The following is a 57,671-nucleotide window of genomic DNA, read 5'->3' as shown; positions in this document are numbered from 1 at the left end:
GCCACAGTGCTGGTAGCATCGGCAAACGCCGTGTTCTCCGTAGTCGGCACGGTGATGTTTGCGACATTGCAATCAGTCGTCCCTCCCCGCATGCGTGGCAGTTCGATTGCGCTGACCCTGGTGCTCAATACGATCCTTGGAGCCAGCCTGGGCCCGCTGATGGTGGCGAGCGTAACCGAGCGCGTGTTGCACGACCCGACGCAGGTCGGCTGGTCGATCGCCATCGTCTGCGTGCCGTTCCTGCTGCTGTCGGCGTTCCTGTATGGCCTGGCTGGCCGGGCGATGCGCAAGGCGATCGCCGATGGTGACGGCGACTGTGCAAAGTTGCTCGCAGGTGAGTCCGTGCCCGCTGCGACCTGACAGTATCCGACACTCGGATCGCCAGCAGGATTGTCCGCAGTAGGCCCGTTCAAGAATGGCATCTTGCTACGAACCCTATCGTATGCGGAGCGCCATTGATGAAGAAGACCTGCGTCACCCTGTCCTGGCTCGCTTTCTTCTCGCTCCAGCTTTCACCATTGAGCGCCCAAGACGGTGAGCCAATGCTGGCCGGCGATGCTCAACTGCGGGCCCGCTACGCTCTACCCTCTTCGCATTTTGTGCAGATTGCGGGGGAGGCCATCCACTACGCTGACGAAGGCAAAGGCCCCGCACTATTGCTGGTGCACGGCTCCTTCGCCAGTCTCAGGCAGTGGGACGGGTGGGCAAAGCAATTGCGCCGCCAGTATCGAGTAATTCGGTTCGACCTGTCGCCAAGCGGGCTGTCCGGCCCGAACCCGGAGGGTGACTATTCGGTCGAACAACGCCTCCGGGTAATCGACGGCCTCATGAATCGATTGAAGATAGACCGCTTCGCTATCGTCGGCACATCAAGTGGTGGCCTTCCGGCAGCTGCCTACGCCGCTACGCGACCGGATCGCGTTCGCGCCGTCATTCTGAACAACATCGCGACTGGCCCGGTCACTTTCAATGTCGACGCCATGCCCGCGACATTGAAAGCGGCGGTGGCGCAGGATCGCAAACATCCCACCTATCACTCCGAAGACTATTGGCGGGAAATCATGCTTTATAACGTGGTCGACCGCACCAAAGTCACGCCATCGGTGGTGAGCGAGTGGACCGCGCTCAACAACCGCACGCTAGGTGATCCGGCGATCGGCAAGTCGGTCGCAAAGCACACTTCGTTCGCCCGTACTCCCGGCGACCTTCGCGCGATCACCGCGCCAGCGTTGGTCCTTTGGGCAGCTCAAGACCATGAAACGACACTTGCCCGTGAAGGACGGCAAACGCTCGCGCTTTTGGGGAGCAAGGACAAGACCCTGCAGGTGCTGGACAATTGTGGCCATATGGCCATCCTCGATTGTCCAGATCGCGCTCTCGATCAGACGCAGGTATTCCTGCGCCGTGTGACGCGGAAGTGAACGGTAGGTGGCCCGGCGGCCACCTACCGTCGGGTTCATTTTACTGCAGAGCAGGCGTACCAGCTGCCGATCATGGCGCGACCTTCGGGATGTCCTTCGGTGAAGAAATCCTCCCGGTCCGGCTTCAGCGCGAACGTCCCTTTGCGATAGCCAACCATCGTCTCGTCAGCGTCAAAGCCGGCATCCGTCGCGACCTTGACCCAATCCGTGCGCGCCAGCGAGGTCATGAACGGTTCGTTGTTATAGTGGCTTTCGAAATCGCAGCGCATCTGGTCCCACAGCGACATATGCTCATGCCGTGGCGGCACGTCGACGTGGCACATCACCCCTCCATCACGCAACAGGCGATGGCATTCCTTGAAAATGGCGCGCATGCCCTTGGTCGATGTCTCATGCATCACTGCTGACGAGCAGACGAGGTCGAAGCTGCCGTCCTCGAAGTCGGTGTGCTCAGCGTTCTGCTGGCTGAAATGGATAGGCGCACCCATCGCTTCGGCACGGGCATGGCCGTAGCGCAACATCGGCGCGCCAACATCGATCGCGAAGATTTCGGCGTCCGGAAAAGCCTGCGCGATTGCCACCGTTGAATGGCCAACCGAACAGCCAAGGTCCAGGATCCGCTTGGGTTTAAAGTCCGGATAGAAGTCTTGCACATGGCTGGCTAGAGTGTGTCCACGCCCGTCGTTCTTCCAGCCACCATTCAGATTGCGTAGGTACGTCGATGCGAAGCGATCGTAAAGGGCGCCGGCCCGGAAGTCGTGCTCGGCGGTGTCCACCACATAGCTGCCGGGCATGCGGTGATGGTCGAAAGCGGCGATGTAACGCGGAACGTCGAGGTCCGGGTTCAACCGCAGGCTGCCCTTCGGCTCCGCGACCTGCTCCTCCACCTTGGCTGCCAGATCATCGAACTGGCGATCGATGGCGCCGTCCAGCGTTACCCAGATGCGATCCTGATAGAACAGGGACAGCGTCAACCAAAGTTGGTGAAACGGATGCGCTTCCAACGCCTGACGCACTTGCGTGCTGGAACTCGGCTTTCCGCCAGACTTCTTTTCGATCTTGGGAACGATGACTTCGTCCAGCAGTCGCCGGTCGAGCGGGTCCATCTGCGTATTCGTCCACATGCGCATGGCCAGGAAGTGATCTTCCATCGCCTGCTCGTCGTGATTGGCCTGCGGCATGACCGCGTGACCGAAATGTTCCTGACGATACTGTTCCATATTTTGCTCCTGATGGAGAAATGTCTGTCCGCGAACCAATTGACGGGCGATCAGCCGACCGTCCGGCGGTCCATCAATCCTGCGTCACGGCTTCAAGAACGCCCTCGTAGGCATTCTGCTCTGTCAACGCATTGGGCATGAGCTTGTCACGCGCCGTGCCAAGCACCCGTTCGTATATGCCCTGGCGATACCCACTACGATACGCGCGCGCTTCGGCATCGGTCGAGAAGCTATCAACGTCTGCCGGGCCATGCAAGCCAGCCGCCTTGAGCAGCCGCTCGTTGGCATCCAGTCGATCCTTCAGGACCACGACTTCGCCCAACAAGGCGAGGACCATTCCCGCCAGTGCGTCCACCGTCTGGCTTTCGAAGACCACCGGCTGGCTGCCCTTCGACCACGCCTTGCGGTCAAGGTTCTTGCGCTCTGCCATCGTCAATTCACTCCATCAGTTCGAAACGGAACACGTTGCCCGTGCGGGCGACGATGTCCTTTTTATCGAGGTCAGGGCCATGCGCTTCCTCGGTCACGGCGTCCTTGGCTTTGAGATCATAACCCGTCTGACTGGACAGGAGAACGATGATGTCGGTGCCATCATGCACGGCAAAGGGAAATTCGTGCCATGTGCCCAGATGCATCGCGAAACCGGCGCTTCCATCGAACCGGAAAGCGCGAACCTGCGACAGGTCGGGCAATTCGCCTTCCGACGGCGGCGCCATAACCGCGACGAAAGGCTTGCCGTCCAGCGGGATGAACGCCTGGGTGTGCTGGAAATGACGCTCCATATAGCGCACTTCCCCCGGCCGGCGATCCATCTGCGCAAGAGTCACTTCAACCGGGTGATCGCAGACGAAGCGAGCGGGATAGCTCATCTTCACCGCGCCCTTGTAAAAATCCACCGACACCGGCTTCACCGGCGCTTCACGGCCGATAATCGCGCCGAAGGGGGCAAGCGCCTCAGCGGTTGCCGGCTCCACCGTCAGGTTGATCACCGTGCCATCGACCGTGGTGTTTCCACTCTGATTGCTCATCCTTACCCTTGCCTTGTCGACGCCCCGGAGATCTTCGCCTCCCGGTCCCGCCTGTCCTTTGCTTGGATCGATCATGCTTGGCGGAACAGGAAGTGGTGCAGAGATAGAACAATTTGATCGCTGGCCGGATAGCCGCAGGGTGGATAGGGTCGCGCGGGCAGGTCGAAGGCAAACGCAGGGATGGCCAAGCCGTATTCTCTGTATTCTGAAAAGTTGGATAATTCGATGAGCAGCGTGATTGCAGACGATGGACTGATCCCGGCGTTGATCGAGGCGGTCGGCCGGGACGCTGTCCTTCAGGACGAGGCATCGCTTTCCTACTTTTCCAATGACGTTTATCGCGGCGGCGCGGCTCCACGTGCCGTCATCCGCCCCACGTCCATTGAGGCGCTGCAGCAGGCCGTCCGCGCATGCAGCGCCGCAGGTGTGGCGATGGTTCCGCGCGGCGGCGGCGCATCCTACACCGATGCCTACATCCTGCCCGAAGGCGGCCATGTCCTGTTCGATACCGGCGCTTTCAACGAAATCGAGATCGACGAGAAAAACGCGGTCGTCACCGTTGGCGCAGGCGTGACCTGGGCCAACCTCAAGGCCGCGCTCGACGCCAGATCGCTGCGCACCCCGTTCTGGGGGCCGTTTTCGGGGATTGCTGCCACCATGGGCGGCAGTGTCAGCCAGAACACCCTGAGCCATGGGAGCACGGCCCACGGCATTTCGGCGCAGTCGGTCCTATCGATCGACGTGGTGCTGGCCAGCGGCGAGCTTCTTTCCACCAGCAGCAGCAAGGCGATGCGGTTCTACGGCCCGGATCTGACGGGCTTGTTCACGGGCGATTGCGGCATCTTTGGTATCAAGGTTCGCGTTCGATTGCCGCTGCTGCCCGTCCTCCCTCATTTCGAAACCCTCAGCTTCGCGTTCGACAGCTTTGCCGACTACCACGCCGCGTCGCGCAAGGCCGCAATGGCGCGATTGGACGATTCCCATTTCGGCCTGGACCTTGCCCTTTCACAAGGTCAGATCGGTCGGCAGGAAGGCATGGGCGCGCGCCTGAAGATCGCTCTGGAAGTGATGCGCAAGGCGCCCGATAAGCTGAAAGGCGTTGCACAACTGGTGCGGATGGCCATCGCGGGCGAAGACGCCATGCGCGCTGGCGCCTACATGTGCCACTTCATCATAGAGGGGCACGATGCCCAGGAGGCCGCGCATAAGGCCAAGGTTCTGCGCCGCCAACTGGCCGGGATCGGTCGCGAAATCGCAAATTCCATACCGACCTTCGTTAAATCGATGCCGTTCGCGCCGCTATTCAACGTCCTGGGCCCTGGCGGCGAACGGTGGGTGCCGATCCATGGCGTGCTTTCACACGACGAGGCCGTGCCGTTCGACAACGCGTTCAAGGCCCTTCTAGCCAAGCGTAAGGCTGAGATGGACCGATTGGGCGTATGGTGCGGCACGATGTTTTCGCCGGTGGGGGCTTCCGGCTTTCTGTATGAAGTAGCGCTGTACTGGCCAGATGCGCGGACGCCTTATCATCACACCACGCTGGGCGAAGACTATATCAAGCAGCAGCCCAATTTCGAAGCGAACCCGGAATCGCGCGCGTATGCCGATCAGCTTAAGCGGGACATCGTGGCGCTCATGCAGGATCACGGTGCCGGGCACTTCCAACTTGGCAGGGCTTATCCGTACCAGCAGCGCCTATCGCCACACGCGACATCCCTGTTGAATGCGATCAAGCGCGAATTGGACCCTAAAGGACTGATGAACCCCGGCGCACTGGGGTTTTGAGATGACATGAAAAAGCCCCCAAACCGGAGTTTGGGGGCTTTTTCGAAGTGAGCTGAACTGGGTTACCGCTTCGTCAGCCGGGCGGGAAACTGCTCGGTCAGCAAAGCATCGAGCTTTCGACGCGCCTTCGCATCTCCGGCACCAAAGCCTTCAAGGAACAGACCAGCGCGCTGGCTGGCAAGCTGTATCTGAGAGGTCTGCGGCGGACCAGGCTTGGTCGGATCGCAAATCAAGCCACCGAAATAGTGATCCGCACCTTCAAGAACGAGGCCATAACGATGCCCGCCCGGGGATGCTGACCTGAATGGCGCCAGATGGCCTTCCCAACTTGCAGCGACTTCCGAACCCGGTCCGCGAAGGACATCCAGCGTACCCGTCTGGATCAACGCCGGGACCGCCAGCTTCCCATATCCCTCATCGGTAACCAAAACGGGGATCGGGGCCGGAGGCGAAAAGGCGATGACCGCCCGAGCCACGCGCGATGCGAGCGGCGCTTGCAATCCTTCTGGAACGACAGGCTGCGCGCCGCCCAGCATCAACGCGGTCAGGCCGCCGTAGGAATGCCCCGCCGCGACGTATGGCGCCGATCCGATATGCGCAACCAGCAGGCGCATGTCCTCGACCCGCGCTTTCCAGCTGCTGAGGCCGGTGAACTTCGCCGTGAGCGGGTGATCGCGTGAATCGACGTGCAATGGCGCCAGGACGCGCCATCCGGCCGAAACCCATGGCCCGATAAACAGGTCGTATTCCTTGGGGGAAGACCCGGCTCCGTGCGAGAACAGAATGATCCCGCGCGGCCGCCCCTTCGGTTTCCACTCAGTGACCGATACCTCACGTCCATCAGGCGCAGTCAGGCCGATAAACGCAGGTCCGCCCGAAACCGCAGCACGCGCCGGGCCTGTCGCCATCGCGACCGCAATAGATCCTGCGATAAATGCGCGGCGCGATGATGACAGGGTGTCGTCCACGGTCAGGGTGCCGGCTTCTTGAGGTAAGCGATCACTGCCTTGCGATCTTCCGGCTTGGCGAAACCGGCAAATACCATGGACGTACCCGGCACTACGCTGGCAGGGCGCGCCAGCCACTTGTCCAGCGTCGCCTCATTCCAGACCACGTCGGACTTCGCCATGGCAGCCGAGTACCGAAATCCCTTAACCTGCCCGGCCTTGCGACCGACGACGCCGGAAAGGTTCGGTCCCACTTTGTTGGGGCCGCCCGCCTGTATGGTGTGGCAAGCAATACAGCGCATGTATAACTTCTTGCCCATGGCCGCGTCACCTGCGCCGCCGGGTGCTGCCGATACCAATGACGGCGAAGCCATCGCGGCGATTGCTGCGCTAAGAGCCGAAACGGTAAGAATAGTGCGTTTGGACATAGTACCTGCTTGCCTTGCTGTCATGGTGCGGAAGAACTGGAATTACATGCAGATACCTTTCGGAATGCTGCATGACCCTCCCATTCCGTGGGACGACGTTGCTTTGAATATAATCCTGGCCGTATGCACTGCGCTTCAGGAGCGGCCGACTATCCGATTGGTGACTAACCTCAACTGGTTGTCGATGGCAGACGATATCGCGAAAACACCAGTAAACTGAGCATCTGCGTCGCGGCCGGGATCAGACTGTAAAGCAGGACGATGCCGGTGATCGCCTGCGGAGTCTGGGTCACTGCACCGCCCGTCGACGAGACGAAGCCGAACGCGCTCATCACCAGACCGGCAACGACCGGGCCGAGGGCGAAAGAAAGTTTTTCGGCAGCGGAGAACAATCCCGCGAAAACACCTTCATTGGCGATGGATTTGCGACGGCGTTCATAGTCGATCGTGTCTGTCAGCATCGACAGCGACAACATCACGAACGCCGAGTTGACGATCCCGATGATCGCTCCTCGCACCAGCACAAGAACATGCTGCGTGCCGAGCGGGCCGACACCCGGCAGCGTCACCAGCACATCGTCGGCCGGATGGATGAAGAACCACGTCAGCGTGACCAGCGCCCAGGCCACGGAGGCGAAGACATACGTGCGCTCCTTGCCCCATCTGCGCGAGAGCGACAGCCACAACGGCTGCGCCAGAATACCGGCGATCGCCATGATCAGGATGAAGGCAGGAATGATCCAGATCGCCTGCAGCGCGTACAGATAGATGAACCCGATGACCGTATATCCAGCAGCTTGCCCGATATTCTGGATCAGGCAGGTCGCCAGCAGGATAAGGTATGGCCGATTACCCCGGATCGCGCCAAGCTGGCTGAGCAGGGTGCCCGGTGCGGTTTCATCGCGGATCATCGGTACGCGCGCCAGACCCAGCGCCGTTACCATCATCGTCACGGCGCAGATCGCACCTAGAACGATGGCCATCACCGTCCAGCCATGGACGCCGCCGCCGAGCGAATAGATCAGCGGCTGTGCGACGCCCACCCCGACCAAAACGCCCAGTGTCGAGAACACCATGCGATAGACCATGATCCGGGTCCGCTCATGCGGGTCGTGAGACAGGGCTGCGGCGATCGCGAGGTAGGGCACCGAGAACATTGAAAACGCCGTCGACGCCAGGAAGAACAGAAAGCAAGTCAGCGCCGCAGACAGCAGCGGAGTGGAGCTTGCCGTCAGCGTGAACAAGGCCACGAACCCGAGGCTGGTAAGCAACGCGCCAGCCACTAAAAACGGCGCCCTTCCATATCGGCCCCGCAGTCTGTCCGACCACGCGCCGACCAGCGGATCGCAGACGATCAGCCAAAGCTTTGGGATCAGCACGACCAGGCCGGCCATCCATGCTTCCACGCCCAGCATCGTGGTGAGGAACAACGGCAGCAGCACCGCCGGCGTATCTCGAAAAATCTGCGCGCCGAGTTGTCCCGTCCCGTAGCGCATGAGCACCGACGTCCGAACGGCTCCATCATGTGCCGACGGTTCGCGAATGGGAGTTGCCGGATCGAACGTGGAGGCCATACTGCATTTCCAAATATTATGCTGCGCTGCAACATGACGCAGCGTGACCGCTTCGTCCATTTGACTTGATGCCACTACATGTTCAGAACCAACAAAAGCGAACCAATCTATCCGACAGCCGGAACGGACAACTAATTAAATCGCATTGAATGTCCGCAAGGCGGGTAGTTCAAGAAAACTATCGCACATACAAAGAATGTTGATCAATCTATGCGACCGGTGTCGTAGGGATTAGCGGATCATGAACATAACCAAGCTCGAACGGATGATCGCCGTTTACGAAGCGGGAAGTTTCCGCAAAGCTGCAAAGCGCTTTGGCATGTCTCAACCGGCTTTGACGTGGAGTATCCGCCAGCTTGAGGAAAGCCTGGGGCTCTCCCTTTTCGAACGCGGCCCCTCCGGTATTCGGCCGACCCCCGCTTGCGAGACACTGATCATCCGGGCGCGGTTGATCGTTAACGAGCATTCCCGGCTTCTTGCCGATGTCGAGCGGAACAACCGCACCCAAGTGATCGTGCTGGGGATCCATCCGGTCTTGGTCAATAGTGCGTTCGCTCACACGATCGCCGCTTTCCGCAAGCGCGAGCCCAATGTCATTTTGCGAATAGTCGAAGCATACAGCGGAGAGCTGACATCACAATTGCGCCGCGGTGACCTGGATCTCGCGTTTTCGGCAGCGCCTCAGGATGAGGAGGAAACAGCGCAGGAGATCGCTTTCGAACCGTTGTTGCGCCAGCACTATTCGATTTTCGCGAGGCCCGGGCACGCACTTTTCCAAGAGATAAAGTCGGGCGGGCCCATCAGCGAGCATCCATGGGCGAAAGCAGACTCGCCGAGCATCAATCCACGCCATCCGGGCACTGTTAAGGTGCTGAATTTTCTGTCCCGGTTCGGCATGACGGAAGAGTCCGTCGCTATCCGGTCAGCCTCCATGCACTTCATACGTCGAATGGTCGTGGACGGAGGGCTTTTGGGAATGGTGCCCATCAGCCAGTTCGAGTCTGAACTGGCGGACGGCACCGTTTGTCAGGTGCCCGGTTCCGACATCGAGGGGCCGCCGCTTGGCCTGCTGTCGATAGAGGGTTGTTATGAAACCGTTGCGCGCCGTCAATTGACCGCGCTGTTGCGCGAAATGCAAAGCCATCCGCATGTTCCGGTCGCTGCGGCGGCCTGAGCATATTGATGAGCGACGTCGCCGTTGGAGGCCAGGTGCGTCCGGTGTGCTCGCTGGACGGATAGGCTGCCGGGGACCGCACACAAATGTAACTGCAATGCCCCATGTTGGCCCGGATAGCGCTCCGCCCTCCAGGCACGGCGCTCTGCTTGGATCAAAGAAAGGAGCTTTCATGAACGCATTGATAAATGAGCCCGGCGTGCGCGACGCCATGCCGCTGCTGGCATCCAACGAAGGCGTGTGGGAAGGGTGGTATCGTTATTACGATACGCAAACGGGTGAACTGATCGACCAGCACCGTTCGCGCCTGATCTGCCGCCTGTTCAACAAAGATGGCGTGGATCACTATCACCAGACCAACCACTATTTCTGGGATGATGGCCGCGTCGAAGTGCGCGACTTTCCCGCGACCTACAAGGACGGTCGTATCTGGTGGGACAACGACCTGATCAAGGGTTGGGCTGCCGCAATGCAGCCGGATGACTTCAATCGCTCGACCTGCCTCAATTGGACCCGCAAGAACGAGCCCGGCATCTACTTGTATGAGATGATCCAAAACAACGACGAGCGCACTCATCGCGCCCGCACCTGGCAGTGGTTCCGCGATGGCAAGTGCTATCAGCGCACGCTGATCGACGAAGTATTCGTGACGCCGGACTGGCAGAACTGGACCAACGACGGCCCGCCGACGAACTGATCGACCAGCTCCCTCCCCCGTCTGAGGGAGGAGGGAGCTACCGTTCAGGAACCGACGAGCGTGACGGAAATTTCCGCAAGCCCTTCGCGCAGTTTCTTGGCTTCTACGTACTCCGGTGAGTTGTAGAACGCCAGCGCGGCCGCGCGGTCAGGCCATTCCGAAACGACGACTGAAGCTCCATCACGCCCCTCGCCTTCAAGCACTGTGCCACCGGGCGCGCGGATGACATAAGACCCGCCGTATTTAGTCAATGCGTCTGCAGCGGCTTGGGAATAGCCGCATGACATGAAACGCTCGCGATCGTTGAGGTGGGCGGTTACGACAAGCCAGGCGGCCATAGTATTCTCCATTTTCGAATAAAGGCGGACACTCACGGCAAGAGCGCACGCCCTACCACTTTACTTCGCGCGCTATCCGCTGTGCGGATGTGTTGGCCCGAAGCCTGTGCAATCCCGAGCATTCGGCGTTCCGTAAACCAGCAAGTTTGATTTTATGGAGGCATCGTTGCAGGTAGACGGGAACGGCAGCGGCATCGCCATCGGATCAGATCCTGGCGACATGCCGGTCGATGGCGAGTTTCGTCGCGGCTGGCACATACTGTTCGCCTCGGTCCTGGGCATCGGCTGCGGTCTGGCGGCTATTCCGTTCTACACCTTCGGTATATTCGCGCCGCATCTTACGAAGGCTTTTGGCTGGTCTCTCGGCGAAATAATGGCCGGTCTTATGGTGACGACGCTTGCCGTGACCGTGACCGCACCGCTGGCCGGCATGTTGAGCGAGCGGATAGGTACGAGGCGCGTGGCCCTTGCTTCATTGTTCCTGTTTGGTCTGGCCTGCCTCTCACTGGCCACGTTGAATGGCTCGATAATTCAGTTCTACGCAACTTGGGCAATCGCCTCGATTGCCGGCACCGGCACTCTGCCGATCACGTTCACACGTACCGTAAATAGCTGGTTCGATCGTAACCGCGGCTTGGCGCTGGGCATTGCAATGATGGGAACCGGCATATTCGGAATCCTGTGCAAGCCTCTCATGGCATGGATCATCGGCGACTACGGCTGGCGCGCGGGCTATCTTGTGCTGGGGGCGCTTCCCATAGTTATCGCTTTGCCGGTTGTCGCACTGGTTTTTCGAGAACCGGTGAGCCGCCTTGCATCAAATGGATCCATCAAACCGACGGAAGAGGTCGCTGGCTTCACTCGCGGCGAAGTGCTGCGCCATTGGCGCTTTTGGTTGATCGCGATCGCCCTGCTGCCGCTGTCGTTCGCTCTGGCGGGAACGCCGCCCAACATCGAGACGATCCTGACGGACAAGGGCCTCGACGCCGTAACGATCGTCAGCCTGACCCCACTCATCGGCCTTGCGTCCATCGTCGGACGTCTCGTAGGCGGATCACTGCTCGACCGCTTCTGGGCGCCTGCCGTGGCATTCGTAATCCTCAGCCTGCCAATGGCATCCTATGTCATCCTCTCAGCCGCACAGCTCGACCCACGGATGGCGGGGATCGCGATCTTCCTCATCGGTTTCGCACTTGGCATTGAGTATGATATCATTGCCTACCTGACGTCGCGCTATTTCGGCCTGCGGTCGTATTCGGCCATTTACGGCATACTGTACGTCTGCTTCACGACCGGCGCAGGTTTCGCGCCGCTGGTGTTCGGCATGATCCGCGATCGAACCCAGGATTTTGGTTTGGCTATGACTGCCTGCATCATAATCCTGCCGATTTCTGCCGCCGCGTTCCTTTTCCTGGGACGATACCCCCGCTTCAAATGACCGCAGATCGGACAGCGCTGACCCCATAGCGGACACAAATGGTTGCACTCGCTCCAATCGTGTCCATAGTCGGGGGTCGAAACGAGGTATACAAATCGATGAGCATTGTCGGCACAAAGATGGTCAGCGACGGCAAGACCGCGCGACAGATTTTTGAAGAAGTGATGGCCAACCCCGCCCGCACGAAGTTCGGATTTGGGGAGAAACTGGCGATCGTGAACGTCGATTTCCAGAACGCTTATACTCGCATCGACGAGTTCAAGACCGCGTACGAAACCGATCCGCGGCAGATTGAGCACGTAAACACGATCTCCTCGCTTGCCCGGGCCAAGGGTATGCCGGTCATCTGGACCCACGTTGCCTATGCAGAAGATGCCAGCGACGCCGGCGTTTGGGGTACGCGCACGAACACGCCGGACTCGCTCCAGAACATCAAGTACGGCAGCCGTCGCTACGAATTCGACGATCGCTGCCAGATTGATCCTGCCGACATGGTGTATACCAAACGAATGCCATCGGCATTTTTTGAAACTCCGCTGCAGAGCCTGCTCGTATGGCACAAGGTCGATACCGTGGTGATCACGGGCGGTTCCACCTCGGGCTGCATCCGGGCCACCGCAGTGGATAGTCTGAGCCGCGGCTATCGCACCATCGTCCCGATCGAAACGTGCGCCGACAAGCACGAATCCTATCACTTCGCCAACCTGACCGACCTGCAACTGAAATACGCCGACGTGGAACCGGTACAGACCGTGATTGACTGGCTGGAGGCTCGTTGATGCGCGAAGGCCAAGCGGACCCTGGGCTGTACGACTTCAGCGCCTATCGCGATCGGCCGCCAGTTTCCTGGCCGGGCGACAAGAAGGTGGCCGTCTGGGTTTCGCCGAACCTGGAATATTACGAGATTGATCCGCCCGCGAATCCACACCGTAAATCGTGGACGAAGCCGCACCCGGACGTCGTGGGTTACGCGCACCGTGACCACGCCAATCGCGTGGGCCACTGGCGCATGGCCGATGTGATGACCAAGCACGGCTTCCCCGGCTCGGTCAGCCTTTCGGTCGCCTTGTGCCAGCATCATCCCGACGTCGTTGCCGATGCAAACGCGCGGGGCTGGGAGTTCTTCAGTCACGGCATCTACAACACCCGCTATTCTTACGGGATGGACGAAGCGCAGGAACGCGCGATCATCGAGGATTCGATCCGGACCGTGCGTGATGCGACCGGGCAAACGATCCGCGGCTGGCTTGCTCCGGCGCTTACCCATACGCCGCGCACGCTCGACCTGATCGCCGAATATGGCCTCGATTACACCTGCGATCTGTATCATGACGACCAACCGCAGAGGGTGAACACCGCCAGCGGTGACTTGATCTCGATGCCCTACAGCCTCGAAGTGAACGATCACTACGGCTTCTTCGTCTACAACATGAGTCCCCGCGAATATGCGCAGACGCTGATCCGTCAGTACGATCGGCTGGCGGACGAGCCTTCGGGCACCGTCATGTGCATTCCGCTGCATTCGTATCTGATCGGCCAGCCCCATCGCATCGGTCCGTTCGAGGAAGTGCTACGCCATATAGCCGCCGATGGCCGCGCCTGGATCACTCGTTCGGGCGACATTGCGGACGCCTGGCGTGCTTCTCAGCGGAAGGAGGGCTGAACCATGAGCCTCGATCCTGCCTACCTTGAATATCCCCGCCGCCGTGAGGGATACGATCACGACCTTTATCCCTACAGCGCGCTGCCGCACCGCAAGCCGCTTGCTTGGCCAGGCGAAAAAGGCGTCGCGACATGGATCGTCGTCAGCCTGGAATGGTTCCCGATCACGCCGTCCGATACGCCCTTCCGCGCGCCGGGACACATGCAGACGGCCTACCCGGACTATCGCCACTACACCTCGCGGGAATACGGCACGCGTGTGGGCTTCTATCGCCTGCTCGATGCGTTCGCCAAAGCGGGTGTCAACGTGTCCGTTGCCGCAAACGGAGCGATCGCGCAGCGCTACCCGTCGATCATCCGTGACATCGTGGACGCCGGGCATGAAATCATCGCCCATTCGACTGATATGAACGGCACCATAGCCTCCAGCCTCCCGGTTGATGAAGAGCGCGCGCTCATCCGCGACGGGATTGCCGCCTTGGCAGACGTCTCCGGCGCCATGCCGCGCGGATGGCTGTCGATCGCGCGCTCGCAAAGTTTCGCTACCGTGGACCTGCTGAAGGATGCAGGCATCGAGTATTGCTGCGACTGGGCGAACGACGAAGTTCCATGGACGTTCGCCAATGGCCTGATCAACCTGCCGCTCAACCACGAACTGTCGGATCGCCAGATCCTCAACGTGCAGCAGCAGTCGGTCGACAGCTATGCCGAACAGATCCTCGACGCGCATGACTGGCTGGCCGGCGAAGCCGGGTCGCATGGCGGTCGCCTGTTGCCGCTGCATCTGACACCTTACATCATCGGCCTGCCATACCGCATGGACGCTTTCGAACGGCTGCTTGCCGACCTTTCCGCACGCGAGGCCACATGGTTTGCGCGTGGTTGCGACATTGTTGATTCTTTCAGGAGCCAGAAATGAAAGCCTATGAACTCGGACCCCAGGATGGCCTTTCATCCCTGACCGCCGTGACTCGCCCCGACCCGGTCGCCGGCCCCGGTGAAGCAGTCGTCAAGGTTCGCTACGTATGCCTCAACAACCGCGACCTTCAGATCCTGGAAGGCCGCTACGGCGCCCGGAAGCCCAACGATCGCGTGCCGTTTTCAGAAGGCATGGGCGAAGTGGTGGCCGTCGGCGAGGGTGTGGGCGGCATCGCCGTTGGCGACCGCGCCATCCTGTCGCACTTCTACAAATGGCAGGACGGCCCGTTTGAACTGGCTCATTTCGGCGCCGATGTGGGCATCACCATTGATGGCTGGATGGCTGAGTACCTGAAAGTACCGGCCTCCGCCCTCGTTCGCGTACCCGATGCACTGTCGGACGAAGCTGCCGCGCCGCTGGCGGCAGCCACGCTGACCGCCTGGCATGCGGTGGTCGAAGTGGGTCAGGTCAAGGCAGGCGATCTCGTCGTTGCATTGGGAACGGGCGGCGTTGCGATGGCTGCGCTTCAGATCGCCAAGGCCAACGGTGCATTCGTGGCGATCACTTCGTCCAGCGACGAAAAGCTTGAACAAGCTCGCAAACTGGGTGCCGACTTCACCGTCAACTACTCGACTCACCCCGACTGGGCGGCGGAACTGACCAAGCAGACCGGCGGTCGCGGCGCGGATATCGTTGTCGAAACCGGCGGTCAGCACACGCTGCCGCAATCGATCAACGCTGCCGCCGTGAACGCACGTATCGTAATAATCGGCGCGGGCGGAGCTGACGGTCCGCTTCCGAACTACGGCGGGATCATCGGGAAGAACCTGACGATCAAGGGCATCGCTGCGGGTAGCCGTGGCATGTTGGAGCGCCTGCTGCGCGCCATGCAGGCCAACGACTTTGCGCCCGTCGTCGACCGCGTTTTTGATTTCGACGATGCGCCTGCGGCCTGCGCTTACCTCAAATCAGGTGGCCATCTCGGCAAAGTCCTGATCAAGGTTTCCTGAACTGGCTGGCCGGGTGGTCAACTGCCCGGCTAATCACCGTATCTTCGATCATCTTGACGACATAAACGCAAAAGAGCGCGTCCAATCAATTGGCGCGCTCTTTTGTGCGTTTTGCAGAAATCTCAGCGTTTTGTGTCGCGATCCAGGCTCGGCGAAAATCCCATCTGAGACAGTACATCCATCAGCCGCTGTCCATCGGCCCTTACTCGTCCCAGCCACTCGTGGTGATCAAGGTGGCCGAGTGCAGAACGCTGAAAAAGGCCTGCCGTGCGCGTAGCCTCCAGAAGCAGGCGGGCAGGGAGAGCTGGAACATCCTGCTTGCCTCGCCAATGCGACCGATCACTTCCCGTTTCAGTCCCTGACCGGGTTATCAGCGCATCTCCGGCATTCGCTGCGTGGGGTATGCCCTGTGCGCGGCTCATCTCGCGGGTTTCCAACTTTCAAGCTCCCACTTATAGCGCAGCCTCGATCGGCGTTGCTTGCTCCATCCAGAAATGAAACACGTTGGGTGAGTTTGAGGTTCCTTATCGGGAACAAAAAAGTATTGCTGATTTTCGCAGAAATTTAGCTTATTTTCAAAGCACTACGAAAAGTCGCGTGGTTCTTCGTCGATCTATTAACTTGGGTTAGGGACTTTAATTCCGCTCCGAAGTTTTTACGCCCATCTTTTCGCTTCCAACAGCGTGGCCAATTTCCGCTCGCGTCGTAGTCATCCATGCTTCCACATATCAACAGAATCGCCGTTACAGCAGATTCACGCATCATGCCCGCATGCAAGTAGCGCCCGAGATCAGCATAGACATACGTAAAAGTATGGTCCCAATATCGGCGTCCTCATAACGGATGGAATGGCGCAACTCCTTGGCTAACTCGGCAGATTTCAACGGAATCTGGTCTTGTCCCAAAGTGGTCATCTAGACCCGCGTATGGCGATATGATGTAAATAGCTGCCCGGGGGTATTCGCCTCCGCGCTGGAACCGGTCATGCCAACTCTTTCAATTTGCATCCCGACTTACAATCGCTCGGCATGTCTTGCAGAGCTTCTGGAAAGCATCGTCGCTCAAGGGATGCCTGAAGTGGAAGTCGTGGTCAGCGATGACGGATCACCCGACGATACCGCGGACGTCGCCCGGCTGATCGGAAAGCGTATCCCGAAGTTTAAATTCCTGCATCAGCCCACGAATATCGGAGTCGATCGCAACGTGGCGGCGGTGACGGCGGCGGCGACTGGTGACTACATCTGGCTGATCGGCGATGACGATCGACTGGAGCCGGGCGGAGTGCGAAAGGCGCTGGACGCTCTTGCCCGCTGGCCGGGAGTGATCGGCCTGACCGTGGGTGTCATCGATTACGACGTGACGATGCGGCAGGTTACCGGCGTGCGGGCGATGCCCAACAACCAACGCATCAACGGGCGCGCTGCGGTGTTCGCCCAGATCGGCGAGCTCCTGGGCTTCATCTCGGCGATGATCGTCGATCGACGCAAGTGGCAGGCGGCCTGCGCCGATCCGCGCGCGCTAACGATGACCAACCTGTATTCCCCGGTCTACATCATGGGGCTAGCGATGGGGCAGTCGGGAAGCTGGGGCGTAGTAAGCGAACCGTGCGTGGGCTTTCGGTCTGGCAACGATCAGCTTAAACGCCGGGTGGGTTGGCTGGAGCGGCTGAAAGTGGACGTGCGCGGATACGATGAAATCGCCGCGATGCTGTTCCCGCACGATCCGGCCACGCGCCGGGCAATGGCGAAACGCGTGCTGGATACGCACATCGTCGCGCGGATCGTCAATGCGAAGGCCGACGGTGAACCGGTGGGGGAACTGGTTCAGGCCGCCCGGTACCTTATCGCCCGCTATGCCTTGTTCCTGACGCTCTGGACCGTGGCGCTACCGATCCTGTTGCTGCCGGCAGGAACAGTCAGAGGCTTGCGAACGGGCTATCGGCATTTCGTCGGATCGTCAGGAACGGCGCGGGCAAAGGCCATGGCGGAGCGCCATCAGGGCAATCGGAAGGCGCCCCCTCTGCCGATCGAAGAAATGCCCCCGCTGCCAACGCGCCGCCGGGCTTGACCACCGGTCAGCTCTCACGCGATTCCCGGCGCAGTTCGGGCAAATCGATCCCATGTTTGTGGACTTTGTAGTAGAAAGTCTTGCGCGGGATACCAAGCCGCTTGATCGCTGCGCCGATCTCGCCATTTGCGGCAACCACAGCGGCGATGATCGTCTCCCGCTCGAACGCATCGAGCCGCTCGGGCAGCGTTTCCCGAGATTGCTCGCCCGCCATGTCGCGCGGGGCATCGTCGAGGCCCAGAACGAAGCGCTCGGCATAATGGGCCAGTTCGCGCACGTTGCCAGGCCAATCGTGCGAGGCGAGATGGCTGCGCACGGAGCCGGGCATGTCCGGCAGGGACCTACGCAGCCGCGCCGCCGCCGCACCGGCCAAGTGCGCGAATAGCGCCGGCACGTCCTCACGCCGTTCGCGCAATGGCGGCATATGAAGCCGCAAGGCGGCAAGGCGATAGAACAGCCCGGGGGCAATGCGCTCCCCCGGATCGCCCAGGTCGGCTCCCCCCGTGGTGATCACCCGCAGGTCGAGCGGCAACGGCTCGCGTGCGCCCGGACTGCGAAGTGCGCGCTCTTCAATCAGCGGAGTGAGCCGGGCCTGCAAATTGCGGGACGCCTGATCGATATCGTCCAGCAGCAAGGTGCCGCGATTGGCGGACGCGATGCTGGCCTCCCCGCCCGGCGCGAACAGTTCTTCTTGCAGCGGACCGGGCAACCCAGCGCAGGCCACCGGCAGGAAACGATGGCGAGCACGTTTGCCCGCGCGATGGATCAGGCGCGCCAACAGTTCCTTTCCGGTGCCGGTTTCCCCTTCGATAAACAGGTCTATATCGGCACTGGCGAGCGCCGGGATCATTTCGCGCAACCGGCGGATGGCGGGGGATTGGCCCACCAGGCCCGACGGCTCATCCCCTTGCGCCTCTGCCCGCAGCCTGCGGTTGTCGAGTGCCAGAGCGCGGGCGGTCGCCGCGCGATCGGCCGCAGCGATCATGGCCTCAGGGTCGAAAGGCTTGGTGAGGAAGTCCCAGGCCCCCGCCTTCAGCGCATCCACTGCCATAGTCACGTCCCCATGCCCGGTGACCATGATCACGGGCAGATCGGGATCGCGATCATGCAGGATGCGAAACAGCTCGGTGCCGGACATGTGCGGCATCCGCACGTCCGTGATCACGATCCCTGGCCATTGCCCATCCACCGCTTCCAGCGCGGTGGGGGCATTGTCGAATGGTTCGACGGTAAATCCGGCAAGGGAAAGGACCTGCGCCGTCGAAACGCGCAGATCGTCATCATCCTCGACCAACGCCACATGGCGGCATTCTGACACTGGGGCTGCCTCGATCACGACACTCTCCGCAACGTGACGGCGAAAACGGCGCCCGCGGCCGACGGCAGCAGTTCTAGCGTACCGCCAAAGTCTTCGACGATGTCCTTGGCGATGACGAGACCCAGGCCAAGCCCAGCCGCCCGGCTGGTGGCGAAGGGCGTGAACAGGCGGTCCGCGACTTCGGGTGCGATGCCCGGCCCGTTGTCGCTCACCAGTATGCGCACGACATCGTCACGGACATCGACGGTCATTGCAACGTGCGGGGCTGGGGTGCCTGCAAGGGCCTCCACCCCGTTCTGCAGAAGGTTGACCAGCACCTGTTCCAACCGGACCCGACCACCGAAAACCATCAGGTCGGGCGAGATGACAGGCCGCTGAAACGACACGCCGGCAAGACTTTCCTTCAGCAGCAGACAGGCGCCGTCCACCACCTCGACAAGTGAGATCGGCCCCCCGGCGCGGCTCCCCTTGCGTGCAAATCCACGCAATTCGGCGGTCACCGTGCCGATGCGCTCGGCCAGCCGGTCTATCGCCTGAAGGTTGGAGCGCACATCGTCCTGCGCGCCCATGTCGAGCAGCTTGCGGGATGTGGCGGCATAGTTGCGGATGGCGGCCACAGGCTGCGCCGTTTCATGCGCGACGCTTGCGGTAACCTGACCCAACGTTGCCAGCCGGTTCGCCTGCCGCAGTCCTTCGCGAAGCTGGGCCGCGCGTTCCTCGGCCGCAGAGCGTTCCTCGATCTCGCGGCGCAGATCTACCGTCCGATCGGCGACAGCGTCTTCCAGCTCCGCCGTGCGCCGTGCCCTCTGCCGCCCCCGCTCACGCAGGAACACGGCGATACCAAACAGCGCCAGCGCCACCAAAGCGGCGGCAAGCTGCACGGTCCGGACCGTCGCATCGACAGACCGCGTCGGCAGGGCAAGGTTCACTTGCCAACCAGCAGGATCGGGAGGAGTACTGACCCTGTACATGTCGCCCGCCACTCCCGGCACCAACAGTCGCCTCGCTTCCTGAACGCGGAAGGGGACATGGAGGAGATTTCCTGCACCGAGACGTTCACGTTCGACCCGCAACTGTTCGGGAGTAAGCCGTTGGGTTTCGGCGAAGCGCCATTCTGGTCGGCTGGCCACCAGGATCACACCCAGCCGATCGGTGACGAACGTAATGCCTCTCGCAGCGCGCCACTGCTCTTCGATACGGTCGAACTCTAGCTTGACGACGATCACGCTCCCGCCCGAAGCGCGACGGGCTAGATAGAGGCCCGGCTCACCGCTGACCGTGCCAAGGGCGAATTGTTCCGCCTTTCCATTGCGCACCGCCTCGCGGAAGTACGGGCGAAAGCTGTAATTCTTCCCAAGAAAACTGCTGGGGCTGCGCCAATTGCTTGCCGCAAGCGTCATCCCGTCTCGCCGAATGAGGTAGATCACTGCCGCCCCGATATCAGAGGCCAGACGTTCCAGCTTGGCGTTCATGATCGCATCGGCACCCGCCGCTCCAGATACTACCGAAACGAGATCGCGATCGTCACCCAAAGCCAGGGGCAGCAATCGAAAGCGCGCAATTTCGCTGGCAAGCAGCGCCTGACGGAGCTGAACGTCGGCCTGGGCCTGCTCGGCGAACCGATCCATCAGCGGACCACGCGCGACGATGCCGACAATCATCGCGACCGCTGTCGCCATCGCGATCGCCACAGCGACCCATGCCGTGATATGCTTTACGCTCACGCAATCTTGCTACGCCACCGCCTAGCGATGTGCAAGTTCTTGCACTTTCGCGAACCAGATAGTGTCAATAGTGGGACAGAAAATCAGATACTGCCCACCTAAGCCATTGAAACTCCTTCATCTTACAATTCCTGCAAATCTCTTTGCGCGCGGTGCATCTGCGGTCAGATTGTGAGAATGCAAGAGCGTCGCCCCGGGCTGCGCCTGCGAGAGAGGATAGCAGTTTCATGACGCATGTTTCCCTTGACGCCGCTCCGGCCGCTGGCCCGCGCCGCTGGTACACTCACCTGTATGTTCAAGTGCTGGTCGCGATCACGGCGGGCGTGCTGCTCGGCCATTTCTATCCGGCCACGGGTGAGGCGCTCAAGCCGTTGGGCGACATGTTCATCAAGCTGGTGAAGATGGTCATCGCACCTGTTATCTTCCTGACGATCGTGACCGGCATCGCGGGAATGCGCGATCTGGCATCGGTCGGGCGCGTGGCCGCAAAGGCATTCGCCTATTTCCTGTTCTTCTCGACGCTGGCGCTGATCGTCGGTCTCATCGTCGCCAACGTGGTGAAGCCGGGATCGGGGCTAAACATCGACCCGGCCTCTCTCGACGCCAGCAAAGTGGCCGAGTATTCCGAAAAGGCCCATGAAAGTTCGCTGATCGGCTTCGTCGGCGCGATGATCCCGGACACGTTCCTGTCATCGCTGACGCAGGGGAATATCCTGCAGGTACTCGTGGTCGCGATCCTGTTCGGCATTTCGCTGGCGTCGGTCGGCGAACGGGGCGAGCGGGTGCTGGCGGTGCTGGAAGACGTGTCGGTCGCGTTTTTCAAGCTGGTGTCGATCGTGATGAAGGCCGCCCCTATCGGCGCTTTCGGAGCTATGGCCTTCACCATCGGCAAGTACGGCGTCGACAGCCTTGCCAACCTCGCCCAACTTGTCGCGACGTTCTATCTTACCTCGCTGCTGTTCGTCATCGTCGTGCTGGGCGCGGTCGCCAGGCTGTGCGGCTTCTCGATCCTGCGGCTTATCGCCTATCTCAAGGGCGAGCTGCTGCTGGTTCTCGGCACATCGTCTTCCGAAAGCGCCCTGCCCGCACTGATAGAAAAGATGGAACGCGCCGGTTGCCCCAAGGCCGTGGTGGGTCTGGTGGTGCCGACCGGCTACAGCTTCAATCTGGACGGTACGAACATCTACATGACCCTGGCCGCGTTGTTCATTGCACAGGCCTGCAACGTGGACCTGACGCTTGGCCAGCAGCTGCTTCTCCTAGGCGTGGCGATGCTGTCCTCCAAGGGCGCGGCGGGCGTCACCGGGGCCGGCTTCATCACGCTGGCGGCGACGCTGTCGATCGTGCCGTCGGTGCCGGTTGCCGGTATGGCGCTGATCCTGGGCGTGGACCGGTTCATGTCGGAATGCCGCAGCCTGACCAACTTCATCGGCAACGCGGTCGCCACGGTGGTCGTATCCAAGTGGGAAGGGCGACTGGATCATGAGCGCCTGAACGCGGCGATGGCGGGCAACCCTATGCCGCTTTCCATCCCCCAGGCCGTCCCCGCCGAATAACGAACGCCGAAAGGGTCGCATCACCATGAACGCTGTTCTCAAGCGGCTCCGCGCCGCAACCCCTTCGCTCGCCCTGCTTTCACTGGCCACCGCCCTGTCGCCGATGGGGGCGCGGGCCGAGACGGCGAAGCCCTCCCCGGCCTATCCGCCAGCGTTCAATGGCGATGCGGCGGTCACCGACGGCTTCAGCCTATCACGCTGGGCGGAAAGCTGGCCTTCCAAGCGCGACCCGAAGAACCGGGACGATTTTCTCGATCGGCTGAAGTATCTCCCGCTCGACGATGACGGCGACGTTTATCTCACCTTGTCTGGCGAATTGCGGCTGCGCGTGAACCAGACCACCAACCCCAACTTGCGGGAAGCTGATGCCCAGCGGCAGGACATCAATCGCATCGTAGCAGGCGCCGACCTTCATATCGGCGAACACTTTCGCGCTTATGGCGAGATCGCGCATGGCGGCATCTCCGGGCGCAACCTGGGCGTGCCCACGACCTCGCTCCGCAACGACCTCGTGATCCAGCAATCCTTCATCGAGGCCAGCGGCGATATCGACGGCGTGAACGTGGGCGTGCGGTATGGTCGGCAGGAGTTCACCGATGGGCCCAACCTGCTGACATCACAGCGCGACAACAACACCATCCGCTACACGCTGAATGGATGGCGCGCATGGGCGCGGGGATCGACCGTGCGCGTGGGCGCTTTCGATTTCAGGCCAACCGCGTATGGCGATCTTGGTACTGACGACGATGTCAACGATCCGGCGCGGCGCTTTTCCGGTGCGAACATCGGGTTCGTGGTGCCGAAATCGTTCCTGGGCGGCTCGAACCTTGTGCTCGACACCTTTCTGTGGCGTCGGCGCAATCTGGTGGGCGCGTGGGGCGGACGCATTGGGCCAGCGACCCGGTATTACCTCGGCAGTCAATTGCGCGGCGATATAGGACCGCTCAATCTCGATTGGTCGGTCAACCATCAGTGGGGCCACTACATCAATCAGGATATCGATGCCTGGCAGGCGTTCATCGCCCAGACTTATCGCCTGGGGAAAGGCAAGACGGCACCGCGCGTCGGGGTTCACTTCGACTACGCCAGCGGCGGTGGCGGCTATGGCGACGGCAAGTTGCGCAACGCCTACTCGCCGTTCGGCAACAACATCTACTTCAGCTACCAGCTATACCTCACGCCCTCCAACCTCGTCGCGGTCACGCCGAATTTCAGCTTTACCCCGTTCAAGAACGCACGGCTGCTGGCGGAATACGAGTTTGCGTGGCGCGACGACGTGCGCGACGCCGTCTATCGCGCCAACGGACAGCCGTTCGCCGGCACGCAGAACGTGCGCGGCCGCAAGATCGCCGAACTGGCGCGGCTGCAGCTGTCTTGGACGATCACCCCGCGCGTCACGTTCACGGGCCGGTACGAGCACCTGAAGGCAGGCCCTGCCCTCACCGAAGCTGGCTACAAGAGTTCGGACTTTCTGGCCGGGTGGATCAGCTTTCGCTTCTGAGGCGATCGCCTATTCTTCCAGCTCGACGTCCCAATACAGCCAGTCCCGCCAGGTTTCATGTAAGTAGTTGGGCGGAAACCCCCGCCCGCGTTCCTGCAATTGCCAGCTCGTTGGGCGGATCGGCTGGACCAGTGGCGGCATATGTGCCTGTTTCGGGGTTCGACCGCCTTTTTTCAGGTTGCAGGGCGCACAGGCAGTCAGGATATTTTCCCAGCTGGTGCGCCCGCCCAGCCGCCGGGGGACGACGTGATCGAACGTCAGGTTATGCTGGCTTCCGCAATACTGGCATGAAAAGCGGTCGCGCAGGAACAGGTTGAAGCGGGTGAAAGCGGGAAACTCGCTTGGCTTTACATACTGGCGCAGCGCGATCACCGAGGGGATCTGCATCGTCCAATTTGGACTGTGAACTTCGCGTTCGTAGCTGGAAATGATGTCGACCCGTTCCAGCACCACCGCCTTGATCGCCGTCTGCCAAGGCCACAGGCTGAGCGGATAATACGAAAGCGGCGTGTAATCTGCGTTGAGAACGAGTGCAGGACAGTCCGAAAGACTTCTGGAGGGATCATCCTCCGCGCTGCGGAACCGGGCCGCGCGCTCGATCAGGTCCGCCCTGAGCATGGCCTCCTGTCGCAGGCCCTGATTGCGTTTTCATGGCACTTCATGAAGCAATGTTGCAGCACTTGCGAAACTCCTCGTCAAGCCGGATCGATGGCGAAACCCACAGCCGGATAGGTGTCGCCGGCCTTGTCATCACACCATGCTCTCGGGCCGCACCACGCGGTCGAACGTGGCTCCATCCACCAGACCCAGTTCCAGCGCCGCTTCCTTTAACGTCTGCCCTTTGGCGTGGGCGTGCTTGGCGATCTTGGCAGCGTTGTCATAGCCGATTTCGGGCGCAAGCGCGGTCACCAGCATCAGCGAGCGATCCAGCAGTTCCGCGATGCGCGCCCGGTTCGGCTCGATCCCATCAACGCAGCGTTCCGCAAAGCTCACCATGCCGATGGCCAGCAGATCAATCGACCGGATCACCGCCGCGCCGATCAGCGGCTTGAACACATTCAATTCAAACGCCCCCTGCAGACCGCCGACGGTCGCCGCCTGATGGTTGCCGATCACTTGAGCGGACACCATCGTCAGCATCTCGCACTGGGTGGGATTGACCTTGCCTGGCATGATCGAACTGCCCGGCTCGTTCGCCGGAAGGTCAAGCTCGCCCAGGCCCGATCGCGGGCCTGAACCAAGCCAGCGGACGTCATTGGCGATCTTGGTCAGTGCCACGGCCAGTGTCGCAAGCGTGGAGGACAGATGGACGAGCGCGTCGTTGGAGGCCAGCGCCTCGAACTTATTGGGGGCAGTATGGAATTCCAGCCCGGTCAGGCGCGAAAGCTCGGCCGCCACGTCCACGTCGAAGCCCGGAGCGGCGTTCAGCCCGGTGCCTACCGCCGTGCCCCCTTGTGCCAGCGCGGCCACGCCATCGGAGACGGCAGGCTCGATCCGGCGCCGCGCCAGATCCAGTTGCTGGACGTACCCGGAAAACTCCTGCCCCAGCGTCACCGGCGTCGCATCCTGAAGATGCGTGCGGCCGATCTTGACGATGCCCGCCCACTCCTTCGCCTTGGCATCCAGCGATTGGCGCAAGCGGTCCAGCGCCGGCAATAGCGTTTCCTTGACTCCGCGCGCCGCGGAGACGTGCAGCGCAGTGGGGAAGCTGTCGTTGGAGGATTGGCCCATATTGACGTGATCGTTCGGATGGACCGGCGACTTGCCGCCTCGCTGGCCGGTCAGCATCTCGTTCGCGCGCCCGGCGATTACCTCGTTGAGGTTCATATTTGTCTGCGTGCCGCTGCCGGTCTGCCAGATCACCAGCGGGAATTGATCGTCCAGCTTGCCCGACACCACTTCCGCCGCCGCCGCCTCGATCGCATCGGCCAGCTTCGCATCCAGCCCATGCCGCCGGTTGACCGACGCCGCCGCCTGCTTGACCAGAGCCATCGCATGGACGATCGCGATCGGCATCCGCTCGGACGCGCCGAACGGGAAATTCTCTATGCTGCGCTGGGTCTGCGCACCCCAATAGGACGCTGCGGGAACGTCTATGTCGCCGATACTATCGGTTTCGCGGCGGGTATCCATGAAGGCTCCTGTAACGACCGTCCTTCCAAGATAGGAAGCCGAGGCCGGAACTGAAACCCGCGATGGGTGGCATGGTGAGGTGATGGCTGCAAACGCCGAATATCAATCGTAACATCGCCGTTGCAGCAGCACTTTAAACGGACGTAAGCTGACGCCGTATTCGCTGGAGGTTCGAGATGAATGATCGGGAAGTTCATGCCGGCAAATGCCATTGCGGAGCGGTACGTTTCGAAGCGACATTGAGTGATGGCTTCAACACCATTCGCCGATGCACTTGCTCATATTGCAGGATGCGAGGGGCAGTGGCAGTTTCTGCTGAAATGGGCGGTGTCCGGATCGTGCAAGGGGAGGACGCCCTGACCAGTTATCGGTTCAACACGGGGTCTGCTAACCACTTCTTTTGTTCGCGCTGCGGTATCTACACGCATCATCAACGCCGCTCAAACCAGAACCAGTATGGAGTGAACGTTGCCTGCCTGGATGGAGTGAGCCCCTTCGACTTCCCAGATGTACCCGTAATGGACGGAGTAAATCATCCCAACGATACCGGCGCTTCGCCTTGCCGGGTAGGGACACTGCGATTTATCCGTGTCTAGTAGCTTTTTGCTCAAAGTCGCAGCTTAACGACATGACAACTAACCCATCACAAGCAGACCCTGACGACAATTTGAATTGTCTCAAGTCGCGCCAGTCTGCTTGCAATGACCCTCAGCTAGATCAAACCACCTCGCCCAGCTTGTCGAGGTATTTGTCCAGCGTGATGGGGTAGTCGCGGATGCGGACGCCGGTGGCGTTGTAGACTGCGTTGGCCACGGCCGCGCCTACGCCGCACAGGCCCAGTTCGCCGACGCCCTTGGCCTTCATCGGCGAAACCTTGTCGTCGGCTTCGTCGAGGAAAACGACGTCCTGGTGCGGAATGTCGGCATGAACCGGCACTTCGTAGCTTGCCAGATCATGGTTGACGAAGAAGCCGAACCGCTTGTCGACGGCAAGCTCTTCCATCAACGCGCCGCCGACGCCCATCGTCATCGCGCCGATCACCTGGCTGCGGGCCGACGTGGGGTTGAGAATACGCCCTGCCGCACAGACCGCCAGCATCCGCCGCACCCGCACTTCGCCGGTGTAACGATCGACCGCCGCTTCCACGAAGTGCGCGCCGAAGGTCGATTGCTGGTATTTCTTGGCCAGATCGCCGAATTCGATGGCATCCTCGACCACGATTTCGCCGCCCTTGGCAGCCGTGGCAATGTCAGCAGAACGGTTGCCGACCTGTACTTTGCCGTTCTCGAACACAGCGTCGCCGGGGCCGAAGCCCAGCTTTGCCACCACGGCGTCACGCAGTTTCACGCAAGCAGCATAGACGCCCGAGGTTGAACTGTTCGCACCCCACTGGCCGCCCGAACCGGCCGCGGCGGGGAACGAACTGTCGCCCAGCTTGACCTGCACCTTGCTCAGCGGAACGCCCATCATCTCCGCCGCCGTCTGGGCGATGATGGTGTAGGTGCCTGTGCCGATGTCGGTCATGTCGGTCTCGACGATGACTTCGCCGGACGAGGTCAACCGGACGCGCGCGCCGGACTTCATGTTCATGTTGTTGCGGAACGCCGCTGCCATGCCCATGCCGACCAGCCACCGGCCGTCTCGCACTTGCCCGGGCTTGGCGTTGCGGCTTTTCCAGCCGAAACGCTCCGCGCCTTCTTCAAGGCAACGCACCAGATTGCGCTGGGAAAACGGCCGCTCCGGCTTCTCGGGATCGACCTGCGTATCGTTCATTACGCGAAACGCGACAGGATCTATGCCGAGCTTTTCGGCCATTTCGTCCATGGCGATTTCCAGCACCATCAGGCCCGGCGTCTCACCCGGCGCACGCATCGCGTTGCCTTCCGGCAAGTCGAGCACGGCGAGGCGCATCGCCGTCATGCGGTTGGCGCCGGCATAGAGCAGCTTGGTCTGCTGCGTCGCCACTTCCGGCCCGCCGCCTTCCAGATCGCCGGACCAGCTTTCATGCCCGATCGCGGTGATCTTGCCGCTCTTGTCGCAGCCGATCCGCACGCGCTGGATCGTGGCGGGACGGTGCGTCGTGTTGTTGGTCATCAGCGGCCTCTGCAAGGCGACCTTGACCGGGCGCTTGGCCGCGCGGGCAGCCAACGCGGCCATGACCACGTCCGAACGCAGGAACAGCTTTCCACCGAACCCGCCGCCGATGTAGGGGGAAATCAGGCGGACGTTTTCAGGCGCAAGGTTGAGCGTCTTGCACAGGTCCTTCTTGCTCCAGGCGATCATCTGGTTGGCGGTCCAGACGGTAAGCTTGCCGCCTTCCCAATTGGCGATCGTCGCCATTGGCTCCATCATCGCATGGGTCTGATCAGGCGTCGTGTACGTCTGGTCCAGTTGAACCGGCGCCGACGAAAAGGCGCCCTCGAAATCGCCCACTGCCGTAGGCGCGTTTTCACCGGGCAGTTCCTTGGCGTCCGGCTTGGCGGCGGCCAGATCGAATTGACCGCCATCGCGGGCGTAATCGACATCGATCATCGAGGATGCCGCGCGCGCCTGCTCGAACGTCTCGGCAACGACGATCGCCACGGCCTGATGGTAATGCTGGACATCGGGACCGGCGAGGAGCCTGGCGGTATTCGAACCACCCAGACCGACCTTCCCGGCGTTGCGATACGTCACCACCGAGATGACGCCGGGAGCGCGTTCGGCGCGCGCGGTATCGATGGAGCGGATCGAGCCTTTGGCCACCGACGAGCCAAGGACATAGCCGTAAGCGGGCTTGCCGGGAGTGGCCTGCTGTTCATACGCATACGGCGCCTTGCCGCTGACTTTCAGCGGGCCGTCGATACGCGGGGTGGGTTTGCCGACCACGGTCATGCGGTCGATCGGGTTCATGCCTGCGGGTGTGTCGAACTTCATGATCGGTCCTCAGCCCTTGGCTTCTGCGATGACGGAAGCGATGGTGCGTTTCGCCAGCGTTATCTTGAAAGCGTTGTCCTCACGCGGTTTGGCGTCGGCGAAAAGCCGGTCTGCTACGGCACTCGCACCTGACGGCAGCAATGCGTCCGCCTCTGCCATGCGCCACGGCCGGGGAGCGACACCGCCGATGGCGACGGCGCCCTTGCCATCCCTGCCGATTACGGCAGCGACCGAAACCAGCGCGAAGGCGTATGATGCGCGATCACGCACCTTGCGATAGATGTGCGTGCCGCCGCGCGGCTTTGGCAGGGCGACCGAGATGATCAGCTCGCCCTTTTCCAGCGCCGTTTCCTGATGCGGGGTCTGGCCCGGCAGCCTGTGGAACTCGGCCATCGGAATGGCGCGCGTGGTCCCATCGGGGCGGATCGTCTCTACCGATGCGTCGAGCACCTGCATGGCGACGGCCATGTCGCCCGGATAAGTGGCGATGCACGCATCGCTGGTGCCGACGACGCCCAACTGGCGAGAGAACCCGCCGATCGCCGCGCAGCCCGAGCCAGGCTTGCGCTTGTTGCAGGGCATGTTGATGTCATAGAAGTACGGGCAGCGGGTGCGTTGCAGCAGGTTGCCCGCCGTCGTAGCCTTGTTCCGCAACTGGCCTGAGGCACCGGCCACCAGCGCGCGTGTGAGCAAGCCGTAGTCCTTGCGGATGCGCTTGTCGGCAGCAAGATCGGTGTTGCGCACCAGCGCGCCGATCCGCACGCCGCCGCCGTCGATCGGCTCTATCTTGTCTAGGCCAAGGCCGTTGACGTCGATCAGATGGCCGGGGGTTTCGATCTCCAGCTTCATCAGGTCGAGCAGGTTGGTGCCGCCCGCGATGAAGCGCGCGCCCGGCATGGCGGCTGCCTTTGCGGCAGCGTCCTGCGCACTGGTGGCGCGTTCGTAGGTAAAGGGCTTCATGCCTTCACTCCCGCCACCTGGGCCATTGCTTCGGCAATGTTCGAATATGCGCCGCAACGGCAGATGTTGCCGCTCATCCGCTCGCGCATTTCGGTGACGGTCATGCCCGGCTTGCCGGACACATCCTGCGTCACGTGGCTGGGGATGCCGGCTCGGATTTCTTCCAACACCGCGACGGCAGAGCAGATCTGGCCCGGCGTGCAATAGCCGCACTGATATCCGTCATGCTCCACGAAGGCGGCCTGCATCGGATGCAGGTTGTCAGGCGTGCCCAGTCCTTCGATGGTGGTGACCTCGTCCCCTTCGTGCATCACGGCAAGGGTGAGGCACGAATTGATGCGCCGCCCGTTGACCATCACCGTGCACGCACCGCACTGGCCATGGTCGCAGCCCTTCTTGGTGCCCGTAAGCTTGAGGTGTTCGCGCAAGGCATCGAGCAGCGTGGTGCGCGTATCGAGCGTGAGGTTGGCCTGCTTGCCGTTCACTTTCATCCGCACCGGAGCGCTGGGCGGCGGGCTTGCGTCTGCCTGGGCCAGAGCGGTGCCGCCCGGACCGATCGATCCTGCCAAGGCGGCTCCTGCCGCGCTGGTCTTGAGAACGTCGCGGCGAGAGATGGCTGCGTGTCCTTCCGTCATGGTTGTTTTCCTTATTCGGAGAACGATCACGGCATTGGCCGCACCCGTTTGCGCCTTGCTTGCCCAAAGCGCGCTCCTGAGTGTTGTGAACACGTTGTGCCGTGACTGGTTGCACAAATCCATGACGATCTGAATGCAGCAGGCGATAAATATCGTTTATCGCCATGGTTTTATGTTCCGTCGAATATAGTATCACCGGTCGAGCGGATTGTTCTTTCGCGTGTCCGGCAGCATCAGCGCGGCGATCAGGGACACGATGCACAGGGCAGAGACGTACCAGTAGAACCCGCCCTCCGCGCCTGCCTGCTTGAAGCCCAGCGCGACATTCTCCGCCGTGCCGCCAAACAGCGCGTTGGCAAGACCATAGGCGAGGCCAACCCCCAGAGCGCGAACGTGGACGGGGAACAGCTCGGCTTTGAAAAGGCCGCTGACCGAGGTGTAGAAACTGCAGATCGTCAGCCCCGCCGCGATGAGCAGGAACGCCGCGAGCGGGGTGTGCGCCGTGGCCAGCGCACCGAACAGCAGCGGAGTGCAGAGCGCCCCCAATCCTGCAAACACGATCATGTTGGTGCGGCGGCCGATCCGGTCGGACAACAAACCCATCAACGGCTGCTGCACCATGAACAGCACCAGCACCGCGGTCATCATCAGCGTCGCCGCTTCCTTTGAAAAGCCGACGGTGAGCACCAGGAATTTCTGCATGTAAGTGGTGAACGAATAGAACATCAGGCTGCCCCCGGCGGTGAGGGCGGCGACGATCAGGAACGGCTTTGTCGAATGGCGGAACAGTTCCGCAAGGCTGCCCGCGTGGTCGCCGTCACGATCGGCCTCGCTGGCGGTTTCGTGCATGTGATCGCGCAGCAGGATGATGGTCGCCGCCGCCACGGCGCCGATCGCGAAGGCGATCCGCCAGCCCCATGTCTTCATCCCCGCGTCGCCGAAGACCTGCTGCAGCATCAGGATGACGAGCGTGGCGGTCAGTTGCCCGCCGATCAGGGTCACGTATTGAAACGAAGACCAGAAGCCGCGCCGCTTCGGACCCGCGATTTCGCTGAGATACGTGGCCGCGGTGCCATACTGCCCGCCGGTCGAAAAGCCTTGCAGCATACGCCCGATCAGCAACAGCGCCGGAGCCGCCGCGCCGATCTGCGCGTACGTCGGCAGCACCGCGATCAACAGCGCGCCCGCACCCATCATCAGCACCGAGACGACCATCGCCGCCTGCCGCCCCTTGCGATCAGCATAGCGACCGAAGAACCACCCGCCGAACGGGCGCATCAGGAAGCCCACCGCGAAGATGCCGCTCGTCGCCATGATCTGGACCAGCGGATCGCTTTTGGGAAAGAACTCCGCTGAAAAGTAGAGCGCGGTGAAAGCGTAGACGTAGAAGTCGTACCATTCGATCAAATTGCCCGCCGACCCCGCGACGATGGCCCGAAGGCGCATCGCGTCGGTCAGTGGCGGCGTCGCGATGCTTGCGGACATGACGTCTCCCCGTTCGGCCGATCACCTCGGCGCGCCGGGTCGGTATGGCCCAGCGCGAGATTTGTCACAACCGGGGGAGATGTTGGCCGAACAGCCGCCATCCCCCCTGCCCCGATCAGAACGCCGCTTCGTCCATCGCCATCATCGACGCCTTGCCCGCCTTGATCGCCAGGAACGCCGTTGTCGCCTGCGGCAGGATGCGGTCGAAATAGAACTGCGCGGTCGCCAGTTTAGCCTTGTAGAAACCAGCGTCCTCGGTCCCGCCCGCCAGCTTGTCACGCGCGATCAGGGCGGCCCGGGCAAAGCAATAGGCCATCGCCACCAGGCCCATCAGCCGCAGGTAGTCGGTCGCCGCGGCACCCGCTTCTTCCGGGTCTTTCATGCCCTTCTGGGCGATCGTGCCGGTGGATAGCTGCAAGGCGCCGAAAGCCTTTTCCAGCGCTTCGATCATGGGCTTGAACTGCGCGTCCGCCTTGTTCGCCTCGATGAACTGCGACACCGGATGGAAGAAACTGCGCAAGTTGCGGCCCATGTGCGCGGGCAGTTTGCGTCCCACGAGATCCAGCGCCTGAATGCCGTTGGTGCCTTCGTAGATCATGGCGATACGGCCATCGCGAACGTACTGCTCCACACCGCTTTCCGCGATGAAGCCGTGGCCGCCATAGACCTGCACCGCCAGGTTCGCACTTTCGAAGCCCAGATCGGTGAACAGCGCCTTCACCACAGGGGTCATCAATGCGATGAAGTCAGTCGCGCGCTGCTTCACTTCGGGGTCGGTGGAATACCGTTCGGCATCCAGCGCCCGGCTGACCCAGCCGCCCAGAGCGCGGCAGCCCTCGTTATAGGCGCGCATCGTCATCAGCATCCGGCGCACGTCCGGGTGCACGATGATCGGATCAGCAGGCCCGGACGGGTTCTTCACGCCCGAAAGCGAGCGTCCCTGCAAGCGTTCCTTCGCATAATAGACAGCCGACTGGTACGCCGCTTCGCCCACGCCCAGTCCTTGGACGCCCACCGAAACGCGCTCGGTGTTCATCATCGTGAACATGGCTTCCATGCCCTTGTTGGGCTTGCCGACCAGCCATCCGGTCGAACCATCGAAGTTCAACTGGCAGGTGGCCGACGCCTTCAGGCCCATCTTGTGTTCGATCGCGGCGACGGAAACGCCGTTGGATGGGCCGGGCGTGCCGTCATCCTTGGGCACGTATTTCGGCACCAGGAACAGGCTGATCCCCTTAACTCCCTCGGGCGCATCGGGAAGCCGGCCCAGAACCAGATGGATGATGTTCTCCGTCAGGTCATGCTCACCTGCCGAAATGAAAATCTTCGATCCGCTGAGCTTGTAGCTGCCGTCAGCCTGCGGAACGGCCTTGGTGCGCAACATGCCAAGGTCGGTGCCGCAGTGCGGCTCGGTGAGGCACATCGTGCCCGACCAGTCGCCCGACACCATCCTGGGCAGGTAGAACTGCTTCAGATCGTCGCTGGCGTAACCCTCGATCGCCGTGGTCGCACCGTGGGTCAGGCCGGGATAGAGGCTGAACGACAGGTTGGCCGAGCAGATCATCTCTTCGGTCATCTTGTTGACCGTTTCCGGCAGACCCTGCCCGCCCCACTCGGGATCGGATGCCAGCGCGCACCAGCCGCCTTCGCGGAACATCTCGTAGGCTTCCTTGAAGCCCGACGGCGTGCGAACCACGCCGTTTTCCAGCACGCAGCCTTCGACGTCGCCCGAACGGTTGAGCGGCAACAGGACTTCGGTGGCCACTTTGGCCGCCTCTTCCAGCACTGCGTCGACAAGATCGGGCGTGAATTCGGACAGCGCCTCGATATTGCCGAAGCCATCGTCCTGGTGAAGCTCGTGGATCACGAACCGCATGTCGCGCAGTGGCGCTTCATAGACCTGCATTGTCACTCTCCTGGCGGGTAGGCCATGGCGGCAAATCCATCGACCTGTACCCTTAAATCGTTCGTCAGTTACGCAGCGGCTTGCCGGTTTCCAGCATATGCTCGACCCGGGCGATCGAGCGCGGGCTTCGCACCAGCTTCATGAACGTCTCGCGCTCCAGCTTGAGCAGTTCCTGTTCGCTCACCGTATCGATCAGGTCGGCATCGCCCCCGGTCAGCACGCCAGCCAAGGCATCGGACACGACGAGATCGTAATCGGTCGCCTTGCCCTGCTTGTGGAAGCCATCGGCCGCCATGCCCAGCGCCGTGCGACCACTTTCGCCGGGAAGGCGGAAGTGCGGTGCCTCTGGCGGCGTATATCCTTCCACCAGCGACAATGCTTTCTGCTTGGCATCGTGCAAAAGGCGATCGCGGTTCATCGTCACCGCATCGTCGGCGCGCAGGAACAGCATCTCCTTCGCCTGTGCCGCAGAGCGCGAGACAGAGGCAGTCGACACCGTCTCGAACACCTTGGCGACGGCGGGCATCGGACCCTTGGGCATCAGCCTGTTCTTCTGCCAGCGATCCAGCATCTCGCCATTGCCGCCCCAGCCGGGGATCAGGCCAACGCCGCACTCGACCAGGCCCATGTACAGTTCGGCATGGGCCTGGACCGCATCGCAATGAAGCAGGATTTCACACCCGCCGCCAACCGCCAGACCCGCAGGCGCACCGACGACCGGGAACGGCGCGTACTTCAGGCCCTTGTACGCCATCTGGCCACCGGCCACCAATTTCTCGATCTCGCTCCACGCGGCGATGTTCACTGCGAACAGGGCAAGGCCAAGGTTGGCCCCGGCGGAGAAATTGTCGGCATCGTTGTAGACGACCAGCGCTTTGTATTGCGCCTTCACCAACGGGATCGCCTCGACGATCAGTTTCATGACTTCGCCATCGAGCGCGTTCATCTTGCCGGTGAATTCCAGCGCGACGACGCCATCGCCAATGTCCCACAAAGCGGCCGAGGCGTTTTTCAGAAGGGGTTTGGAAGCCAGCTTGATGTCGGAGAGGTTCAGAACACCTTCGGGGCGCTTAATGTCATTATAGGTGCCATCGGTTGCGAGGTACTGCCGCTTGCCGTTTTCCACCCGATAGAATGGCCGGTCGCCCGCAATTTTCAGCATTTCGGGGACGGGCTTTCCTTCCGATTCAAGACGTTGGGCCAGCCAGGCAGCCCCCAGCTTGTCAATCATCTCGAACGGCCCGGCTTTCCAATTATAGCCAAGCCTCATCGCGTCATCGATGGCGACCACATCACTCGCCGCCGATGGAATCAGGCTTGCTGCATAGGCCAGCGTGCCACCCAGAACGGCCCAGGCGTATTCACCGATCTGGCCCTTGGTTTCCACCAGAGCCCGCAAATCGCCCTTAGCCGCAGCGCTCGTCGGACCGGCGGGGCGAATGGTCTCGCGATAGTCCCCGCTCGGTAGGTCGATCGCTTCCTTTCGGCGGCCCATCTCCTTGTTAAGACGGTAAAAACCACCCTTCCCCTTGCGTCCGGTGTACCCTTCCGCGATCATCTTCTCGATCAACGGATGGCTGTGCGCGATCGCGTGGTAAGGGTCATCTTTGGGCAGCGTGGAGGTCAGGCTCGACTGCAAGTGCGGCATCAGATCAATGCCGACCAGATCGACAAGGCCGAAGATTCCGGTCTTGGGAACACCCATCGGCTTGCCCGCGATGGCGTCGGCCAACTCGACCGGCAGGCCCATCTGGAATGCTGCATTCAGGCCCAGCTGAATCCAGTAAGTCCCTATGCGATTGGCAATAAATCCCGGCGTATCATTGGCATGCACCACCGTCTTGCCCATCGCGACATCGGCGAACTGCTCCACCCTGGCAGCTACCGCGGTATCGGTTTGCGGCCCGGTGACGATCTCCAGCAAACGCATGTAACGCGGCGGATTGAAGAAGTGCGTGATAAGGAAATCACGCTTGAAGGCATCCGAGCGGCCGTCCACCAGTTGTCCGAGCGGGATCGTGGATGTGTTTGACGATACCGCCGCTCCATCGCGCTTCACCGCTTCCAGCCGAGCGTAAAGGTTCTGTTTGATATCAAGGCGTTCGATCACCGCCTCGATGATCCAGTCGCACTCGGCCACCTTGTCCAGATCGTCTTCGACATTTCCTGTTTCGACCAGCTTGGCCGCCGATTTGCTCATGAACGGCGCCGGTTCGGTCTTGAGCATTCGCGCCACCGCCCCCTCCGCGATGGCGTTGCGGTTGCCGCCATCCTTCGGCACGATGTCGAGCAGCAGTACCCGAACACCCGCGTTCGCGACATGGGCGGCAATACCCGCGCCCATGGTCCCAGCGCCGATGACGCAGACTTTCCTGATCACGTCGCCGCTCATTCCACCGCCTCCAGAACGGTAGCAATGCCTTGCCCGCCGCCGATGCACTGACTGGCCAGCGCGTACCTGCCGCCTTCTCGTTTAAGTAGGGAGGCGGCCTTACCAACGATGCGCGCCCCGGTGGCTCCGAGCGGGTGGCCGATGGCAATCGCTCCGCCATCGATATTCACCTTCGCGGTATCAAGACCAAGGTCCTCGATGCACGCCAGCGCCTGGCTTGCGAAAGCCTCATTCAATTCCACGACATCAAGGTCAGCCGCCGAAATGCCCGCCCGCTCCATTGCCTTCTGGCTTGAGAGGATCGGGCCAAGGCCCATCGTTTCGGGCGCGCAGCCCGACACCGCGACTGACTTGATCCGCGCGAGAATAGGCAATCCATGGGCGCGGGCGTACTCCTCGGTCGTTACCAGCACGGCGCTTGCGCCATCGGTCAGCGGCGACGACGTACCTGCCGTGACGGAGCCATTGGCATCGAACGCGGGCTTGAGGGCGGCAAGACCTTCTGCGGTAGTTTCGGCGCGAATGGTCCCATCTTCGGAGACAACGCCAGCCTTCGTCTCGATCGGAACGATTTCGTCCACTAGCTTACCGGCATCGCGCGCCGCAGCTGCCTTTTTCTGGCTTTCGACTGCGAGCGCTTCCTGATCCGTCCGCGCGATCTGGTACTTGGTGGCGACGTTCTCCGCTGTTTCGCCCATACCCATATACGCCGCGCTGTCCTTGGCGAGGACAGGGTTCGGTAGCGGATTGAAGCCGCTCATCGGCACCCGGCTCATCGACTCGATGCCAGCGCAGACGAACACTTCGCCGGCGCCTATGGCGATCTGGCCCATCGCGATATGAATGGCGCTCATCGAGGATCCGCAAAAACGGTTCACAGTCATCCCCGCGACCGAAATCGGAAGGTCGGCAAGCAATCCGATCATGCGCGCGACGTTCAGGCCCTGCTCGCCTTCGGGAAAGGCGCAGCCGACGATCACGTCTTCAATATCCGCCGGTTCAACCCCGGTCCTGCTGATCAACCCTCTGATGACCTGAGCGGCCAGATCGTCCGGGCGAACACGGGCAAGCGCGCCCTTGTTGGCGAGATGGAAGGGCGACCGGGCATATCCCGCAATCACGACGCTTTGCATGCATTCTCTCCATGGCGGATCGGCCCGGCTGACGCGCCGAATCCGTGACGGTTCTCGTTCTGCCGAACCTTCTTCCCTTAAGGTGCGAATCTTTCCCTATACGTCAAGTGATTTTTGGGTTAGACCTGATCGGGTTCGGACTTGGATCGACGGCCACCTTCAGAAAAGGGACGTCAGATCAGGCACAAGCGAACACGGGACAGAGAGATGGAGAGGTCGCACAAATGCATGTGATTAAACCGACTGCACTGGCTTTGGTTGCGGCCATGGCAGTCAGCGCCACGCCAGTTCTGGCGCAAGGGGCTGATTCGGTCCTCGGAACATGGCGCACACCGTCGAAGAACGGATCGGTAGCGATTGCCCGGTGTGGCCCCTCCATCTGCGGAAAGCTCCTTTCCTCCGACCATCTCCAGAAAAACCCTGACCTTCAGGACGTGAACAACAAGGATGTGTCGAAACGCGATCGCAAGCTGAAGGGAGTGCAGTTGCTCGGCGGCTTCAAGGCCGAAAAAGGCCAATGGACCGGCGGCACGATCTACAACCCAGAGGACGGCGGCACTTACAAGGCGACGATCACGCCTGCCGGTAACGACACCTTGAAACTCAAGGGCTGCATCGTCTGGCCATTGTGCAAGACCCAGACCTGGACCCGCATCAAGTGACCGTATCCAACATCAAAAAACGAGCGAAAAGCAATCGCTTCGGGAGAGCATTAATGACCGTGAGTTCAAATCGCCTTCTTCTCGCCGGCGCGGCCAGTGCCGTTGCGATGGCGTGGGCGGGGTCGGCCAGTGCGCAGGCATTCTACCTACAGGAACAGTCTGTTCGGGGACAGGGCCGTGCCTTTTCGGGCGAAGCTGCCGACAAGGGTGTGGATTCGCTCTGGTGGAATCCCGCGTCGATCGCCGGCACCCAGGGCGGTGAGGCGTCGGTTCGCGCCAGTGTCATCGTACCCCGTGGCAAAGTAGTGGACAACGGCACGCTGATCGTCCGCCCAGGTCAGGCCCCGGCACCCGTCGGCGGTGACCCGATCGCCCGCAATCCGATCAACAAAGGCGTTCTGCCCTCTGGGGCCGTAGCTTATGGCTTCGGTCGCTTCGCCGTTGGTCTGTCGGTAACGGCCCCCTATTCGTTCACCACGGATTACGACGCGGATAGCTGGGCACGCTACTCGGCCGACAAGACCAAGCTGCGTACCTTCGATATTCAGCCGACGGTCGCCGTCGCCTTGACTGACAGCCTGTATCTGGGCGCGGCGGCGAACATCGAGCATGTGGACGCCGCACTGGGCAACGCGCTGCCTAACCTATCGCCGCTGCTTCCCGACGGGCATCAGAACCTGAAGGGCAAGGGATGGGATGTTGGTTGGTCCGCCGGTCTGCAGTTCCACGATGGCCCTGTCTCGCTCGGTCTGGCGTACAAATCGGCGATCAAGCACAAGCTGGATGGGACCGTGACGATCGAAGGCCTGCTTGGTCCGCTCGCCGCACAGAACCGCGTGATCGACGCGAAGGCGGAGTTCAGCACGCCGTGGCAGATAATCGGCAGCGCCCGCGCTCGTGTCAGCCCGCAACTGACGCTCAACGCGCAGGTCGTGCGCATGGGCTGGAGCGAGTTCGACAGTATCGATCTGGGTGCGCCGCTCAATACCTCGATACCCGAAAACTACCGAAACAGTTGGACCTGGGCTCTGGGTGCAGACTACGAAGTGACCCCGCAATGGACCGTGCGCGGCGGTTTCCAGCGTGGCATCACGCCGACCCGCAATGGCGATAGAGATGCCCGGGTGCCCGATAGCGGCCGCTGGAACTTCTCGACCGGCACCAGCTATGCGCTGAACGATCGTTTCACAATCGACGCGGCAGCATCGTACATCACGTTCAAGGACGCACCGATCGATCGCATCACGGCGGCGTATCCGGGCACGGCAGCCCAGACCCCCGTGTTGACGGATGGCGAACTGCGCGACGCATCGGCCTTGGTATTCTCGCTTGGTGGAAGGATGGCGTTCTGATGAATGACGCGGCGATGATCGGCGGGGTCGCTCCCGCAACCCCCACCAATCCAGCGGAAGAGATGCCGCCGATCGCGCCGCGATTGCTGACCGACCTGCTCGATCATGCGGTAGAAGCGCATGGCACATGGCCGGCGATCGACTTCATGGGCCGAAAATGGACTTATGCCGAAATTGGCGCGCTGTCGCAACGCGCCGCCCGTGGCCTGCAGGACCTTGGCGTGGTCAAGGGAATGCGTGTTGGTCTGTGCCTGCCGAACACACCCTATTACGTCATCTGCTACTTTGCGATTCTGCGCATCGGCGCGGTCGTGGTGAACTTCAACCCGCTCTACACCGAGCGGGAAATGACCCACCAGGTCGAGGATTCTGGATGCGAGGTGATGATCGCCACCGACCTCGCGCTTTCGCTTCCTAAGATCGAGCCGCTGGTCGGCAGGACCTGCCTCAAGCGCGTAATCGTCTGCCCGTTTGCGGATGTGCTCCCCGCTTTCAAGCGGCGGGCATTCCTGTTGTTCAAGCGCGGAGACATCGCGCACGAACCGCATGACCTTCGCTACGCCCGCTTCGCCAACCTGATCGCTCGTGACGAAGCGCCCGATCCGGTGGAGCGCTCGCCCTCTGACCTTGCCGTCCTGCAGTATACCGGGGGAACGACCGGCGTTCCCAAGGGCGCGATGCTGAGCCATGCCAATCTGGCGGCAAACTCGGCGCAGATGATTTCCCATGTCGGCCATATGCCGGACAAGCAGGAACGGACGCTCGGCGTCCTGCCGCTGTTTCATGTGTTCGCTCTGACGACGGTACTGAACTACTCGGTCGACACCGCGGCCGAAATGATCCTGCTGCCCCGTTTCGAAATGAAATCGTTTTTGGCAACGGCAAAGCGCACGAAGCCGACGCAATTCTTCGGCGTGCCCACGCTCTACACCGCGCTGAATAGTCAGCAACTTCACGGTGAGTTCGATAATGTCCGCGTTTGCATCTCCGGCGGCGCGCCCCTTCCGCTGGAAGTACGGCGAGAGTTCGAAGCAAAAACCGGGGTCAACGTTGTCGAAGGATACGGGCTTTCCGAAGCAAGTCCGATCATCGCCTGCAATCCGCTTGAAGGAGTGGTGAAAGACAACTCCTGCGGCCCCGCATTCCCCGGCACATCGCTGGAAATCCGCGACCCCAAGGAGCTTCATCGCACCTGTCTGGTCGGCGAAAAAGGCGAAGTGTGCGCGCGTGGTCCGCAGATCATGAAGGGGTACTGGAACCGCCCGGAAGACAGCGAGAACACCTTTATCTATGGCGCATTGCGGACCGGCGATATCGGCTATCTGGACGACGAGGGCTATCTTTTCCTTGTCGACCGTATCAAGGACGTCATCCTGTGCGGGGGGTACAACGTCTATCCGCGAGTGATCGAGGAAGCCTTGTACGAACATCCCATGGTATCGGAAGCTGCAGTGATTGGTGTTCCCGACGCCTATCGCGGTCAATCGCCGAAAGCATTCGTGTCCTTGCATCCCGGTGACATGCTTGACGAAGAGACACTTCTGTCATTCCTTCGTGAGAGACTGAATAAGATCGAAATACCCACCTCCATCGAATTTCGTGACACGCTGCCAAAGACCATGGTTGGCAAGCTGTCGAAGAAGGACCTTGCCGCCGAGGAAATAGCGCGGCGAGAGAATGGGCCGGCCAGTTGAGCGCGATCGACCAGTCTGCATCGTCGGCCCCGTTGACCGAGAACGCTTCGGGAGCAAGTGACCCCGAAATGCTCGGTATTCAGGACGCGGCGACGCAGTTGGGCGTGACAATGCGCACTCTTCGTTTCTATGAGGACAAGGGGCTGATAGCGCCGCAGCGCGTAGGCGCCACGCGGATCTACAGTCGGCGCGAGATGGGCCGAATGCAGTTGATCCTTCGCGGCAAGCGGCTGGGTTTTTCCATTCGCGAGATCAAGGAATTTCTCGATCTCTACGATGTGGACCGCGAACACCATGAACAGGTTCGCGCCCTGCGCAAACGCGTCGGCGATCGTATCGCTGACTTGCGAAAACAGAAAAAGGCGATCGAACAGACGCTGGAAGAACTGTTGTCGATTGATCGCCAGGCGCAATCCTGGCTGACCGGCACTCCGGTGCAGTCTGCGGAGAACTAAGCGTGAGCGATGCTGTGGGCCTTCTGAGCACATTGCTCGAAGTGGAGGAAATCGACACCGACCTCTATCGCGGGGCATCTGCGGAGGAACGGCCGGGCCGTGTATTCGGTGGTCAGGTTGTCGCACAGGCGCTGGGCGCCGCTGCTCGCAGTGTCGGTAGCGAACGGCAGGCGCATTCGCTCCACGCCTATTTCCTGCGCGCGGGAGATACGACCCGCCCCATCATTTACCGTGTATTGCGCGATTTCGATGGCGGCAGTTTCGCCAACCGCCGTGTCGTTGCCATGCAGGGCGGACAACCGATCCTGAACCTGGCCGCATCCTTCCATCGATCCGAAGACGGTTTTGCCCACGCGGCGCCGCTACCTCCTCTTCCCGGCCCGGACGAATGCCCGGACCTGAAGTCCATGCTGGCTGCTAGTGGACAGAAGTTCCCGCAAGCCATGTTCGACAGGCTGGCTGCATTCGACATCAGGACCGGTCCATCAGCGACGGCGGGGGCCGCAGACAGTGCGAAGATGCCTCGGCAGTTTCTCTGGTTCCGTCTTGCCGCACCCGTTTCAGCCGATGACGCGATGAAGCGGGTCATCCTGGCCTATGCCAGTGACTTCGCGCTGGTTTCGACGGCGGTGCTGCCGCACACGCCGCGTCTTTTCTCGCCTGATCTGCAAATGGCAAGTCTGGATCATGCAGTCTGGTTTCATGCCACACCGCCGGTTGAAGACTGGTTGCTCTATACGATGGACAGTCCATGGGCAGGACATGCCCGCGGCTTCGCACGCGGCTCGGTTTACGACAGCGCCGGAACCCTGATTGCAAGCGTCGCCCAGGAAGGGCTGTGCCGGATGATCAAACCCAGGAATTGAAAGCGCCGGGTCACCGGTCGATAGCATATATATGCAGCACCTGCTGCACCACGTCATCGAAACTCAGCCGCCCGTGGCGATACCACATACTCGCGCCATTGATCGTCTGCAGGAGCAATATTCGGTAGATTACCGGGTCGGTGCCCGCCGGTAGCGCGACTGCTTCCACCAGTTCCGCAAACAGACGTTCGAAGGTATCACGTCTCTCGACCAGCTTTTCGCGCACGGAATCCGGCACCGCCCGAAAGTCGTTCATCAAGGGCATGGTGAGAGATGTCGGGTCCAACTGGATCGATAATAGCGTGCGGCATGCCATCGCCAACCGCTTTGAAGGATCGACCAGCCCTGCCATCGATGCGCAAATACGGTCTTCCGCATCCTGCAAAGCCCGGTCGTGTATCCGCACGAATAGCGCATCCTTGCTTTTGACGTAGTGGTACAGAGAACCACCTAGCAGGCCCACACGCTCACCGATGTCCCTCATGCTCGTGGCCGCGTAACCACGTTCCGCGAATAGAGCTGCAGCGGCAGCGAGCACATCTTCTTGACGATTGGGAACGTTCAACTCATAGCCTCTTGATTGTAACGATCGTTTGGTACAGTAGGTCGATGCCCCCCGCAAGTCGGAGTCGATAATGCCTGTCTCGTATCAACCGCCTGTCACGACCATGAAGTTTCTGTTGGAACACGTGCTGGATTTCGATGCCCAGATGGCGCAGCTACCCGGCTTCGAGGACGTGACTAGCGAACTCGCCGCCGAAGTGCTTGAGCAGGCCGGGCGCCTGTGTGCTGATCGGCTGGCTCCGCTGAACCTTCCGGGAGATCTGGCAGGGACGCAGCTTGTCGATGGGAAGGTCGTGACGGCACCCGGCTTCGCCCAGGCCTATGCTGAATACGTCGAAGCCGGGTGGTCCAGCCTTGCCGGTGACCCGGAGTATGGCGGCCAGGGCCTGCCACGAACGATGCAGATCATGCTGGACGAGATGGTGTCTGCCGCCAACCTTTCGTTCGGATTGTTTCCAGGTCTGACCCGTGGGGCTGCCGAAGCGCTCGCTGCGCATGGTTCGGAAGACCTGAAGGCAACCTATCTGGGTAAACTGACGACCGGCGAATGGTGCGGCGCGATGGCATTGACCGAAGCATCGGCCGGGACCGATCTTGGTCTGCTACGTACGCGCGCGCAGCCCAATGGTGATGGCAGCTATTCGGTCACAGGCACCAAGATCTTCATTTCCTCGGGAGATCAGGATTTCGGCAACAACATCGTCCACCTTGTACTGGCCCGCCTGCCCGATGCTCCGGCGGGAGTGAAAGGGATCAGCCTGTTTCTCGTCCCCAAATTCCTGCAGAGCGAAGGCGACACATGGGACCTTTCCAACGCGATGTCGGTTGGCGCGCTGGAACACAAGATGGGCATCCACGCCCAGCCGACATGCGTGATGAACTACGATGGCGCCACCGGCTGGCTGGTCGGCGAAGCGGGGCGCGGTCTCAACGCGATGTTCACGATGATGAATGCGGAACGGTTGTTCGTCGGCATTCAGGGCCTTGGCGTGGCGGACGCCGCAACACAAAACGCGGCGACCTATGCGCGTGAGCGTCTTCAGGGCAAAAATGGCGAAGGCAAGGGTCCGGTCGCCATCATCCAGCATGCGGATGTGCGCAAGATGCTGCTTTCCGGTCGCGCGTTTATCGAGCCTGCGCGCGCCTTGGCGGCGTGGACGGCAATGCGGATGGACGTAGCCGATCGCCATCCTGATCCGCAGACGCGCGCAGCCGCAGACGCGGACGTCGCCCTCCTTACGCCCGTAATCAAGGCGGCGTTTACCGACTTCGGTTTTGAAACGACCGTGGCCGCGCAGCAGGTCTTTGGTGGGCACGGCTACATTCACGAAGCAGGAATGGAACAGTTCGTGCGCGATGCCCGTATCACCCAGATTTACGAGGGGACGAATGGTGTTCAGGCCATGGATCTGGTTTCGCGCAAAGTAACGCTGAACGGCGGCGTGACGTTGCGCAGTTACCTGGCGCTGATCGCCGCTGACATTGATAAGTGCGCAGCTAGCGCTGAACCGATGACTGTTGCCCTGCGAGAAGCGCTGGCCTTGCTGGAGCGATCCAGCGAAACCATCGCCGCCGCCTCCGGGGATGCGGATACCTTGGGAGCAGCAGCTACGGACTACCTCAACCTCTTTGCGCTGGTCTCGCTCGGCTGGATGTGGGTGCGGATGCTCGGTGCATCGCATAAACTCGATGCCCGTGTCGCACAGGCAAACGCGGCTATGGCGCACTATTACGCCGCTTACGTTCTGCCGCGGGCAACCATGCACGCTGCCCGTGTAAACGCGGGGCCGGAACCTGTAATGGGCCTGGAGGCCGACTTGTTCTAAGGCGAAATAATCAATGTCCATGCTGCATTGCGGCATGGACATTGGCCTGTCGGGAGGTCTATCCCGATCGGAAATGAAACAGCAATCATGACCGTGGCTAGCGCTTCCAAATCGGCCGGTGCGTCAGCAATCGCGCCTGCGTTGGTCACCACGACGACGATCCAGATACTCTCCACGCTAGCGGCCCTGGCGTTGACTGGCATTGCCCCCTTCGTGGCTCGGGATTTCGGATTGTCGGCGCACTATGTCGGCTATCAGATCAGTATCATATACGCCGCATCCACTGTCGCCTCCGCGATGGCCGGATCGATGATACAGCGGCGCGGGCCGGTTCAAGTCGAACAGATCGCATTAGGCTGCTACGGCTTGGCGCTGCTCCTGCTGGCAACGGTGAACGTCTGGCTAGCGCTGCTGGGGTCGGTCATCATCGGCATCGGGTATGGCGTCCAGAACCCGGCGTCGGCACAGATACTCGGCGCAGTGACGCCCCCACACCGGCGCTCGCTGATCTTTTCCATAAAGCAGGCCGGCGTGCCGATCGGCGGCGTGTTGGCGAGCCTTCTGTTGCCCGCAATGGCTGCAGGCATCGGCTGGCGCATGGCGTTGACCATCACGGCGGTTCCCTGCTTCCTGATGATCGGCGTGCTGGCACTCAAGGGCGGATCCCATCGAGATGACCGCGCTGCCACCGTCAGTGTATGGCAGAACCTGCTTCACGAGCAGCGGCTGGTGCTGCGCAGCGCACCGCTGCGCGCATTGTCGTTGATCGGGCTGCTCTATTCTTCGCTGCAGCTGTCACTGTCCGCTTTCGCGGTTATCATGCTTGTCGACCATGGCTGGTCTCTGGTTCACGCCGGGATGGCCGCTGGCGCAATACAGGCATGCGGCGCGTTGGGCCGTATCTCATGGGGCGGCATCGGCGACCGGCTTGGCGGCTTTCGAGTCCTGTCGATGATCGGGGTCATTGCGATGGGCTGCATGATTGCCCTGTGGCAACTAGACGCGCTGCCCCTGGCCGTTCAGGTAGCCGTGCTTTGCCTGTTCGGTTTCTGCATCAGTGGCTGGAACGGCGTCGTCATGGCTGAATGCACGCGCCATTGCGAACCGCGGGATGCTGGCGGAGTGATCGGCGGCGTGCTGGTCTACACTTTCCTTGGAGTTATGATCGGCCCCGCCGCCATGGCGAGTATATACGAGGCCTGCGGCGACTACGGCCTATCGTTCCTGTTGGTGAGTTGGATAGCCGGTGCAGGCGCAGTGGTCGCCGGGCGTTGCGCCATCAAAACCTGACGGCGTACTCGGCTATCCCAAGCCATCGATGTGGCGCTGCAGGCCTGCCTGCCACATTGCTATACGGCCATCACGGGCAAATGCCGGCATCGACGGAGCAAAGCGGGTAAGCGCCCCGCCCATCGTCATCGCGTCCTCAAGCGAGGCGTGAATGCCCGCCCCAACTCCCGCAAGCATTGCCGCGCCAAGAGCCGTCGTTTCCGTGTCGGCAGGCCGCTCGACCGGCAAGGACAGCATATCAGCAAGATCCTGCGCCATCCAATTGTTCGCACTCATCCCGCCATCGATGCGCAGCGTGGTCCATTGCGCACCATCGGCGGCGAACGCGGACTGCAGATCGTGACACTGGTGCGCCAGCGATTCCATCGCCGCCCGCACGATATGAGCGCGGGTCGTTCCGAGCGTGAGGCCGGTGACGACGCCTTTGGCATCGGGCCTCCAATGCGGCGCACCCAGACCCGCCAAAGCCGGCAGGAACAGCACGCCGCCATTGTCGTCAACGGCGCGGGCCAGATCCTCGCTCTCGGCCGCTGTGCGGATGACGCCCAGTTCATCGCGGAGCCATTTGATCAGGCTCCCGGCCACGAAGATCGAACCTTCAAGGGCGTAGGTGCGCTTCCCGCCATGCTGACATAGTACGGTCCCCAGCAATCGGTGCGAGGAGCGGGGCAGCTTTTGCCCCATGTTCGTGAGGACGAACGCCCCCGTCCCGAACGTCGCCTTGGTGTCGCCGATGTTCAGGCAATGCTGCCCGATAGTTGCGGCTTGCTGGTCTCCGGCAAGTCCGCTGATCGGAATCGCTGCTCCAAGCAGTCCCGGGTCGCAATGGCCTATCAGACCTGCGGTATCGACGATCTCGGGCAACGCCACGCGCGGCACTCCGAACAGATCGAGCAAATCGTCATCCCATCCGGCTCCGTCCAGTGCCATTAGCTGCGTGCGGCTGGCATTGCTGGCGTCCGATACGTGCAGGCCGCCGGTCAGTTTCCAAACGAGCCAGCTTTCCACCGTGCCCAGCGCCAGACGGTCACCCAGCGCTTTCGCTTCCGGCACGTTATCCAGTACCCAACGCATCTTGGTACCGGAAAAATAAGGGTCGATCACCAGCCCGGTTCGGCTCTGGAGCATTTCTTCATGCCCCGCCTCACGAAGCTGCGCGCAGCGTGGCGCAGTGCGTCGATCCTGCCAGACAATTGCACGCGTGAGTGGGCTGCCGGTTTCGCGATCCCACGCGACAACGGTTTCCCGCTGGTTCGTGATCCCCAGCGCCGCAATCCGATCGGCGCCGCCCACCTGTTCGATCACCTTGCGCGCGCAGGCCAGCGTCTTCTCCCAAATCTCGGCAGCATCGTGTTCGACATGGCCGGGCTCGGGATAGTACTGGGTCAATTCAGACTGGGCGACATGCAGGATCGACCCATCGGGTGCATAGACGATCGCCCGAGTGGAGGTGGTCCCTTCGTCCAAGACCAGTATGTATTCGCCCTTCACCGTACCTCACCCATGTATTGTTCGATGGCAGCCACCTGATCTTCGTTAAGCCGTAATCCCAGTTTCGAGCGGCGCCAGATGACATCGTCGGCGCGCTTTGCCCATTCATTGGCCATCAGGTAATTTACTTCAGCCGCCGTCAGTCCATGGCCGAAGCTCTGGCCAAGGTTCGCTGCCGCTCGGGCATCACCAAGCCAGTCACGGGCGCGGGTGCCGTAAGCGCGAGCGATGCGATCCACTGTTGCGGGATCGAGGAAAGGATAGTCTCGCGCCAAACCGGCCTTCAGATCTTCGATGCCGTCCAATGCAAAATTGCCGCCCGGCAGCGGCTTTTCAGCCGTCCAATCCTTGCCTTTCAGGGCCGGCAACAGCATCTCCAGTTTCTCGATCGCGTCCTTGGCCAAGTGACGGTACGTCGTGATCTTGCCACCGAACACCGAAAGAAGCGGTGCACCGCCCTGCCCATCTACATCCAGATCAAAGCTGTACCCGCGTGTCGCAGCTTCCGGCTTGCCTGACCCATCGTCGATCAAAGGACGCACGCCCGAATACGTCCACACAACGTCCGCAGGTGAAATCGACTGCTCGAAGTAGGCATTGGCCGCTTCGCACAAATAAGCGATTTCTTCGTCGCTAGCGTGTACTTCGCTCAACGGGCCGTGATGATCACGATCCGTCGTTCCAATCAGCGTGAAGTCCTGCTGGTACGGAATTGCGAAGAATATCCGCCCGTCCGGTATTTGAAAGAAGTAAGCGTAGGAGTGATCGAACAACCGCGGGACAACGATATGAGACCCGCGCACCAGCCGCATCTTGCGTGAGGTCGCCTGCCCTGCCCGGCCGAGCAGATCGAGAACAGCCGGACCTGCGGCATTGACGACGGCTTTCGCGTAAAAAGTGCTCCCGCCGCTGCGGATAATCCATTGACCGTCGGCCCGCTCAAGACCGTCAACCGGAGAGCGTGTAAGGATGGTCGCGCCCTTGTCCGCCGCGTCGCGCGCATTCAGCACAACCAAGCGCGCATCATCGACCCATCCGTCCGAGTAAACGAACGCGGGACCGTACCCAGCCTTGAGCGCCTTGCCAGCCGGATGCCGGCGCAAGTCTATGGATTTCGTGGGAGGCAGCGCCCGGCGTCCGCCGATGTGATCGTAGAGAAACAGGCCCAGACGCAGCAGCCATCGCGGCCTCAACCCCTTCACATGCGGGAGGACGAACCGCATCGGATGGATGATGTGCGGTGCGATAGCCCAAAGCCGCTCGCGCTCGGAAAGAGCCTCTCGCACCAGACCGAATTCATAGTGCTCAAGATAGCGCAATCCGCCATGGATCAGTTTGGTCGACGCGGAAGATGTTCCACCGGCCAGATCTCCCTGTTCCAACAGCAGCACTTTCGCGCCGCGTCCGGCCGCATCACGAGCGATACCACAGCCGTTCACACCGCCACCGATGATCGCGATATCGTAGAGGGGTTCGGTCATCATTGTCTCACAAAATCAGCAGGCTGAAGGCAAGCGCCACCAGCAGGGACGCAGCGGTAGCGGCAACGACCGGCATTGCCGCACGCCAACCCATCTGCATAACAAGATCAAGTCGCGAACGCATGGCCGTGGCGGTTACCGCCAGCAGCAGCAGCGCTTTCGAAAGGGTCAGACTGGCATGCGCGACGAGCGGCGGCATGGTCACGAGCGAGTTGATCACCACCACCGCAAGGAACAGAGTGATGAACCAGGGCATGGCCAGCCGCTTGATCCAGTGTCGATCCGCACCGTCTTCATCGGCGATCAGCATCGACACGATGGCTACCACGGGCGCCAGCAGCGCCACGCGAGACAGCTTCACGATGGTCGCATAGCTGCCCGCGACGTCCGAATAGGCATACCCCCCGCCGATCGCCTGCGCGACATCATGAATGGACGCCCCGATCAGAAATCCAGCCTGACGGTCGTCAAGATGAAGCATACCGGCCAGCGGCGGGTAGAAAGACATCGCCAGAGCGCTCAGCAGCGAGATGACGACGAGTGTAAGCGCGAACTGCGCCTGGCTGACGCGCTTGGAACCCAGCACCCCAAACAAGGCCAGTGCGGCCGACGCACCACAGATTGCCGTCGCGCCCCCGGCCAGCAAGCCGATCGAGACCGTTTCGCCGTTAAAGCGCGCCACCAGCAACGCCGCGCCCATGGCAGCGGCCATGACGGCCAGCAGCGCTAGAAACGGAACCGGGCCGAGTCCGCCGATCTGGGCAATCGTCACCTGGGTTCCCAGCACGACGATGCCCCAGCGCAGGCACGCCTTGGAAGCAAAATCCAGGCCGGGGTGGGTTCGCGCTTCGCTGGTGACGAAATTGAGCGCCAGCCCGATAAGCAGGCCCATGAGGATGATGGGCGCACCGTAGTGCTCGGAAAGCCACGCCGCAGCGATGCTCGCGATGCCGCAAATGGCAAGACCCGGCCACAGGAGCTTCCAGCGGTCGAGCCGCGAAGGTCGGGGCGCGCCTTTCTCCATCTGGCTGAGAAAAAGCTCGCCATAAAGATCGCCGGCGTGTTCTGCGCTCACCTGTCTTCTTCTCCCATGAGCACCCGTCAGACTACAAAGATGCTTGCCGTATGTCCTGCGGTGTCATATCGACTTGTATGGCGATGCGCGCAATGGAGCAAGAGCTTTGCGCGAGAATGCCATGAATCGCTGCCTGATGAAGCGGCGGACAACGGGAGAGCCGGAGAATGACCATCCACCAAGCACCGGCACCAACTGTCGCGCATGCCGCCGATCCGGCGGTCGCGCGAGCGCAGAACGTCCTGATCGGCCTGATATTCCTGGCGACAGCGTTGAACTACGTCGATCGGCAGGTTTTGGCGCTTTTGAAGCCCATGCTGGAAGCGGAATTCAACTGGAGCGATCAACAGTTCGCGCATCTCGGGTCCATTTTCCAACTTTCGGCCGCCGCGTCCCTGCTAGGCGTTGGATGGTTCGTCGATCGCTTCGGGGTGCGGTTCGCCTACGGTTTCGCCGTGGCGGTTTGGAGCCTTGCCGGCATGGCCCACGCCTTGGCTGCCAGCGTGCAGCAGTTCGTGATCGCGCGGGCGGTTCTGGCGACGGCCGAATCGGTCAACACGCCCGCCGCCATGAAGACAGCTGCTGTCTACCTGACCACGCAACGCCGTTCGATCGGCATCGGCATCATCAATACCGCACCCAATATCGGTGCGATTCTAACACCCTTGCTGATCCCCCCCTTCGCCATCGCGTTCGGCTGGAAAGCTGCTTTTCTTGTTACCGGCGGCCTGGGTTTGCTCTGGCTGGTGGCATGGCAGCTCAACACCTCCAAGCTGACGCCGATCGCAGGACAGACCGCCACCACGCGCGGCAAAGTGGCGTGGGGCGCTATCCTTTCGGACCGCCGCAGCTGGACGGTGATCGGCGCGAAGGCCCTTACCGACCTCGTCTGGTGGTTCATCCTGTTCTGGACTCCTGACTTCTTCTCCCGTCAGTTCGGCCTGAGCCAAGGCGAGCTCGGCTGGCCGATCGCCGTGATCTTCACGCTGGCCGCATTGGGAGCCATCAGTTCCGGGGCGCTCTATCCCTCCTTGCTTCTGCGCGGGATTTCGATGAACGCCGCCCGGAAAGGTTCGATGCTGGCTTATGCATTGATCGTCCTGTTGCTGCCTCTGGCTTTGCTGGCCAGCAACCCGTGGGTCGCCGCGGTGTGCATCGGCCTTGGCCTGTTCGCGCACCAAGGGTTCTCGACCAATATTTTCGGCATGGCGACCGAGATCATCCCCTCCCGCCGCATGGCAACGGTCATCTCGCTGGGCGCGGTAGCCGGTAACCTGACGGGGACCGGCATTATCGAGTTCGCCGGATGGTCGCTCGATTCGGGCATGGGCTATGTCCCGCTCTTCGTCATCTGCGGATCGGCCTATCTTGTTGCGACGGCGTTCATCCACCTGATGCAGCCCAAGTTGGAGGTGGCCGATCCGGTCTGATCCTCGAAAAGACATTCGCTAAAATTTCGCAGATTTTGATTTCGCCTTCGCATCCCGAAAGTTGGTGATGCGAAGGCTTCCCCCGCTGCGGCAATGGCGTCCCCGATAAAAACGTGGGGGTCGCACCATTGTGTTCACTTTCTCAGAGGGGGAAATCATGAAGTACTTTATTGCTGTCGGACTGTTGGCATCTACATTCGCAACGTCTGCATATGCGCAGGACACGTCAGGATTTTCGGTCGCCTTGCGTACCGGTGTATCCGATCTCAACAATCCCGAATTCACGTTCACCGACAACGAAACCGACGATCGGTTGGACACCCGGCTTGAGACGAAGTCAGCCTGGCTGATCGCGGGCGAAATTGGTTATGATTTCGGACCCGTCCGGTTCGGCGTGGACCTCTCCTACTCCCGCAACAAGGTCCGTGGCATCCAGTTCCGCAGCGTGAACGGCACCGCCATTACCGCAGGTGATGTGGAGGACGTCGTCGATGCACTGGCAGAAGCAGGCATCATCGACCCAGAAGGTCTGGACGGAGCAGAGATCGACGGCACCACGATCCGTGCCACGAATGGATCGGTTGCAAAACTGCGTCAGGTCGGGGTCATGGCGAACCTGACCTATGACATTCCCGTAAGCGCGACGATCAGCCCTTACATCGGCGTCGGACTGGGTGCAGTCGGCACGCATGTAAAGGCGCTGGGCGAGGATGACGGGTCCATCCGGTTTGCCTGGCAGGCCCGCGCCGGTGTTGCATTCCGCCTGTCGCCTGCTGTCGCACTGACGGCGGACTACACGTATCGCCAGACCAGTGGCGGCAAACTGCAGTTCGGCGATGACGAGGACATTGGCTACCGCCTTGGCAAGACCAAGGCATCGCAGATCGCGGCAGGCGTGCGTTTCACGTTCTGAAGCGTTAGCCGTTTCCGGTAGGCAGCAAAAAACCCCCGGCGGGAGGAGATCGCCGGGGGTTTCGTTGCGGGCATCAGCCGAAGGTGCTTGCGCTCACCCTCAGTTGAAACGGGCCCGCAGATTGAGGCCTGCGTAACGGTCAGCATCGCGCGGAATCATCAGGCGCTGGCCGGCCGTTGTGTTGAGCAGCACGTAGCTGTCGTCTAGGATATTGCGCACCATGAAGGTCAGGCGATAGCGATCGTCCGGATCCGATACGCCGATGCTGGTGTTCCAGATGCCGTACGGATCGATCGGGCCGCTTTCGCCGAGATCGGAGAACTGCTTGCTGACATGGTGCCAGTCGCTTGTCAGGTACAGCTTCACCGGACCCAGTTCCGCGTCGTAATCGGCGCCGATGGTGTAGCTGAACTTGGGGGCCAGCGGCAGGCGTGTCCCGTCGCGGGCGTCAGGTGCGTTGGTCAGCGGGTTGGGGTTGAAACGGCGCACCTTGGCATCGGCATAAGCCGCGTTTGCACGGAACGTCAGGTTTTCGGTCGGCGCGAACGTCGCGTCGATTTCGAAGCCCTTGGACCGCACGGTGCCGGCGTTGGTCAGGTTGGTGACGACCGCGCCGTTCAGCAGAACGAAGTTGTTTGCCTGGAACCCCTTATAATCAACCAGGAACGCCGAGGCGTTGATCTGCACCTTGCGATCGAAGAACTGGCTCTTGAGACCTGCTTCGAAGCTGTTCGACTTTTCGGGGTCGATCGGGCTCGAGTTCGTAGGTGCGGTGTGGTTGAAGAATACGTTGAAGGCCGGCCCCTTGTAACCGCGGGTATAGCTTCCGTAGACCATCACGTCGTCCGCGACGTCATACTGCAGCACGGCCTTGCCCGAGAAGTTGCTGGCACTGGTGCTGCCGCGTGAGGTGTTGGTGCCGTTGCCGCCGTTGGCGATCAGGCCGCCAGCGCCAACGCCCGACAGACCGGCGCCGGTGGCCGGAAGCCCGGTAGCAGCGTTGATGGCAGGCGCGCGGGTGTGTGTGTATGTCACATCGTCATGCGTGAAGCGGCCGCCCAGGGTAGCGCGGAGCGACGGCGTGATTTCATATGTCGCCTGACCGAAGACAGCCCAGTTGCGGAACGACACGTCGCTGCGGGAAGTGGCGGTCGGGAACAGGGTGTTGACCGTGTCGGACAAGTTGCAAGGTCGGGCACCGCTGATCGCGTCGATCGGCGATGTCGACGTGGAGCAAGTGATGTCCGCGCGGGTGAAGTCCTGCGAGTTCTTCGAATACCACAGGAAGCCGCCGACCTGATACGTCAGGGGCTGGTTCTGCGGCGATGCGAGGCGAACTTCCGCCGAAACCTGATCGGTTTCAACGGTGCCACGGTCATGCAGCTGCGGCGTACCGACGATCGCGCGCGGGAGGAAGTCACCGTCGCGAATTTCGGTGTTGCGCCAGTTGCGATAGCCGGTGACGAGGCTGAAAGTGTGGTCAGCGAACGTGTCGATGTCCGCGCTCAGCGTGATGCTGTACTGACGATCGAGCGAACGGGTGATGAGGTTCTGATTCACGTCGCGCGTGTCTTCGCCGCGTGGAACAATGCCCAGCTCACCGTCAATCACTGCACCACGGGATACACCGGTGACTTCGGCGCAGCAGTCGTCGTTGGCCTTGAAATAGTCGGCGATGATGCGGAAGCGGCCGCCCTCACCATCATAATCGATCAGGCCGCGCGCACCGTAGTGCTCGTATCCATTGACTGTCTTGTCATAGAAGCGGTTCTTGATGTTACCGTCGAAGTTGCCATAGAAACCGGTAAGACGACCGGTCACGTCCTGGGCGATCGGCCCGGACAGGGTCATCTTCGCGCGGTATTCGTCGTCGGTCGTGCCCGATACGGTGGCTTCTGCTTCGAAGCTGTCAGTGCCGCCCTTGGAGACGATGTTTACCAGACCAGCAGAAGCGTTCTTGCCGAACAACGTGCCCTGAGGCCCGCGCAGTACTTCGAGGCGGTCGAAATCGACGAGGTCCAGGAACGACTGGCCCGAGCGGCTCAGCACGATCCCGTCGACAACGGTGGACACACTTGGCTCCGCCGCGATCGAGAAACTGATGGTTCCGACGCCACGCATGACGATGGCGCTGTTCGCGTTGGTCGTACCCTTGCGGAACGTGACTGACGGAACGATCGAGGTGATGTCTTCCAGGCTCTTGGCGCCTGCACGGTCCATGGCATCGCCGGTGACGGCGCTGATGGCGATCGGCACGTCCTGAATATTCTGCTCAACCTTTTGAGCAGTAACGACAATCTCGTCCACCTGGGCCTGGGCAGGCGTAGCCGACACAAATGCAAGAGCAGATGCGGACATCGCGAGCGCGGCGCGCTTTGCTATACGAGATGGCTGAGTTGCAATCATTACGTTTCCCCTCCTGGATCCGGATCGGCGCGAAGTTTTTCACCTCAGGTCGTCCTGTTGGTTGCCTGCCTCTTGATTGAGACTGTCATTTCTGTCAAGCGGTGTCATACGAGACAGGGCAATTGCGGCGCGGAGTGCTGCATCACAAGCACACTGTAGGGAGACCGGACCTTTGGCGCTGACGTTCACCATTCGCGACGACGGCTTTTCTTGCCATCTGGCGGATAAGGAAATTCTACGCAGCAGCGTCAGCGATCCCGCCATCTCGATCGCTCGCGGATCCGCGACGGTCGTGATGGTTCGCGGCAACTTCGACATCAAGGATGCGCCCAGCGACACACTCGCCTTGCCCTATGCGCGACTCGACGGTGAAGTTCTATTGCTTTGCGCTTTGCCCGATGGTGAGCCGGCCGCGCGATTGACGTCCGTGGGCGACGCGCTGTCGATCGAAACAATCGATGCGACATACGATCGCGTCTCGATCAACCTGTTGGCCCACCCGGGTGAACATGTCTGGGGCGGCGGGGAGCAGATGAGCTACCTCGACCTGTCGGGCCGTCGCTTTCCGATCTGGACGAGCGAGCCGGGAGTCGGCCGCGACAAGACGACCGAACTGACGCGCCTGATGGACGAGCAGGGCATGGCGGGCGGGGATTATTGGTGGACCAATTACCCGCAGCCGACGTTCCTGTCCTCTACTCTATACGCCTGCCACCTTGATAGCAGCGCGTACTCGGTCCTCGATTTCACCGATCCCTCGCGTCACCAGATAGAAGCATGGGAAGGCTCGTTCCGCCTGGAGTTCTTCGCAGCCGGGACGATTGCCGACCTTGTGGGCCTGCTGTCCACTCGTTTCGGACGCCAGCCGTCGTTGCCCGATTGGGCGATCGGCGGCGCCATCGTCGGCCTCAAGGAAGGTGAAGCCAGCTTCGCGCGGCTTGACCGGATCATCGATGCGGGCGCGGTCGTCAGCGGATTGTGGTGCGAGGACTGGATCGGAATCCGCCAGACCACCTTTGGCCGCCGTCTTTTCTGGGACTGGTCGTGGAACGAGGCGCGCTATCCCGATCTTCCCGCGCGCATTGCCGATCTGGCAGGCCGCGGCATTCGCTTCCTGGGCTATGTTAATCCCTACCTGGCGAATGACGGCGTTCAATATCAGGAGGCGCTCGCCGGGGGCCATCTGGCGCTGCGGCAGGATAGTGACGAGCCATACCTGGTCGATTTTGGCGAATTCGATTGCGGCGTCGTGGACTTCACCAATCCCGCCAGCCTCGATTGGTTTGCCGAACGCGTCATCGGTCAGGAGATGCTGGACTTCGGCCTTTCAGGCTGGATGGCTGATTTTGGTGAATACCTGCCGGTAGACCTTCGCCTGCACGACGGCAGCGATCCGATGCTGCTGCACAACCGCTGGCCGGTGCTGTGGGCGCAAGCGAACGCCCGCGCCATCGCATCGCGCGGCAAGACCGGCGAGGCCGTATTCTTCATGCGCGCCGGTTTTTCGGGCGTTCAGGCGCATTGTCCGCTGCTTTGGGCCGGCGACCAGTCGGTAGACTTCACCCGGCATGACGGCATCAACACCGTGATCACCGCTGCGCTTTCGGCCGGACTGGTCGGCAACGCCTATTCGCACAGCGATGTCGGCGGCTACACCAGCCTGCATGGCAATGTGCGGACGCCGGATCTGATCAAGCGCTGGTGCGAACTCGGCGCGTTTTCGCCGGTCATGCGCAGTCACGAAGGCAACCGCCCGGATGACAACCTGCAGATAGACTCCAGCGACGATCTGCTTGCCGCATTTGCCGCCATGTCGGGTGTGCACGCCAAATTGGCGCCCTATGTCCGCCACCTCTGCGAGGAAGCGGTCACGACGGGATTGCCGGCGCAGCGTCCGCTGTTCCTCCACTATTTCGATAAAGCGCTGTTCGGCGTGCAGGACCAGTATCTCTACGGCGCGGACGTGCTGGTCGCTCCCGTCGTGGAGGCGGATGCCATGGCGCGGTCGGTCATCCTGCCGGGGGATCAGCCGTGGCGACACGTTTGGTCCGGCAAGGACTTTGCGCCGGGAGCCCATAGGATCGAGGCACCGTATGGCCAGCCGCCCGTATTCTACCTGCCGTCCAGCCCCTTCGCCGCGTTGTTCGAGACGCTGAAAGCCGCATGACGGATCGCTCAAACATCAAAGACGTCTCCGCGTTGGCGGGCGTTTCGGTCAAGACGGTCAGCCGCGTGCTGAACGGGCACCGCTACGTCAGCGATGAAACCAAGGAACGCGTGGAAAAGGCCATGCGTGAACTGGATTTCCGGCCAAGCATCGCCGCGCGCATTTTGGCCGGGACGAAATCGCGCCAGATCGCCCTGATCTACGATAATCACAGCCCGTATTACATGAACCAGATCCAGATGGGGTGCTGGGAAGGATGCAACCAGGCTGGCCTGCGCCTGCTCGCGCAGCCGGTGGACGTGACCGATCCGACCGTCGGCGATCAGGTGCGCGGGCTGGTGACGGAAACCCATGTCGATGGCGTCATCCTCTCCTCGCCGGTGACCGACTGCGTGCCGGTGCTGGAAGCGCTGGACGGGATGGACATTCCGTTCGTGCGCATATCGCCGGGCACCAACCATGCAATGACATCGTCGGTCTTCATGGACGATGCGCAGGCCGCGGATGACATGACGACCTACCTCATCAACAAAGGTCACCGTATCATTGGCTTCGTGCGCGGGCATCCCAACCACATGGCGTCCGAAGAACGGCTGTTCGGCTATCGTCGCGCGCTGGATCGGGCGGGCATT

The 57,671-nt window shown here is 61.4% G+C and carries 49 protein-coding genes (2 of these 49 only partly in view); 25 read left to right on the top strand and 24 right to left on the bottom strand.

Going from position 1 to position 57,671, the window contains the following annotated elements:
- Together ACZ1JM_RS04405 and ACZ1JM_RS04400 are read left to right on the top strand one after the other, a co-directional pair.
- Window positions 1-360: the final stretch of an MFS transporter gene (locus ACZ1JM_RS04405; protein ID WP_465131914.1), read on the top strand. 1,035 nt of this gene lie to the left of the window's left edge; 360 of the gene's 1,395 nt are visible here — the last part of the coding sequence; the start codon falls outside the window, past its left edge; the stop codon is at window positions 358-360.
- Window positions 361-458: 98 nt separating this feature from the next.
- Window positions 459-1,421 carry an alpha/beta fold hydrolase gene (locus ACZ1JM_RS04400; RefSeq protein WP_465131913.1) on the top strand — a complete coding sequence of 321 codons (963 nt, stop codon included), beginning with the start codon at window positions 459-461 and terminating at the stop codon, window positions 1,419-1,421.
- A gap of 35 nt (window positions 1,422-1,456) precedes the next feature.
- Here the strand turns inward: ACZ1JM_RS04400 and ACZ1JM_RS04395 are convergent, their stop codons facing one another.
- From ACZ1JM_RS04395 to ACZ1JM_RS04385, 3 genes are all read right to left on the bottom strand, one after another.
- Window positions 1,457-2,641 carry a class I SAM-dependent methyltransferase gene (locus ACZ1JM_RS04395; protein WP_465131912.1) on the bottom strand — a complete coding sequence of 395 codons (1,185 nt, stop codon included), beginning with the start codon at window positions 2,639-2,641 and terminating at the stop codon, window positions 1,457-1,459.
- Between the two features lie 73 nt (window positions 2,642-2,714).
- Window positions 2,715-3,071, bottom strand: a complete 357-nt coding sequence (locus ACZ1JM_RS04390) for a hypothetical protein (protein ID WP_465131911.1) — start codon at window positions 3,069-3,071, stop codon at window positions 2,715-2,717.
- A 7-nt stretch (window positions 3,072-3,078) separates the two neighbouring features.
- The gene (locus ACZ1JM_RS04385; RefSeq protein WP_465131910.1) at window positions 3,079-3,669 is read right to left on the bottom strand and encodes an ureidoglycolate lyase; all 591 of its coding nucleotides are present in this window, start codon (window positions 3,667-3,669) and stop codon (window positions 3,079-3,081) included.
- A 225-nt stretch (window positions 3,670-3,894) separates the two neighbouring features.
- Here ACZ1JM_RS04385 and ACZ1JM_RS04380 point away from each other — a divergent pair, with 225 nt between their 5' ends.
- A complete protein-coding gene (locus tag ACZ1JM_RS04380; RefSeq protein WP_465131909.1) occupies window positions 3,895-5,454 on the top strand; it encodes an FAD-binding oxidoreductase in 1,560 nt (519 codons plus the stop codon).
- Between the two features lie 62 nt (window positions 5,455-5,516).
- Here ACZ1JM_RS04380 and ACZ1JM_RS04375 read toward each other — a convergent pair whose 3' ends face one another.
- The 3 genes from ACZ1JM_RS04375 to ACZ1JM_RS04365 form a co-directional block, all read right to left on the bottom strand.
- Window positions 5,517-6,362: an alpha/beta hydrolase family protein gene (locus ACZ1JM_RS04375; RefSeq protein WP_465131908.1), complete on the bottom strand. Its 846-nt coding sequence runs from the start codon at window positions 6,360-6,362 to the stop codon at window positions 5,517-5,519.
- Window positions 6,363-6,424: 62 nt separating this feature from the next.
- A complete protein-coding gene (locus ACZ1JM_RS04370; RefSeq protein ID WP_465131907.1) occupies window positions 6,425-6,829 on the bottom strand; it encodes a c-type cytochrome in 405 nt (134 codons plus the stop codon).
- Window positions 6,830-6,999: 170 nt separating this feature from the next.
- Window positions 7,000-8,403: an MFS transporter gene (locus tag ACZ1JM_RS04365; protein WP_465131906.1), complete on the bottom strand. Its 1,404-nt coding sequence runs from the start codon at window positions 8,401-8,403 to the stop codon at window positions 7,000-7,002.
- A gap of 241 nt (window positions 8,404-8,644) precedes the next feature.
- Between ACZ1JM_RS04365 and ACZ1JM_RS04360 the strand changes: the two genes are divergently transcribed.
- Complete coding sequence (locus tag ACZ1JM_RS04360) at window positions 8,645-9,577, top strand: LysR family transcriptional regulator (RefSeq protein WP_465131905.1); 933 nt, start codon at window positions 8,645-8,647, stop codon at window positions 9,575-9,577.
- A gap of 172 nt (window positions 9,578-9,749) precedes the next feature.
- Window positions 9,750-10,274 (top strand): DUF3598 domain-containing protein, encoded by a 525-nt coding sequence (locus ACZ1JM_RS04355; RefSeq protein WP_465131904.1) that lies wholly within the window; start codon window positions 9,750-9,752, stop codon window positions 10,272-10,274.
- A 44-nt stretch (window positions 10,275-10,318) separates the two neighbouring features.
- Here the strand turns inward: ACZ1JM_RS04355 and ACZ1JM_RS04350 are convergent, their stop codons facing one another.
- Window positions 10,319-10,612, bottom strand: coding sequence for a DUF1330 domain-containing protein (locus tag ACZ1JM_RS04350; protein WP_465131903.1), 294 nt, complete (start codon window positions 10,610-10,612; stop codon window positions 10,319-10,321).
- 166 nt (window positions 10,613-10,778) lie between these two features.
- Between ACZ1JM_RS04350 and ACZ1JM_RS04345 the strand changes: the two genes are divergently transcribed.
- The 5 genes from ACZ1JM_RS04345 to ACZ1JM_RS04325 all read left to right on the top strand — a co-directional run bounded on the left by ACZ1JM_RS04345 (window position 10,779) and on the right by ACZ1JM_RS04325 (window position 15,641).
- Entirely contained in the window at window positions 10,779-12,050 is a 1,272-nt protein-coding gene (locus ACZ1JM_RS04345) for an MFS transporter (protein WP_465131902.1), read from the top strand.
- Window positions 12,051-12,148: 98 nt separating this feature from the next.
- Window positions 12,149-12,829: an isochorismatase family protein gene (locus ACZ1JM_RS04340; RefSeq protein WP_465131901.1), complete on the top strand. Its 681-nt coding sequence runs from the start codon at window positions 12,149-12,151 to the stop codon at window positions 12,827-12,829.
- A complete protein-coding gene (locus tag ACZ1JM_RS04335; RefSeq protein ID WP_465131900.1) occupies window positions 12,829-13,713 on the top strand; it encodes a polysaccharide deacetylase family protein in 885 nt (294 codons plus the stop codon). The genes ACZ1JM_RS04340 and ACZ1JM_RS04335 overlap by 1 nt, the downstream gene beginning before the upstream one ends.
- Before the next feature lie 3 nt (window positions 13,714-13,716).
- On the top strand, window positions 13,717-14,631 hold the full coding sequence (locus ACZ1JM_RS04330; RefSeq protein WP_465131899.1) for a polysaccharide deacetylase family protein: 915 nt from the start codon (window positions 13,717-13,719) through the stop codon (window positions 14,629-14,631).
- Entirely contained in the window at window positions 14,628-15,641 is a 1,014-nt protein-coding gene (locus ACZ1JM_RS04325) for a zinc-dependent alcohol dehydrogenase family protein (RefSeq protein WP_465131898.1), read from the top strand. The genes ACZ1JM_RS04330 and ACZ1JM_RS04325 overlap by 4 nt, the downstream gene beginning before the upstream one ends.
- Window positions 15,642-15,763: 122 nt before the next feature.
- On the opposite strand, the gene ACZ1JM_RS04320 is transcribed toward ACZ1JM_RS04325, so the two are convergent.
- Window positions 15,764-16,063, bottom strand: a complete 300-nt coding sequence (locus ACZ1JM_RS04320; protein ID WP_465131897.1) for a hypothetical protein — start codon at window positions 16,061-16,063, stop codon at window positions 15,764-15,766.
- A gap of 562 nt (window positions 16,064-16,625) precedes the next feature.
- On the opposite strand from ACZ1JM_RS04320, the gene ACZ1JM_RS04315 reads away from it, so the two are divergent.
- Window positions 16,626-17,708: a glycosyltransferase family 2 protein gene (locus ACZ1JM_RS04315; protein ID WP_465131896.1), complete on the top strand. Its 1,083-nt coding sequence runs from the start codon at window positions 16,626-16,628 to the stop codon at window positions 17,706-17,708.
- 7 nt (window positions 17,709-17,715) lie between these two features.
- Here the strand turns inward: ACZ1JM_RS04315 and ACZ1JM_RS04310 are convergent, their stop codons facing one another.
- Both ACZ1JM_RS04310 and ACZ1JM_RS04305 read right to left on the bottom strand, forming a co-directional pair.
- Window positions 17,716-19,044: a sigma-54-dependent transcriptional regulator gene (locus ACZ1JM_RS04310; RefSeq protein ID WP_465131895.1), complete on the bottom strand. Its 1,329-nt coding sequence runs from the start codon at window positions 19,042-19,044 to the stop codon at window positions 17,716-17,718.
- Complete coding sequence (locus tag ACZ1JM_RS04305) at window positions 19,041-20,750, bottom strand: sensor histidine kinase (RefSeq protein WP_465131894.1); 1,710 nt, start codon at window positions 20,748-20,750, stop codon at window positions 19,041-19,043. Before ACZ1JM_RS04305 ends, ACZ1JM_RS04310 begins: the two co-directional genes overlap by 4 nt.
- Window positions 20,751-20,977: 227 nt before the next feature.
- Here ACZ1JM_RS04305 and ACZ1JM_RS04300 point away from each other — a divergent pair, with 227 nt between their 5' ends.
- Together ACZ1JM_RS04300 and ACZ1JM_RS04295 are read left to right on the top strand one after the other, a co-directional pair.
- Window positions 20,978-22,306, top strand: a complete 1,329-nt coding sequence (locus ACZ1JM_RS04300) for a dicarboxylate/amino acid:cation symporter (RefSeq protein ID WP_465131893.1) — start codon at window positions 20,978-20,980, stop codon at window positions 22,304-22,306.
- 25 nt (window positions 22,307-22,331) lie between these two features.
- Window positions 22,332-23,807, top strand: coding sequence for an alginate export family protein (locus ACZ1JM_RS04295; protein ID WP_465131892.1), 1,476 nt, complete (start codon window positions 22,332-22,334; stop codon window positions 23,805-23,807).
- A gap of 9 nt (window positions 23,808-23,816) precedes the next feature.
- On the opposite strand, the gene ACZ1JM_RS04290 is transcribed toward ACZ1JM_RS04295, so the two are convergent.
- Window positions 23,817-24,425: an HNH endonuclease gene (locus ACZ1JM_RS04290; RefSeq protein ID WP_465131891.1), complete on the bottom strand. Its 609-nt coding sequence runs from the start codon at window positions 24,423-24,425 to the stop codon at window positions 23,817-23,819.
- 132 nt (window positions 24,426-24,557) lie between these two features.
- Window positions 24,558-25,940 (bottom strand): class II fumarate hydratase, encoded by a 1,383-nt coding sequence (gene fumC, locus ACZ1JM_RS04285; protein ID WP_465131890.1) that lies wholly within the window; start codon window positions 25,938-25,940, stop codon window positions 24,558-24,560.
- 176 nt (window positions 25,941-26,116) lie between these two features.
- Between fumC and ACZ1JM_RS04280 the strand changes: the two genes are divergently transcribed.
- Window positions 26,117-26,536 carry a GFA family protein gene (locus tag ACZ1JM_RS04280; protein WP_465131889.1) on the top strand — a complete coding sequence of 140 codons (420 nt, stop codon included), beginning with the start codon at window positions 26,117-26,119 and terminating at the stop codon, window positions 26,534-26,536.
- Between the two features lie 121 nt (window positions 26,537-26,657).
- Here the strand turns inward: ACZ1JM_RS04280 and paoC are convergent, their stop codons facing one another.
- From paoC to ACZ1JM_RS04245, 7 genes are all read right to left on the bottom strand, one after another.
- Entirely contained in the window at window positions 26,658-28,856 is a 2,199-nt protein-coding gene (gene paoC, locus ACZ1JM_RS04275) for an aldehyde oxidoreductase molybdenum-binding subunit PaoC (RefSeq protein ID WP_465131888.1), read from the bottom strand.
- A gap of 9 nt (window positions 28,857-28,865) precedes the next feature.
- Window positions 28,866-29,816, bottom strand: a complete 951-nt coding sequence (locus tag ACZ1JM_RS04270) for an FAD binding domain-containing protein (protein WP_465131887.1) — start codon at window positions 29,814-29,816, stop codon at window positions 28,866-28,868.
- Window positions 29,813-30,451 (bottom strand): aldehyde dehydrogenase iron-sulfur subunit PaoA, encoded by a 639-nt coding sequence (paoA, locus tag ACZ1JM_RS04265; RefSeq protein ID WP_465131886.1) that lies wholly within the window; start codon window positions 30,449-30,451, stop codon window positions 29,813-29,815. Before paoA ends, ACZ1JM_RS04270 begins: the two co-directional genes overlap by 4 nt.
- A 192-nt stretch (window positions 30,452-30,643) precedes the next feature.
- On the bottom strand, window positions 30,644-31,936 hold the full coding sequence (locus ACZ1JM_RS04260) for an MFS transporter (protein WP_465131885.1): 1,293 nt from the start codon (window positions 31,934-31,936) through the stop codon (window positions 30,644-30,646).
- Window positions 31,937-32,051: 115 nt separating this feature from the next.
- Window positions 32,052-33,842 (bottom strand): acyl-CoA dehydrogenase C-terminal domain-containing protein, encoded by a 1,791-nt coding sequence (locus ACZ1JM_RS04255; protein ID WP_465131884.1) that lies wholly within the window; start codon window positions 33,840-33,842, stop codon window positions 32,052-32,054.
- Between the two features lie 64 nt (window positions 33,843-33,906).
- On the bottom strand, window positions 33,907-36,234 hold the full coding sequence (locus ACZ1JM_RS04250) for a 3-hydroxyacyl-CoA dehydrogenase/enoyl-CoA hydratase family protein (protein ID WP_465131883.1): 2,328 nt from the start codon (window positions 36,232-36,234) through the stop codon (window positions 33,907-33,909).
- Entirely contained in the window at window positions 36,231-37,367 is a 1,137-nt protein-coding gene (locus ACZ1JM_RS04245) for a thiolase family protein (protein ID WP_465131882.1), read from the bottom strand. The genes ACZ1JM_RS04250 and ACZ1JM_RS04245 overlap by 4 nt, the downstream gene beginning before the upstream one ends.
- A gap of 224 nt (window positions 37,368-37,591) precedes the next feature.
- Here ACZ1JM_RS04245 and ACZ1JM_RS04240 point away from each other — a divergent pair, with 224 nt between their 5' ends.
- The 5 genes from ACZ1JM_RS04240 (at window position 37,592) to ACZ1JM_RS04220 (ending at window position 42,396) form a co-directional block, all read left to right on the top strand.
- The gene (locus tag ACZ1JM_RS04240) at window positions 37,592-38,029 is read left to right on the top strand and encodes a DUF2147 domain-containing protein (protein WP_465131881.1); all 438 of its coding nucleotides are present in this window, start codon (window positions 37,592-37,594) and stop codon (window positions 38,027-38,029) included.
- Between the two features lie 53 nt (window positions 38,030-38,082).
- On the top strand, window positions 38,083-39,381 hold the full coding sequence (locus tag ACZ1JM_RS04235) for an OmpP1/FadL family transporter (protein WP_465131880.1): 1,299 nt from the start codon (window positions 38,083-38,085) through the stop codon (window positions 39,379-39,381).
- Window positions 39,381-41,075, top strand: a complete 1,695-nt coding sequence (locus ACZ1JM_RS04230; RefSeq protein WP_465131879.1) for a long-chain-fatty-acid--CoA ligase — start codon at window positions 39,381-39,383, stop codon at window positions 41,073-41,075. Before ACZ1JM_RS04235 ends, ACZ1JM_RS04230 begins: the two co-directional genes overlap by 1 nt.
- A gap of 68 nt (window positions 41,076-41,143) precedes the next feature.
- Window positions 41,144-41,530, top strand: a complete 387-nt coding sequence (locus ACZ1JM_RS04225) for a MerR family transcriptional regulator (RefSeq protein WP_465132580.1) — start codon at window positions 41,144-41,146, stop codon at window positions 41,528-41,530.
- Window positions 41,531-41,532: 2 nt separating this feature from the next.
- Window positions 41,533-42,396, top strand: coding sequence for an acyl-CoA thioesterase (locus ACZ1JM_RS04220; protein WP_465131878.1), 864 nt, complete (start codon window positions 41,533-41,535; stop codon window positions 42,394-42,396).
- Between the two features lie 10 nt (window positions 42,397-42,406).
- Here ACZ1JM_RS04220 and ACZ1JM_RS04215 read toward each other — a convergent pair whose 3' ends face one another.
- Window positions 42,407-42,934, bottom strand: a complete 528-nt coding sequence (locus ACZ1JM_RS04215) for a TetR/AcrR family transcriptional regulator (RefSeq protein ID WP_465132579.1) — start codon at window positions 42,932-42,934, stop codon at window positions 42,407-42,409.
- A gap of 130 nt (window positions 42,935-43,064) precedes the next feature.
- On the opposite strand from ACZ1JM_RS04215, the gene ACZ1JM_RS04210 reads away from it, so the two are divergent.
- Window positions 43,065-44,786: an acyl-CoA dehydrogenase gene (locus ACZ1JM_RS04210; protein ID WP_465131877.1), complete on the top strand. Its 1,722-nt coding sequence runs from the start codon at window positions 43,065-43,067 to the stop codon at window positions 44,784-44,786.
- Window positions 44,787-44,873: 87 nt separating this feature from the next.
- Window positions 44,874-46,076 carry an MFS transporter gene (locus tag ACZ1JM_RS04205; RefSeq protein WP_465131876.1) on the top strand — a complete coding sequence of 401 codons (1,203 nt, stop codon included), beginning with the start codon at window positions 44,874-44,876 and terminating at the stop codon, window positions 46,074-46,076.
- 12 nt (window positions 46,077-46,088) lie between these two features.
- On the opposite strand, the gene glpK is transcribed toward ACZ1JM_RS04205, so the two are convergent.
- Genes glpK through ACZ1JM_RS04190 form a run of 3 tightly spaced genes read right to left on the bottom strand, consistent with a single transcriptional unit; the run spans window position 46,089 to window position 50,123 of the window.
- Complete coding sequence (gene glpK / locus ACZ1JM_RS04200; protein ID WP_465131875.1) at window positions 46,089-47,567, bottom strand: glycerol kinase GlpK; 1,479 nt, start codon at window positions 47,565-47,567, stop codon at window positions 46,089-46,091.
- Entirely contained in the window at window positions 47,564-49,048 is a 1,485-nt protein-coding gene (locus ACZ1JM_RS04195; protein ID WP_465132578.1) for a glycerol-3-phosphate dehydrogenase, read from the bottom strand. The genes glpK and ACZ1JM_RS04195 overlap by 4 nt, the downstream gene beginning before the upstream one ends.
- 7 nt (window positions 49,049-49,055) lie before the next feature.
- Window positions 49,056-50,123: a YeiH family protein gene (locus ACZ1JM_RS04190; RefSeq protein ID WP_465131874.1), complete on the bottom strand. Its 1,068-nt coding sequence runs from the start codon at window positions 50,121-50,123 to the stop codon at window positions 49,056-49,058.
- 167 nt (window positions 50,124-50,290) lie between these two features.
- On the opposite strand from ACZ1JM_RS04190, the gene ACZ1JM_RS04185 reads away from it, so the two are divergent.
- Both ACZ1JM_RS04185 and ACZ1JM_RS04180 read left to right on the top strand, forming a co-directional pair.
- The gene (locus ACZ1JM_RS04185; RefSeq protein WP_465131873.1) at window positions 50,291-51,553 is read left to right on the top strand and encodes an MFS transporter; all 1,263 of its coding nucleotides are present in this window, start codon (window positions 50,291-50,293) and stop codon (window positions 51,551-51,553) included.
- Window positions 51,554-51,710: 157 nt separating this feature from the next.
- Window positions 51,711-52,466 (top strand): outer membrane beta-barrel protein, encoded by a 756-nt coding sequence (locus ACZ1JM_RS04180; protein ID WP_465131872.1) that lies wholly within the window; start codon window positions 51,711-51,713, stop codon window positions 52,464-52,466.
- Between the two features lie 99 nt (window positions 52,467-52,565).
- On the opposite strand, the gene ACZ1JM_RS04175 is transcribed toward ACZ1JM_RS04180, so the two are convergent.
- Window positions 52,566-54,824: a TonB-dependent receptor gene (locus ACZ1JM_RS04175; RefSeq protein WP_465131871.1), complete on the bottom strand. Its 2,259-nt coding sequence runs from the start codon at window positions 54,822-54,824 to the stop codon at window positions 52,566-52,568.
- 220 nt (window positions 54,825-55,044) lie between these two features.
- Here ACZ1JM_RS04175 and ACZ1JM_RS04170 point away from each other — a divergent pair, with 220 nt between their 5' ends.
- Both ACZ1JM_RS04170 and ACZ1JM_RS04165 read left to right on the top strand, forming a co-directional pair.
- Window positions 55,045-57,039, top strand: a complete 1,995-nt coding sequence (locus ACZ1JM_RS04170) for an alpha-glucosidase (RefSeq protein ID WP_465131870.1) — start codon at window positions 55,045-55,047, stop codon at window positions 57,037-57,039.
- On the top strand, window positions 57,036-57,671 hold the 5' portion of the coding sequence (locus ACZ1JM_RS04165) for a LacI family DNA-binding transcriptional regulator (protein WP_465131869.1). Its footprint extends 381 nt past the window's final position; 636 of the gene's 1,017 nt are visible here — the first part of the coding sequence; the start codon lies at window positions 57,036-57,038; its stop codon lies off the right edge, out of view. The genes ACZ1JM_RS04170 and ACZ1JM_RS04165 overlap by 4 nt, the downstream gene beginning before the upstream one ends.

Source organism: Novosphingobium sp. BL-S-24 (genome assembly GCF_055521575.1).
The sequence above is the reverse complement of the archived record's forward strand: the minus strand, read 5'-3'. Positions and strand labels throughout refer to the sequence as shown.

Bases quoted from the DNA above. Each gene is read 5' to 3' on its own strand.
- ACZ1JM_RS04400 (WP_465131913.1), top strand. From the start codon at position 459: ATGAAGAAGACCTGCGTCACCCTGTCCTGGCTCGCTTTCTTCTCGCTC.
- ACZ1JM_RS04395 (WP_465131912.1), bottom strand. From the start codon at position 2,641: ATGGAACAGTATCGTCAGGAACATTTCGGTCACGCGGTCATGCCGCAG.
- ACZ1JM_RS04390 (WP_465131911.1), bottom strand. From the start codon at position 3,071: ATGGCAGAGCGCAAGAACCTTGACCGCAAGGCGTGGTCGAAGGGCAGC.
- ACZ1JM_RS04385 (WP_465131910.1), bottom strand. From the start codon at position 3,669: ATGAGCAATCAGAGTGGAAACACCACGGTCGATGGCACGGTGATCAAC.
- ACZ1JM_RS04380 (WP_465131909.1), top strand. From the start codon at position 3,895: ATGAGCAGCGTGATTGCAGACGATGGACTGATCCCGGCGTTGATCGAG.
- ACZ1JM_RS04375 (WP_465131908.1), bottom strand. From the start codon at position 6,362: ATGGCGACAGGCCCGGCGCGTGCTGCGGTTTCGGGCGGACCTGCGTTT.
- ACZ1JM_RS04370 (WP_465131907.1), bottom strand. From the start codon at position 6,829: ATGTCCAAACGCACTATTCTTACCGTTTCGGCTCTTAGCGCAGCAATC.
- ACZ1JM_RS04365 (WP_465131906.1), bottom strand. From the start codon at position 8,403: ATGGCCTCCACGTTCGATCCGGCAACTCCCATTCGCGAACCGTCGGCA.
- ACZ1JM_RS04360 (WP_465131905.1), top strand. From the start codon at position 8,645: ATGAACATAACCAAGCTCGAACGGATGATCGCCGTTTACGAAGCGGGA.
- ACZ1JM_RS04355 (WP_465131904.1), top strand. From the start codon at position 9,750: ATGAACGCATTGATAAATGAGCCCGGCGTGCGCGACGCCATGCCGCTG.
- ACZ1JM_RS04350 (WP_465131903.1), bottom strand. From the start codon at position 10,612: ATGGCCGCCTGGCTTGTCGTAACCGCCCACCTCAACGATCGCGAGCGT.
- ACZ1JM_RS04340 (WP_465131901.1), top strand. From the start codon at position 12,149: ATGAGCATTGTCGGCACAAAGATGGTCAGCGACGGCAAGACCGCGCGA.
- ACZ1JM_RS04335 (WP_465131900.1), top strand. From the start codon at position 12,829: ATGCGCGAAGGCCAAGCGGACCCTGGGCTGTACGACTTCAGCGCCTAT.
- ACZ1JM_RS04330 (WP_465131899.1), top strand. From the start codon at position 13,717: ATGAGCCTCGATCCTGCCTACCTTGAATATCCCCGCCGCCGTGAGGGA.
- ACZ1JM_RS04325 (WP_465131898.1), top strand. From the start codon at position 14,628: ATGAAAGCCTATGAACTCGGACCCCAGGATGGCCTTTCATCCCTGACC.
- ACZ1JM_RS04320 (WP_465131897.1), bottom strand. From the start codon at position 16,063: ATGAGCCGCGCACAGGGCATACCCCACGCAGCGAATGCCGGAGATGCG.
- ACZ1JM_RS04315 (WP_465131896.1), top strand. From the start codon at position 16,626: ATGCCAACTCTTTCAATTTGCATCCCGACTTACAATCGCTCGGCATGT.
- ACZ1JM_RS04300 (WP_465131893.1), top strand. From the start codon at position 20,978: ATGACGCATGTTTCCCTTGACGCCGCTCCGGCCGCTGGCCCGCGCCGC.
- ACZ1JM_RS04295 (WP_465131892.1), top strand. From the start codon at position 22,332: ATGAACGCTGTTCTCAAGCGGCTCCGCGCCGCAACCCCTTCGCTCGCC.
- ACZ1JM_RS04290 (WP_465131891.1), bottom strand. From the start codon at position 24,425: ATGCTCAGGGCGGACCTGATCGAGCGCGCGGCCCGGTTCCGCAGCGCG.
- fumC (WP_465131890.1), bottom strand. From the start codon at position 25,940: ATGGATACCCGCCGCGAAACCGATAGTATCGGCGACATAGACGTTCCC.
- ACZ1JM_RS04280 (WP_465131889.1), top strand. From the start codon at position 26,117: ATGAATGATCGGGAAGTTCATGCCGGCAAATGCCATTGCGGAGCGGTA.
- paoC (WP_465131888.1), bottom strand. From the start codon at position 28,856: ATGAAGTTCGACACACCCGCAGGCATGAACCCGATCGACCGCATGACC.
- ACZ1JM_RS04270 (WP_465131887.1), bottom strand. From the start codon at position 29,816: ATGAAGCCCTTTACCTACGAACGCGCCACCAGTGCGCAGGACGCTGCC.
- paoA (WP_465131886.1), bottom strand. From the start codon at position 30,451: ATGACGGAAGGACACGCAGCCATCTCTCGCCGCGACGTTCTCAAGACC.
- ACZ1JM_RS04260 (WP_465131885.1), bottom strand. From the start codon at position 31,936: ATGTCCGCAAGCATCGCGACGCCGCCACTGACCGACGCGATGCGCCTT.
- ACZ1JM_RS04255 (WP_465131884.1), bottom strand. From the start codon at position 33,842: ATGCAGGTCTATGAAGCGCCACTGCGCGACATGCGGTTCGTGATCCAC.
- ACZ1JM_RS04250 (WP_465131883.1), bottom strand. From the start codon at position 36,234: ATGAGCGGCGACGTGATCAGGAAAGTCTGCGTCATCGGCGCTGGGACC.
- ACZ1JM_RS04245 (WP_465131882.1), bottom strand. From the start codon at position 37,367: ATGCAAAGCGTCGTGATTGCGGGATATGCCCGGTCGCCCTTCCATCTC.
- ACZ1JM_RS04240 (WP_465131881.1), top strand. From the start codon at position 37,592: ATGCATGTGATTAAACCGACTGCACTGGCTTTGGTTGCGGCCATGGCA.
- ACZ1JM_RS04235 (WP_465131880.1), top strand. From the start codon at position 38,083: ATGACCGTGAGTTCAAATCGCCTTCTTCTCGCCGGCGCGGCCAGTGCC.
- ACZ1JM_RS04230 (WP_465131879.1), top strand. From the start codon at position 39,381: ATGAATGACGCGGCGATGATCGGCGGGGTCGCTCCCGCAACCCCCACC.
- ACZ1JM_RS04225 (WP_465132580.1), top strand. From the start codon at position 41,144: ATGCTCGGTATTCAGGACGCGGCGACGCAGTTGGGCGTGACAATGCGC.
- ACZ1JM_RS04210 (WP_465131877.1), top strand. From the start codon at position 43,065: ATGAAGTTTCTGTTGGAACACGTGCTGGATTTCGATGCCCAGATGGCG.
- ACZ1JM_RS04205 (WP_465131876.1), top strand. From the start codon at position 44,874: ATGACCGTGGCTAGCGCTTCCAAATCGGCCGGTGCGTCAGCAATCGCG.
- ACZ1JM_RS04195 (WP_465132578.1), bottom strand. From the start codon at position 49,048: ATGACCGAACCCCTCTACGATATCGCGATCATCGGTGGCGGTGTGAAC.
- ACZ1JM_RS04185 (WP_465131873.1), top strand. From the start codon at position 50,291: ATGACCATCCACCAAGCACCGGCACCAACTGTCGCGCATGCCGCCGAT.
- ACZ1JM_RS04180 (WP_465131872.1), top strand. From the start codon at position 51,711: ATGAAGTACTTTATTGCTGTCGGACTGTTGGCATCTACATTCGCAACG.
- ACZ1JM_RS04175 (WP_465131871.1), bottom strand. From the start codon at position 54,824: ATGTCCGCATCTGCTCTTGCATTTGTGTCGGCTACGCCTGCCCAGGCC.